50 protein-coding genes (1 of these 50 cut by a window edge) are annotated in these 57,671 nt (G+C 55.9%); 40 read left to right on the top strand and 10 right to left on the bottom strand.

The features are described 5' to 3' along the window. Nucleotides 1-24 precede the first annotated feature (24 nt). On the bottom strand, nt 25-993 hold the full coding sequence (ispB, locus tag QKW35_RS12655) for an octaprenyl diphosphate synthase (RefSeq protein ID WP_282353583.1): 969 nt from the start codon (nt 991-993) through the stop codon (nt 25-27). A gap of 212 nt (nt 994-1,205) precedes the next feature. Between ispB and rplU the strand changes: the two genes are divergently transcribed. The 4 genes from rplU (at nt 1,206) to proB (ending at nt 4,267) form a co-directional block, all read left to right on the top strand. Further along, a complete protein-coding gene (rplU, locus tag QKW35_RS12660; RefSeq protein ID WP_282353585.1) occupies nt 1,206-1,517 on the top strand; it encodes a 50S ribosomal protein L21 in 312 nt (103 codons plus the stop codon). Nucleotides 1,518-1,539: 22 nt separating this feature from the next. Further along, on the top strand, nt 1,540-1,797 hold the full coding sequence (gene rpmA, locus QKW35_RS12665) for a 50S ribosomal protein L27 (RefSeq protein WP_282353588.1): 258 nt from the start codon (nt 1,540-1,542) through the stop codon (nt 1,795-1,797). A 112-nt stretch (nt 1,798-1,909) separates the two neighbouring features. Then, complete coding sequence (cgtA, locus tag QKW35_RS12670) at nt 1,910-3,109, top strand: Obg family GTPase CgtA (protein WP_282353590.1); 1,200 nt, start codon at nt 1,910-1,912, stop codon at nt 3,107-3,109. Nucleotides 3,110-3,124: 15 nt separating this feature from the next. After that, a complete protein-coding gene (gene proB, locus QKW35_RS12675; protein ID WP_282353592.1) occupies nt 3,125-4,267 on the top strand; it encodes a glutamate 5-kinase in 1,143 nt (380 codons plus the stop codon). Nucleotides 4,268-4,396: 129 nt separating this feature from the next. Here proB and rpsT read toward each other — a convergent pair whose 3' ends face one another. Further along, the gene (rpsT, locus tag QKW35_RS12680) at nt 4,397-4,660 is read right to left on the bottom strand and encodes a 30S ribosomal protein S20 (protein ID WP_282353594.1); all 264 of its coding nucleotides are present in this window, start codon (nt 4,658-4,660) and stop codon (nt 4,397-4,399) included. Nucleotides 4,661-4,836: 176 nt separating this feature from the next. Here rpsT and murJ point away from each other — a divergent pair, with 176 nt between their 5' ends. From murJ to thiO, 18 genes are all read left to right on the top strand, one after another. Continuing rightward, entirely contained in the window at nt 4,837-6,426 is a 1,590-nt protein-coding gene (gene murJ / locus QKW35_RS12685; protein WP_282353595.1) for a murein biosynthesis integral membrane protein MurJ, read from the top strand. A gap of 102 nt (nt 6,427-6,528) precedes the next feature. Further along, the gene (gene ribF, locus QKW35_RS12690) at nt 6,529-7,461 is read left to right on the top strand and encodes a bifunctional riboflavin kinase/FAD synthetase (protein WP_282353597.1); all 933 of its coding nucleotides are present in this window, start codon (nt 6,529-6,531) and stop codon (nt 7,459-7,461) included. 23 nt (nt 7,462-7,484) lie between these two features. Further along, entirely contained in the window at nt 7,485-10,301 is a 2,817-nt protein-coding gene (gene ileS, locus QKW35_RS12695) for an isoleucine--tRNA ligase (protein ID WP_282353600.1), read from the top strand. Between the two features lie 12 nt (nt 10,302-10,313). After that, nucleotides 10,314-10,832, top strand: coding sequence for a signal peptidase II (lspA, locus tag QKW35_RS12700; protein ID WP_282353601.1), 519 nt, complete (start codon nt 10,314-10,316; stop codon nt 10,830-10,832). Then, nucleotides 10,829-11,269: an FKBP-type peptidyl-prolyl cis-trans isomerase gene (locus tag QKW35_RS12705; protein ID WP_282353602.1), complete on the top strand. Its 441-nt coding sequence runs from the start codon at nt 10,829-10,831 to the stop codon at nt 11,267-11,269. Before lspA ends, QKW35_RS12705 begins: the two co-directional genes overlap by 4 nt. A gap of 239 nt (nt 11,270-11,508) precedes the next feature. Beyond that, nucleotides 11,509-12,015, top strand: a complete 507-nt coding sequence (locus QKW35_RS12710; RefSeq protein ID WP_282353605.1) for a GspH/FimT family pseudopilin — start codon at nt 11,509-11,511, stop codon at nt 12,013-12,015. Then, complete coding sequence (gene pilV / locus QKW35_RS12715) at nt 11,987-12,511, top strand: type IV pilus modification protein PilV (RefSeq protein WP_282353607.1); 525 nt, start codon at nt 11,987-11,989, stop codon at nt 12,509-12,511. Before QKW35_RS12710 ends, pilV (QKW35_RS12715) begins: the two co-directional genes overlap by 29 nt. A 17-nt stretch (nt 12,512-12,528) precedes the next feature. Beyond that, nucleotides 12,529-13,617 carry a PilW family protein gene (locus tag QKW35_RS12720; protein WP_282353608.1) on the top strand — a complete coding sequence of 363 codons (1,089 nt, stop codon included), beginning with the start codon at nt 12,529-12,531 and terminating at the stop codon, nt 13,615-13,617. Next, on the top strand, nt 13,618-14,139 hold the full coding sequence (locus QKW35_RS12725) for a pilus assembly PilX family protein (RefSeq protein WP_282353610.1): 522 nt from the start codon (nt 13,618-13,620) through the stop codon (nt 14,137-14,139). A gap of 18 nt (nt 14,140-14,157) precedes the next feature. Next, nucleotides 14,158-17,622, top strand: a complete 3,465-nt coding sequence (locus tag QKW35_RS12730) for a pilus assembly protein (protein ID WP_282353612.1) — start codon at nt 14,158-14,160, stop codon at nt 17,620-17,622. A gap of 444 nt (nt 17,623-18,066) precedes the next feature. After that, nucleotides 18,067-18,567 carry a GspH/FimT family pseudopilin gene (locus QKW35_RS12735; protein ID WP_282353613.1) on the top strand — a complete coding sequence of 167 codons (501 nt, stop codon included), beginning with the start codon at nt 18,067-18,069 and terminating at the stop codon, nt 18,565-18,567. Next, entirely contained in the window at nt 18,536-19,108 is a 573-nt protein-coding gene (gene pilV, locus QKW35_RS12740; RefSeq protein ID WP_282353618.1) for a type IV pilus modification protein PilV, read from the top strand. Before QKW35_RS12735 ends, pilV (QKW35_RS12740) begins: the two co-directional genes overlap by 32 nt. A gap of 8 nt (nt 19,109-19,116) precedes the next feature. Next, entirely contained in the window at nt 19,117-20,160 is a 1,044-nt protein-coding gene (locus tag QKW35_RS12745) for a PilW family protein (protein WP_282353621.1), read from the top strand. Continuing rightward, complete coding sequence (locus QKW35_RS12750) at nt 20,157-20,690, top strand: pilus assembly PilX family protein (protein ID WP_282353624.1); 534 nt, start codon at nt 20,157-20,159, stop codon at nt 20,688-20,690. The genes QKW35_RS12745 and QKW35_RS12750 overlap by 4 nt, the downstream gene beginning before the upstream one ends. Nucleotides 20,691-20,871: 181 nt before the next feature. Beyond that, nucleotides 20,872-24,153 carry a pilus assembly protein gene (locus QKW35_RS12755; protein WP_282353626.1) on the top strand — a complete coding sequence of 1,094 codons (3,282 nt, stop codon included), beginning with the start codon at nt 20,872-20,874 and terminating at the stop codon, nt 24,151-24,153. A gap of 121 nt (nt 24,154-24,274) precedes the next feature. Next, the gene (locus QKW35_RS12760; protein WP_282353628.1) at nt 24,275-24,676 is read left to right on the top strand and encodes a type IV pilin protein; all 402 of its coding nucleotides are present in this window, start codon (nt 24,275-24,277) and stop codon (nt 24,674-24,676) included. A gap of 119 nt (nt 24,677-24,795) precedes the next feature. After that, a complete protein-coding gene (locus QKW35_RS12765; RefSeq protein ID WP_282353629.1) occupies nt 24,796-25,389 on the top strand; it encodes a GspH/FimT family pseudopilin in 594 nt (197 codons plus the stop codon). A gap of 87 nt (nt 25,390-25,476) precedes the next feature. Further along, nucleotides 25,477-26,577 carry a glycine oxidase ThiO gene (thiO, locus tag QKW35_RS12770; RefSeq protein ID WP_282353630.1) on the top strand — a complete coding sequence of 367 codons (1,101 nt, stop codon included), beginning with the start codon at nt 25,477-25,479 and terminating at the stop codon, nt 26,575-26,577. A gap of 61 nt (nt 26,578-26,638) precedes the next feature. On the opposite strand, the gene QKW35_RS12775 is transcribed toward thiO, so the two are convergent. Beyond that, entirely contained in the window at nt 26,639-27,577 is a 939-nt protein-coding gene (locus tag QKW35_RS12775; RefSeq protein WP_282353631.1) for an outer membrane protein assembly factor BamD, read from the bottom strand. 222 nt (nt 27,578-27,799) lie between these two features. Here QKW35_RS12775 and rluD point away from each other — a divergent pair, with 222 nt between their 5' ends. The 7 genes from rluD (at nt 27,800) to tdh (ending at nt 37,536) form a co-directional block, all read left to right on the top strand. Next, nucleotides 27,800-28,768: a 23S rRNA pseudouridine(1911/1915/1917) synthase RluD gene (gene rluD, locus QKW35_RS12780; RefSeq protein ID WP_282353634.1), complete on the top strand. Its 969-nt coding sequence runs from the start codon at nt 27,800-27,802 to the stop codon at nt 28,766-28,768. A gap of 21 nt (nt 28,769-28,789) precedes the next feature. Further along, nucleotides 28,790-29,527: a peptidoglycan editing factor PgeF gene (gene pgeF / locus QKW35_RS12785; RefSeq protein WP_282353635.1), complete on the top strand. Its 738-nt coding sequence runs from the start codon at nt 28,790-28,792 to the stop codon at nt 29,525-29,527. 270 nt (nt 29,528-29,797) lie between these two features. Continuing rightward, nucleotides 29,798-30,523 carry a translesion DNA synthesis-associated protein ImuA gene (gene imuA / locus QKW35_RS12790; RefSeq protein ID WP_282353636.1) on the top strand — a complete coding sequence of 242 codons (726 nt, stop codon included), beginning with the start codon at nt 29,798-29,800 and terminating at the stop codon, nt 30,521-30,523. After that, complete coding sequence (locus QKW35_RS12795; RefSeq protein WP_282353637.1) at nt 30,495-31,934, top strand: Y-family DNA polymerase; 1,440 nt, start codon at nt 30,495-30,497, stop codon at nt 31,932-31,934. The genes imuA and QKW35_RS12795 overlap by 29 nt, the downstream gene beginning before the upstream one ends. Before the next feature lie 10 nt (nt 31,935-31,944). Further along, on the top strand, nt 31,945-35,148 hold the full coding sequence (locus QKW35_RS12800; protein ID WP_282353638.1) for an error-prone DNA polymerase: 3,204 nt from the start codon (nt 31,945-31,947) through the stop codon (nt 35,146-35,148). Nucleotides 35,149-35,318: 170 nt separating this feature from the next. Continuing rightward, nucleotides 35,319-36,509 carry a glycine C-acetyltransferase gene (locus QKW35_RS12805; RefSeq protein ID WP_282353639.1) on the top strand — a complete coding sequence of 397 codons (1,191 nt, stop codon included), beginning with the start codon at nt 35,319-35,321 and terminating at the stop codon, nt 36,507-36,509. 1 nt (nt 36,510) lies between these two features. Continuing rightward, nucleotides 36,511-37,536 carry an L-threonine 3-dehydrogenase gene (gene tdh / locus QKW35_RS12810; protein ID WP_282353640.1) on the top strand — a complete coding sequence of 342 codons (1,026 nt, stop codon included), beginning with the start codon at nt 36,511-36,513 and terminating at the stop codon, nt 37,534-37,536. Nucleotides 37,537-37,593: 57 nt separating this feature from the next. Here the strand turns inward: tdh and QKW35_RS12815 are convergent, their stop codons facing one another. Next, nucleotides 37,594-38,166 carry a helix-turn-helix domain-containing protein gene (locus QKW35_RS12815; protein WP_282353641.1) on the bottom strand — a complete coding sequence of 191 codons (573 nt, stop codon included), beginning with the start codon at nt 38,164-38,166 and terminating at the stop codon, nt 37,594-37,596. 116 nt (nt 38,167-38,282) lie between these two features. Here QKW35_RS12815 and QKW35_RS12820 point away from each other — a divergent pair, with 116 nt between their 5' ends. From QKW35_RS12820 to QKW35_RS12840, 5 genes are all read left to right on the top strand, one after another. Further along, complete coding sequence (locus tag QKW35_RS12820; protein ID WP_282353643.1) at nt 38,283-38,909, top strand: M15 family metallopeptidase; 627 nt, start codon at nt 38,283-38,285, stop codon at nt 38,907-38,909. 93 nt (nt 38,910-39,002) lie between these two features. Continuing rightward, a complete protein-coding gene (locus QKW35_RS12825; protein ID WP_282353644.1) occupies nt 39,003-39,233 on the top strand; it encodes a FeoA family protein in 231 nt (76 codons plus the stop codon). Next, nucleotides 39,226-41,184, top strand: a complete 1,959-nt coding sequence (feoB, locus tag QKW35_RS12830; RefSeq protein WP_282353646.1) for a ferrous iron transport protein B — start codon at nt 39,226-39,228, stop codon at nt 41,182-41,184. Before QKW35_RS12825 ends, feoB begins: the two co-directional genes overlap by 8 nt. Before the next feature lie 9 nt (nt 41,185-41,193). Then, the gene (locus QKW35_RS12835) at nt 41,194-41,364 is read left to right on the top strand and encodes a FeoB-associated Cys-rich membrane protein (protein WP_282353648.1); all 171 of its coding nucleotides are present in this window, start codon (nt 41,194-41,196) and stop codon (nt 41,362-41,364) included. A 108-nt stretch (nt 41,365-41,472) separates the two neighbouring features. After that, nucleotides 41,473-42,063 carry a YiiX/YebB-like N1pC/P60 family cysteine hydrolase gene (locus tag QKW35_RS12840; RefSeq protein ID WP_282353649.1) on the top strand — a complete coding sequence of 197 codons (591 nt, stop codon included), beginning with the start codon at nt 41,473-41,475 and terminating at the stop codon, nt 42,061-42,063. Between the two features lie 13 nt (nt 42,064-42,076). On the opposite strand, the gene yjeH is transcribed toward QKW35_RS12840, so the two are convergent. Then, nucleotides 42,077-43,330, bottom strand: coding sequence for an L-methionine/branched-chain amino acid transporter (gene yjeH, locus QKW35_RS12845; RefSeq protein WP_282353651.1), 1,254 nt, complete (start codon nt 43,328-43,330; stop codon nt 42,077-42,079). A 122-nt stretch (nt 43,331-43,452) separates the two neighbouring features. On the opposite strand from yjeH, the gene QKW35_RS12850 reads away from it, so the two are divergent. After that, nucleotides 43,453-43,881, top strand: a complete 429-nt coding sequence (locus QKW35_RS12850; RefSeq protein ID WP_282353653.1) for an Lrp/AsnC family transcriptional regulator — start codon at nt 43,453-43,455, stop codon at nt 43,879-43,881. Between the two features lie 64 nt (nt 43,882-43,945). Here the strand turns inward: QKW35_RS12850 and QKW35_RS12855 are convergent, their stop codons facing one another. Continuing rightward, nucleotides 43,946-45,862 carry a PhoX family protein gene (locus QKW35_RS12855; RefSeq protein ID WP_282353654.1) on the bottom strand — a complete coding sequence of 639 codons (1,917 nt, stop codon included), beginning with the start codon at nt 45,860-45,862 and terminating at the stop codon, nt 43,946-43,948. A 361-nt stretch (nt 45,863-46,223) separates the two neighbouring features. Here QKW35_RS12855 and clpB point away from each other — a divergent pair, with 361 nt between their 5' ends. Continuing rightward, a complete protein-coding gene (gene clpB / locus QKW35_RS12860) occupies nt 46,224-48,806 on the top strand; it encodes an ATP-dependent chaperone ClpB (protein WP_282353656.1) in 2,583 nt (860 codons plus the stop codon). Between the two features lie 154 nt (nt 48,807-48,960). Here clpB and QKW35_RS12865 read toward each other — a convergent pair whose 3' ends face one another. From QKW35_RS12865 to dctP, 3 genes are all read right to left on the bottom strand, one after another. Then, nucleotides 48,961-50,241, bottom strand: coding sequence for a TRAP transporter large permease (locus QKW35_RS12865; protein ID WP_282353658.1), 1,281 nt, complete (start codon nt 50,239-50,241; stop codon nt 48,961-48,963). Beyond that, nucleotides 50,238-50,903: a TRAP transporter small permease gene (locus QKW35_RS12870; RefSeq protein WP_282353660.1), complete on the bottom strand. Its 666-nt coding sequence runs from the start codon at nt 50,901-50,903 to the stop codon at nt 50,238-50,240. The genes QKW35_RS12865 and QKW35_RS12870 overlap by 4 nt, the downstream gene beginning before the upstream one ends. Before the next feature lie 148 nt (nt 50,904-51,051). Beyond that, on the bottom strand, nt 51,052-52,068 hold the full coding sequence (gene dctP / locus QKW35_RS12875) for a TRAP transporter substrate-binding protein DctP (RefSeq protein ID WP_282353662.1): 1,017 nt from the start codon (nt 52,066-52,068) through the stop codon (nt 51,052-51,054). 228 nt (nt 52,069-52,296) lie between these two features. Here dctP and QKW35_RS12880 point away from each other — a divergent pair, with 228 nt between their 5' ends. From QKW35_RS12880 to QKW35_RS12890, 3 genes are all read left to right on the top strand, one after another. After that, the gene (locus QKW35_RS12880) at nt 52,297-53,193 is read left to right on the top strand and encodes a LysR family transcriptional regulator (RefSeq protein WP_282353663.1); all 897 of its coding nucleotides are present in this window, start codon (nt 52,297-52,299) and stop codon (nt 53,191-53,193) included. 272 nt (nt 53,194-53,465) lie between these two features. Beyond that, a complete protein-coding gene (gene speB / locus QKW35_RS12885; protein WP_282353664.1) occupies nt 53,466-54,437 on the top strand; it encodes an agmatinase in 972 nt (323 codons plus the stop codon). Between the two features lie 281 nt (nt 54,438-54,718). Then, complete coding sequence (locus QKW35_RS12890; protein ID WP_282353665.1) at nt 54,719-55,537, top strand: sterol desaturase family protein; 819 nt, start codon at nt 54,719-54,721, stop codon at nt 55,535-55,537. Nucleotides 55,538-55,570: 33 nt separating this feature from the next. Here QKW35_RS12890 and QKW35_RS12895 read toward each other — a convergent pair whose 3' ends face one another. Continuing rightward, complete coding sequence (locus QKW35_RS12895; protein ID WP_282353667.1) at nt 55,571-55,837, bottom strand: hypothetical protein; 267 nt, start codon at nt 55,835-55,837, stop codon at nt 55,571-55,573. A gap of 435 nt (nt 55,838-56,272) precedes the next feature. Between QKW35_RS12895 and QKW35_RS12900 the strand changes: the two genes are divergently transcribed. Then, nucleotides 56,273-57,671: the 5' portion of an acetolactate synthase 3 large subunit gene (locus tag QKW35_RS12900; protein ID WP_282353668.1), read on the top strand. The gene runs 323 nt beyond the window's last position; the window shows 1,399 of its 1,722 coding nt (coding positions 1-1,399); its start codon is at nt 56,273-56,275; the stop codon falls past the right edge of the window.

A 57,671-nucleotide genomic window follows, 5' to 3' on the forward strand; every position in this document is an offset into this window, starting at 1 on the left:
GACCCGGTGCATGAATGCTCGGGTTTAAGCTTTGCGCTTCACGGCGATGTCGGCCAGTTGTTTCAGGGTATCCTTGAAGGAGCTGTCGGTCAGAACGTTCAGGGCTGCGATCGCTTTGTCCGCTTCATCCTGGGCGCGCTGCTGGGTGTAGGTGATCGCGCCGGTCTTGCGTACGATCTCCATGATCGGTTCCAGATCGTCCAGGCCGCCCTTGCGAATCGCCTGGCGGATCAGCTGGCGCTCTTCGTCGTTGCCTTCGCGCATGGCGTGGATCAGAGGCAGGGTCGGTTTGCCCTCGGCCAGATCGTCGCCTACGTTTTTACCCATCTCTTCCGCGGTGGAGAGGTAATCCATCACGTCATCGATCAGCTGGAAGGCAATGCCCAGATGACGGCCGTAGAGGCGCAGCGCTTCGCGTTCCTCTGCGGTGCAATCGGTCAGGATGGCGCCGGATTCGGTAGCGGCTTCAAACAGCATGGCGGTCTTACCCAGGATGACCTGCATGTAGGCATCCTCGGTGGTGTCCGGGTTCTTCGCGTTCAGCAGCTGCAGTACTTCACCTTCGGCGATGACGTTGGTGGCGTTGGAGATCACCTGCATGATGTCCATGCTGCCGATCTCCACCATCACCTGGAAGGCGCGGGAGTAGAGGAAGTCACCGACCAGTACGCTGGGTGCGTTGCCCCATTTTGCGTTGGCGGTGTCTTTGCCGCGGCGCAGCTCGGAGTTGTCCACAACGTCGTCGTGGAGCAGGGTCGCGGTGTGGATGAACTCGATGATCGCCGCCAGTGGAACGTGTTTGTCGCCGTTGTAACCACAGGCGTTTGCACTGAGCAGGACCAGCAGTGGGCGCAGGCGCTTACCGCCACTCTCGACGATGTAGTGGCCGATTTTTTCCACCAATGGCACGTTAGAGCCCAGGTGGTTGATGATGTAGTCGTTGACGGCTTCGAACTGCGGTTCGATTTGCGGATTTAGCTGATGTGGCTGCATGGCGGATATATATACATATATAGAGTATGGGCGCATGCTAGGGACAGTCAGGGTGACTGTCAAGGAAACCGGTCAAGAGTTGCTCAATTGCACAAACTCCTATATAATCGCGCGCCCTAGTTCATCCAAATTAAGCTCCCTACCATATGGGTTGGCCATTAGAAGTAGGTCGTTTTCCAGTAGCCGGATGGGCTAAATATACGGAGAAAATCATGTACGCAGTAATCGTAAGCGGCGGCAAGCAGTACCGAGTTCAGGAAGGTCAAACCCTGAAACTGGAAAAGCTGGCAGCTGAGCAGGGCGCGAACGTTGAGTTCGATCGCGTATTGCTGGTTGGCAACGGTGACGACATCAAAGTCGGCGCACCAGTTGTTGAAGGTGCTAAGGTAACAGCTGAGGTTGTTGAGCACGGTCGCGGTAAGAAAGTTCAGATTCTGAAGTTCAAGCGCCGTAAGCACCACATGAAACGTCAGGGCCACCGTCAGTGGTACACTGAAGTTAAAATTACTGGCATCAACGCCTAATCAATCGAACGGAGATTAGAGAATGGCTCATAAGAAGGCCGCGGGTTCTACTCGCAACGGTCGCGACTCCGAATCGAAACGCCTTGGTGTCAAGCGTTTCGGTGGTCAGGTTGTGACCGCAGGCAACATCCTGGTTCGTCAGCGCGGTACTAAGTTCCACGCTGGTCCAAACGTAGGTTGCGGTAAAGATCACACTCTGTTTGCAACTGCAGACGGTGTAGTGAAGTTTGAAGTAAAAGGCCCTCAGAAGCGTAAGTACATCACTGTTGTACCTGCCTAATAAGGTCTTTTCCTTGCAAAAAGCTCCGCACAGGCGGAGCTTTTTTGTTTGTGCATTTTAAATCGCTCTGTTGTCTTAAGCAGGCAGGGGCAAAACCTTTCGGGGGAAATAGATGAAGTTTGTCGATGAAGTGATGATTACGGTAGAAGCCGGCAAGGGAGGCAATGGCTGTATGAGCTTTCGGCGCGAGAAGTATATCCCGAAAGGTGGCCCGGACGGCGGCGATGGGGGTGACGGTGGCTCGATCTATTTTGAGGCCAGTGAATCCCTGAACACTCTGGTGGACTACCGTTTTACCCGTCGCTTTAAGGCGGAAAACGGCCAGAACGGTATGGGGCGTGATTGTACTGGTGCCAAAGGTGAAGACCTGGTGCTGGAAGTGCCGGTGGGCACCACCATTATCGATACCGACACCGATGAGGTGCTGATTGACCTGACTGAGATCGGTCAACGTGAGAAAATCGCCCAGGGCGGTTTCCACGGACTGGGTAACACCCGCTTCAAGAGCAGTGTGAACCGTGCGCCACGTCAGACCACTAAAGGCTCTTTAGGTGAAACCCGCAACCTCAAGCTGGAGCTGAAGGTGCTGGCTGATGTAGGTCTGCTGGGTCTGCCAAATGCCGGTAAATCCACCTTCATTCGTGCAGTATCCGCGGCGAAGCCTAAAGTAGCCAACTACCCGTTTACCACCCTGGTGCCAAATCTGGGTGTGGTGCGTACCGAGAAGTACCGTAGCTTCGTGATTGCCGATATTCCGGGCATTATTGAGGGTGCTGCAGAAGGGGCGGGTTTGGGTATTCGCTTCCTGAAGCACCTGGCGCGTAACCGTCTGTTGCTGCATATCGTGGATATGGCGCCGTGGGATGAGGTGACGCCGGCAGAAGCTGCGTCTGTCGCGGTAAGCGAGTTGGAGAAATTCTCGGGTACGCTGTCTGAGCAGCCGCGCTGGTTGGTGCTGAACAAGCTGGATATGGTGCCGGAAGAGGAGCACGAAGAGCGTTGCCAGTCGGTGATTGATGCGCTGAGCTGGGAAGGACCGGTTTATCGTATCTCGGCAATCAGCGGTGACGGTACCGATGCGCTGGCAAAAGAGATTCAAACCTTCCTGGATGAGCGCTTGATGGCGATCGAGGAAGATCCAAGTATTCTGGAGCAGGAGCACGCGATTCGCGAGCAGATCGATGTCGAGGCGCGTGCCCGTATCGAAGAGCTGCGCCTGTCCCGACGGAATAATGCAAAAGCAGCCGATGAGCTGGATGATGACTTCGACGATGATGATTACGATGTCGAAGTCGAATGGGTGCGTGAATAGGATTGAGGTAATTTCGTGACATCTGAACGCCAACAGTTAGTCAAAGGAAAGCGCTGGGTCGTTAAGATCGGGAGTGCCTTGCTGACCAATGATGGTCAGGGGCTGGATCATGCGGCGATCGCTCACTGGGTGGAGCAGCTGGCTGCTCTGCGTGCGCAGGGTATGGAAATCGTACTGGTATCTTCAGGTTCTATTGCTGAGGGTATGACGCGTCTTGGCTGGACTGAGCGACCCCATGAGGTGTTCAAGTTGCAGGCAGCGGCTGCCGTGGGTCAGATGGGGCTGGTGCAGGCTTATGAGACCAACTTTCAGCGTCATGGTACGCATACGGCGCAGATTCTGTTGACCCACGAAGATCACTCCGACCGTAAGCGTTATCTGAATGCGCGTGCGACCCTGCGTAGCTTGCTGGAGTTGGGGGTGGTGCCGGTGGTTAACGAGAACGACACTGTGGTCACCAATGAGATCCGCTTTGGTGATAACGATACTCTGGGGGCGCTGGTTGCGAACCTGGTGGAGGCGGATGGTCTGGTGATCCTCACCGACCAGCGTGGTCTCTACAAGGAGGACCCGCGTAAGAATCCGGATGCTGAGTTTGTTTCTGAAGGGCGTGCGGGTGATCCGGTGCTGGATGCGATGGCTGGCGGCGGCGGTAAGCTGGGTCGGGGTGGTATGGCAACCAAAGTGCGCGCAGCTAAGCTGGCGGCCCGCTCTGGTGCTGTAACCGTGATTGCCAGTGGGCGTGAAGACAATGTGCTGACCCGTCTACGTACCGGTGAAAGTATCGGTACCTTGTTGGTGCCTGATCAGCAGCCGGAAGCTGCGCGTAAACAGTGGATTGCCGGTCACCTGCAGGCGAAAGGTACCCTGGTGCTGGATGCGGGGGCGGTGAAAGCGCTGACTACCGGTGGTAAGAGTTTGCTGCCGGCCGGTGTGAAGAGCGTAAAGGGTAACTTCTCTCGTGGTGAGATGGTGCTGATGGTCGATGAAAACGACTACATCGTGGCACGCGGTCTGGTGAACTACGGTATCGAAGCAGCGCGTAAAATCATCGGCAAGCCAAGTTCGCAGATTGAGTCCATTCTGGGCTTTGTGGGTGAGGCGGAGTTGGTGCATCGCGACAATCTGGCACTGAGCAGTCGGGCGGCGCCTGTCTGAATCGGTCTTTAAAGTGATTCTCAAAAGGCTGGCAGTGATGTCGGCCTTTTTTGTTTGTGCTTGCTATGGATAAAAACAGGCACAAAAAAACCGGCAGAAGCCGGTTTTTCTAAGAAAGCAGTGAGGCGATTAAGCCAGTGCTTTGATGCGCGCGTTCAGGCGGCTCTTAGTGCGAGCGATCTTAGCTTTGCTGAAGATGCCTTTGTTCACAGAGCTGTCCATGATTGGGCGAGCAGTTTTCAGTGCTTCGTTAGCAGCTGCCTGGTCGCCTGCATCGATAGCAGCAACAACTTTCTTGATGTAGGTACGCACCATGGAGCGCAGGCTAGCGTTGTGCTGGCGACGCTTTTCCGCCTGGCGAGCGCGTTTACGAGATCCTGCGGAATTTGCCACAGTCCGACTCCTTAAACGTTATCTGGTTAAAAATACAACTCGACACCCATGTGCAGGTGTCAAAAATTGAGAGGCGAGATTATTCACATTTGTAAGGGCAGTGTCAATAAAAGGATGAGCATTTTTCAGGGGGCGGGGGTATTATTGCCGCAGTTAAGCCCGCTGAGGATAGATACTTGGACGAACAGAAGGAAAAGCCGGCGTCTGCAGATGCAAACAAGGTGAAGTCATCCAGCTTGCTGCGCTCCAGTGGTGTGGTGGGCATCATGACGATGCTGTCCCGAATTCTCGGGCTGGTACGCGATGTGGTGGTGGCCAATTACTTTGGTGCCTCCGGCAGTGCCGATGCTTTTTTTGTGGCCTTCAAAATACCGAACTTTCTGCGCCGTCTGTTTGCTGAAGGGGCTTTTTCGCAGGCGTTTGTGCCGGTGTTGTCCGAATATCGCAGTCAGCGGGATTATGCGGCAGTTAAAGCGCTGATAGACCGTGTGGCCGGTACCCTGGGGGCCACCCTGATTACTGTAACGGTTATCGCCATGCTGGGTGCGCCGCTTTTGACCGCGCTGTTTGCGCCCGGATTCTATATGGCCGGCGGTGAGAAGTTTGATCTGGCCGCCGAGATGTTGCGCATTACCTTTCCGTATCTGCTGCTGATCTCGCTGACCGCCTTTGCCGGGGCGATCCTCAACAGCTACGAGCGATTCGCGGTGCCGGCGTTTACCCCGGTGTTGCTCAACGTCACCCTGATCAGCTCGGCGGTCTTTCTGTCACCGCTGTTTGATCCGCCGATCCTGGCGCTGGCCTGGGGGGTAATGATCGCGGGTGTGGTGCAGTTGGTTTTCCAGCTGCCGTTCCTGATGCGCTTGCGCCTGTTGCCCTGTCCTGTGGTGGATCGTACCGATGAGGGGGTGCGTCGGATTCTGAAGCTGATGCTGCCGGCGTTGTTTGGTGTATCGGTTACCCAGATCAACCTGTTGCTGGATACGGTGCTGGCGTCATTCCTGAAGACCGGCAGTGTGTCCTGGTTGTACTACTCCGACCGTCTGGCTGAATTGCCGCTGGGTGTGTTTGGTATCGCCATAGCTACGGTGATTCTGCCGAGTTTGTCCCGCAAGCATGCGGAAAAGTCGGCGGAGCACTTCTCCCATACACTCGACTGGGCGATCCGCATGGTATTGCTGATCGGTCTGCCGGCCGCGGTGGCGCTGTTTATTCTGGCCGGGCCGATGATCGTGACCCTGTTCCACTACGGCGCGCTGACCGACCGTGACGTGACGATGGCGTCGATGAGCTTGCAGGCCTATGCCTGCGGTGTGCTGGCGTTCATGCTGATCAAAGTGCTGGCGACCGGTTACTTCTCGCGCCAGGACACCAAAACACCGGTGAAAATCGGTATCCAGGCGGCGGTGGCCAATATGGTGTTCAACCTGATGTTGATCTACCCGCTGCAGCACGTGGGTCTGGCGGCTGCGACCTCGCTGTCGGCGTTCCTGAATGCGGGGCTGTTGCTGCGTGGTTTGCTGCAGGCAGGTGTGTTCCAGTGGCAACCGGGCTGGAATATCATGCTGTTCCGTTTGCTGATGGCCAATGCGGCGATGGCTGCGTTGCTGATCTGGCTGGCGGGCGATCTGCAGCAGTGGCTGCAATGGGGTGTGCTGGACCGTGCCTGGCACATGGCGGTTCTGGTGTTTGGTGGTGCTGGCGTGTACCTGTTGACACTGGTCTTGATGGGGATGCGTCCCGCGCATCTGAAAAATGTCGGTTGATCTCTCTGTAGCGCTTGTAATTCCTTGGTCTGATAGGTACTCGCAGGCGCACAATTAGGCTATAATTTGCCGTTTGTTTTTTGGGGCTTGGCTGTTGTAGTGATGGAACTCATTCGAGGATTACACAATCTGCGTGATAAACACCGGGGCTGCGTGGCCACCATCGGTAATTTCGATGGTGTTCATCTGGGGCATCGCCGGGTGTTGGAGCAGGTTAAAGCCAAGGCTGCGGAACTGGGCCTGCCCTCGGTCGCGATCACCTTCGAGCCTCAGCCGCGTGAGTTTTTTGCCGGCGACAAAGCGCCACCACGCCTCACCCGCTTTGATGAGAAAGTACGCCTGCTGAAGGCGGAAAACATCGATCGGGTACTTTGTCTGACCTTCAATAAGCGTCTGCAATCGATGTCGGCGGAAGAGTTTATTGATGAGCTGCTGCTGAAAGGGCTGGCGGTACAGCACTTTGTGGTGGGTGACGATTTCCGTTTCGGTTGTGACCGGGCCGGTGACTACAACATGCTGTGTGAGAGTGGTGCCCGTCACGGTTTCTCCGTGGTGAATACTGCCACTTTCCTGATGGACGGGGACCGGGTGTCCAGTACCCGTATCCGTGCAGCGTTGGAACAGAACGATTTTACCCTGGCCGAACGCCTGCTGGGCCGTCGCTACACTGTGACGGGGCGGGTGCTGCATGGCCAGAAACTGGGACGGCAGCTGGGTGTGCCAACGGCCAATATCCGTATGCACCGTTTCCCATGCCCGATGCGGGGTGTATATGCCGTACGCGTCGCGATGCCCGACGGCAGTTTTGAAAACGCGGTATGCAACGTGGGTATGCGACCGACCGTCAACGGCGTACAGCCGGTGCTTGAAGCTCATTTGCTGGACTTCAAAGGACACCTGTACGGCCAGTTGCTGAGCGTGGAATTTTTAGAATTTATCCGTCCCGAACAGAAGTTCGATGGACTGGAGCAGCTTAAAGAGCAGATCTTTGCAGATATCGATCAGGTGCGCGCTTACTTCGCGCAGAACACCTGAACATCAATCCGGAAGCGACAATCATGACCGATTATAAAGCGACACTGAACCTGCCGGAGACGGCATTCCCGATGCGAGGCAACCTGGCCCAGCGCGAACCAAAGATGTTGGAGCGTTGGCAGAAAATGGGCCTGTATCAGAAAATTCGTGAAGTAAGCAAAGGTCGCAAGAGCTTCATTCTGCACGACGGCCCTCCATACGCAAACGGCAACATCCACATCGGTCACGCGGTGAACAAGATCATCAAAGATATGATCGTAAAATCCCGCACCCTGTCCGGCTTCGACGCGCCTTACATCCCTGGTTGGGACTGTCACGGCCTGCCGATCGAGCATCAGGTAGAGAAAAAGCACGGCAAAGCGGGCGTAAAAGTTCCGTACGCGGATTTCCGTAAGAAGTGCCGTGAGTACGCTGCCAAGCAGGTAGAAGGTCAGAAGGCTGATTTCATCCGTCTGGGCGTGCAGGGCGACTGGGATAATCCATACCTGACCATGAGCTACCAGATGGAAGCGGACATCATCCGCTCTCTGGGTAAGATCGTGGACAACGGCCACCTGCGCAAAGGGTTCAAGCCGGTTCACTGGTGTCTGGACTGTGGTTCTGCACTGGCAGAAGCGGAAGTGGAATACCAGGACAAAACCTCTCCGGCGATCGATGTGCGCTTCCCTGCGGCCAACGCGGCAGAGATGGCGGCGGAGTTTGGGCTGGTCGATAACAGCCTGCCGGTATCCGTTGTGATCTGGACCACCACGCCATGGACCCTGCCGGCGAACCTGGCGGTGTCTCTGCACCCGGAGCTGGAATACGCGCTGGTGAAGCTGGACAACGGTCAGGGCGACGAGCTGGTTGTACTGGCTGACGCGCTGGTGAACGCTGCGATGCAGCGCTACGGCGTGGAAAACTTCGAGATCGTGGGCCGCACCGTGGGCAGCAACCTGGAACACCAGCAGTTGCAGCACTGTTTCTACAGCCGTCAGGTGCCGGTGATCCTGGGCGATCACGTGACCACTGACGCCGGTACCGGTAACGTACACACCGCACCGGGCCATGGTCAGGAAGACTTCCAGGTTGGTCAGAAATACAACTTGGGTGTGCTGAACCCGGTTGCTGACAACGGTGTTTTCGTGGAAGGCACCGAGCTGTTTGAAGGCCAGCACGTGATGAAGGCCAACGACAACGTGATCGAGGTGCTGCAGGAACGCGGTACCCTGATGCATCACGACAAGCTGCACCACAGCTACCCGCACTGCTGGCGTCACAAAACGCCGCTGATCTTCCGTGCGACGCCACAGTGGTTCGTGGCGATGGACGACAACGGCCTGCGTCAGCAGACCCTGGACGCCGTGAAAGGCGTGCGCTGGGTACCAGAGTGGGGTCAGAACCGTATCGAAGCGATGTTGGAGCAGAGCCCGGACTGGTGTATCTCTCGTCAGCGTACCTGGGGTGTGCCGATCGCACTGTTTGTACACAGTGAAACCCAGGAGCTGCACCCACGTACTGCCGAGCTGATCGAGCAGGTGGCGCTGAAAGTGGAAGAGCAGGGCATCGAAGCCTGGTTCGAGCTGGAAGCGGACGAGCTGCTCGGTGACGAAGCGGAGCTGTACAGCAAGGTGACCGACACCCTGGACGTATGGTTCGACTCCGGTGTAACCCACCAGGGCGTGCTGGGTCGCCGCGAAGGTCACCGCTACCCTGCAGATCTGTATCTGGAAGGGTCCGACCAGCACCGAGGCTGGTTCCAGTCCTCCCTGAAAACAGGTCTGGCGATCACCGGTCAGGCGCCTTACAAACAGGTGCTGACCCACGGCTTCACCGTAGACGGTCAGGGCCGCAAGATGTCCAAGTCGATCGGTAACGTCGTTGCGCCACAGGAAGTGATGAACAAGTACGGTGCAGATATCCTGCGTCTGTGGGTGGCGTCTACTGACTACCGCAACGAGATGACCTGCTCCGACGACATCCTGAAGCGTGCAGCGGACGCCTACCGTCGTATCCGTAACACTGCTCGTTTCCTGCTGGCGAACCTGAACGGTTTTGATCCGGCGAAGGACCTGGTGGCACCAGAAAACATGGTGGCGCTGGATCGCTGGGCGGTTGATCGTGCGGCGAAGCTGCAGAAAGAGCTGCTGAGCCACTACGAGAACTATGAGTTCCTGAACGTGTACCAGAAAGTGTCTATCTTCTGTTCCCAGGAGATGGGTGGTTTCTACCTGGATATCATCAAGGACCGTCAGTACACCGCTGCCACTGACGGTGTGGCACGTCGCTCTTGTCAGACTGCGCTGTACCACATCGTGGAAGCACTGACCCGCTGGGTTGCGCCGATCCTCAGCTTCACCGCTGACGAGATCCTGGAGCAGATTCCGGGCGAGCACGACGAATCCGTGCTGCTGGGTACCTGGTACGAAAACCTGGCGGAACTGCCGGAAGGCGAGGCACTGGATGTCGAATTCTGGAATCAGGTGATGGCGGTTAAAACCGCAGTGAACAAGGAATTGGAGGCGCGCCGTAACGAAGGCCTGATCGGTTCCAGCCTGGAAGCGGAAGTGACCCTGTACTGCGACGACGCGTTGAAAGCACAGCTGGACAAGCTGGGTGACGAGCTGCGCTTTGTTCTGATTACCTCCAAGGCGGCCGTGGCTGCAGCAGCGGACGCATCCGATGCTCAGGCGACTGACGTGAATGGTCTGCAGGTGAGCGTAGCGAAAACCGAATACGCCAAGTGTGGTCGTTGCTGGCACCACCGTGAAGACGTGGGTGCAAACGCCGAGCACGAAGAGCTGTGTGGTCGCTGTGTAGACAACGTAGCAGGTGAAGGTGAAAGCCGCAGCTTCGCGTAAGGATCGTTGCTGATGTTGTCCTCGTCCCGCACAGGTTCACTGGTCTGGTTATGGCTAAGCGCCGTCGTGGTGGCAGTGGATCTGTGGTCCAAGTTTGTCACCAGCAGCTCGCTGAAATACGGCGTGCCGGTGGAGGTGCTGCCGGTCTTTGATCTGCGCCTTTCCTATAACACCGGTGCCGCATTCAGCTTCCTGGCGGATGCGGGTGGCTTGCAGCGCTGGTTCTTTATGCTGATCGCCGTGGTGGTCAGCGTTGTGCTGCTGGTGTGGATGAAACGGACGCCGCGCTGGCAATGGTGGGTTGGGATCGCCCAGGCATTGGTGCTGGGGGGAGCATTGGGCAACCTCTACGACCGGGTCGTTCACGGCTACGTGATCGACTTTATCTCCCTGCACTACGGCGAATATTACTTTGCGGTCTTCAATCTGGCGGACGTGGCAATCTCCCTCGGCGCGGCATTGTTGATCATTGATATGCTGTTTCTGGAAGGGAAGGTCCGGGACAAAAACGAAACTGAAGGTGAAGCATGAGCGAACAGATCATTGGCCCGGGCAAAACTGTAACCCTGCACTTTGCAATCAAACTCAATGACGGTCAGGTAGTTGATTCCAACTTTGAAGGCAATCCGGCAACTTTTACCGTCGGGGATGGCAATCTGCCGGAAGGATTTGAACAGGCGCTGATGGGGCTGGCGCAGGGCGCGAAAGAGTCCCTGCGTATCATGCCTGAAAACGCATTTGGTATGCCTAATCCGAGCAACGTGCAGCGCTTCCCGCGTACCCAGTTTCAGGATATGCAGCTGGAGAAAGGTCTGGTGATCTCCTTCCAGGATCCGAACCAGGGGGAGTTGCCGGGTGTGGTGGATCGCTTTGATGAGCAGTCCGTACACATCGACTTTAACCATCCATTGGCCGGTCATGAGCTGGATTTTGAGGTGGCGATTCTGGATGTTGTCGACGCAGAGTAAGTGCCCTGCGACTCTAAACCAAAAAAAACCGGTGTATTGGCACCGGTTTTTTTATGCCTGTGAGTTGGGCGGTGAGACCAAAAAGTCGCTAAAACGGGCGTTTTGATCATACTTTTGTTTGAATGGTTTTTGATCGGACGCAGAGGATGGTGCTTTTTTGCCTGAGCCTATGGCAGTTGCGGTACCGAGCGTCTAGACTGGGACTACGAAAAAAGTACTAGTTTGAGCTTTGTGCATCCATGAAAAAGAGCGCAGGTTTTACCCTGATAGAATTGATGGTCGTGCTGTCGGTCATTGTGATTCTGACCACAGTGGTAACACCCAATTTTGGCCCCTTTGTGCAGCAGGGTCGGATGGATTCGATCCAGGGCCGACTGCTTACCAGTGTGTCGATGGCGCGTTCGGAAGCAATTCGCAGGGATGTACAGGTCACGGTGTGCGCACGCAACACCACTGAAAACATGGCCAATTACAGTTGTGGCAGCAACTGGGCAAATGGCTGGGTGGTTGTGGCCGGTACCGAAGTGGTGAGGGTGGAGGAGCCTCCCGCAGCGGTGATCACGTTAAGCGGCAGCAGTATTACTTTTGAAAGCTCTGGGTTGTTAAGTGGTGGCAGTGACGTGTGTTTCTCTGCCGATGATGGGGACAGCGACACGGATGTACGCTATCTGCAGGTGAACCAGTTCGGACGGATCCGGGCTTGGGACGGAGGTAGCGATGATACGGTGTGTGGCTCGGGGGCATGAGCGTGGTTACACGCTGATCGAGGTGCTGGTCGCCCTGTTTATTATCTCGCTGGGACTGCTGGGCATGGCCGGTTTGCAGGTGACGTCGCTCAAGCAGAACCAGAGTGCCTATATGCGCAGCCAGGCAACCATCCTCGCGTACGACATTATCGACCGCATGCGCGCCAACGTATCGGCCGTGGACAACGGTAATTATTTTGTCAGCAGTGGATCCCTGACGGCAGGATGTGAAACCACCTCCGGCTGCACCGATACGCAGATGGCGTCCCACGATATCGCACGCTGGCAGGCGCGGTTGGCGGAAGAGCTCCCGTCAGGTGGTGGTCTGATATGCCGCGATACGGATACGGACGACAGCACTGGCGGCAACATAACCACACCGGTCTGTGGCACCAATACCGATACCGACCTGCCGGTGGTGGTGTATGTATGGTGGAATGACGAGCGTGCCAGTGATGCAGTGTCGACCCGGTTGGCAGTGAGTTTTAGTTTATGACGATATGGAGATGCAGGATGCATAAGCGGCAGCAAGGCCTGTCGATGATCGAACTGATGGTGGCGTTGCTGATCGGCACCATCCTGACAGCGTCCGTGGTGCAGATGTTTGTGGGTAGTCGCAGCACCTATACGATGCAAAGTGCCCTGGCGTCGATGCAGGAGAGTGCGCGCTTCGCGATCGAATTCCTCTCCCGTGACCTGCGCAAGGCGGGTTATGTGGGCTGTTCTACCAATACATCAATGGCCAATACCCTGCGCGATACCAGCAACAGCGATGAAATCTTCGCCCAGTTTGATATGTCTGAGCCGGTTGCGCTGGAAGACAACTATGTCGCTGCCAGCGGCACCAGTATTCCCCTGCCGACCGGTGCAACCCCAACCCCGGGTACCGATATCGTCAGTGTAAAGTTTGCTGATGGCGAGGGCAGCTGCACCGTAGAGAGCCACGTGGCCGCGTCCGCAACCATCCATTGTTACGCCAACCACGATTACCAGAAAGGTCAGGTTCTGCTGATCTCCGACTGCTCCCACTCAGCGGTATTCCAGCAAAGTAACACGGTCAACACCGGCAGCCAGACCAAGCAGGTCAACCATAATACCGGGCAGGCCGTACCGGGTAACTGCACAAAAGGTCTGGGGCTTCCTGTTGACTGTGCCAGCACACAAGGAATCGCATACACGTTCCCAACCGGCGCCACGGTGCAGCTGTTCAAGAACTACACCTATTACATCGACGACAATGCGTTTGGTTCACCGGCCCTGTACCGTTCGACCATTGTGGTGGAATCAGGTGAGGCAGGTTTTGAGGCGCAGGAGCTGGTGGAAGGTGTCGAGGATCTGCAGATTACCTACGGCGTGGACACCGATGACGATGGCGATGCGGATTATTACGTTGCGGCCGATACCAACGGTGACGGTGTCGAAGATCTGGATGTGTCCGAAATCGTAGCGATCCGGGTCAGCCTGTTGATGCGCAGTATCGAAGACAATGTGGTCAGCAGCGCGCAGACGTACAGCTATAACGGGGCGTCGGTGACGGCGAGCGACCGGCGCTTACGTAAAGTCTTTACGGCCACGATCACCCTGCGGAATAGGGTGATTTAGATGCCGATGCGAAACAAACAGAAAGGGGCGGTACTGATTGTTGCCATGATCTTTATGGTGATCATGACCCTGATCGGCATGGCAGGCATCGAGGTAACCGGCCTGGAGGAGAAGATGGCGGCGCAGCTGCGTGACCGTCAGATGGCATTTGAAGCGGCGGAGGCTGCGCTGCTGGACGGCGAAGCCTATCTCGAATCGGTGGTGACCATGCCAGCGTTCAACGGTAGCAACGGGTTGTACACGCCGAAAACCGACGGCACCCAGCACTGGGAAGACTGGGCCGCGTTGGGCACCAATGTGCGTACCATGCGTTCGCAGATTGATGACAGCAGCAAGAAGGGATTTGGACAGCTCTCGTCCTACGCCACCTACATCATCGAAGAGCTGGCGGCGTCGGCACCGGATGACAGTAAAGAGGTGGGTAAGGCGATCGAGCAACGGCGTTACTACCGTATTACCGCACGTGCCGTTGGGCTGAGTTCCTCTTCAGAGGTGATACTCCAGGCCATCTATAAACGTTAAACAGCAGGAAGTGGGATCATGTTCAGGATTAGCAGGACTCAATTGGCGCATTTTGCATTGCCGCTTGCGCTCATTGTGCCGGCCACGGCGTCGGCGGAGCTGTCACAAACACCTCTGTATCTGACCACATCCGTCAAACCCAATATCTTCTTCCTGGTGGACGACTCCGGCAGTATGGATTGGGAGGTACTGCGCTCATCCGGGGCTGAAGCCATTGATGACTACGCCAGCTTTCCCAACAGCGGTAACGTAGACATTACCCCGACAATTACCGACCAGGACGAGATACTGGAGTCCTGTGTTGGTTACAACGTTCTGTTTTATGACCCGAGCAAAACCTATACGCCATGGGACGGCGTGGATGAAAATGGCAATGCCTATGCTGACCAGTCGATCACGTCCGCATTGATGGATCCCTATGATGCCAATGGATATACGACCAATTTAACCGTGGCTGATGTCAATGGGCACCTGCCGGGCTATATGACCTGGAACGATGACGGCGACGGGGTGTTTGAGATCGGTGAATGTCCGGATCCGACGCGCAGTGGTTATGATTATGCCAATCAGTTTGTGGCGACAACCACCGGATCCACCGCCAACACGTCGATGACCGCCGCGCAGCAAACCAACTTCGCCAACTGGTATAGCTATTACCGTAAGCGCGAATATGTCATGAAAGCAGCGTTGCTCAGTCTGGTGAACAACTCCTCTCAACGATTGGGGTTGGCGACGCTGCACCGTAACAACAGTGTGGGTTTCCCCGTGGCTGATGTGTCCAGTGGCACTAACCGGGCCGATCTGATGGACGAGATTTCCCAAATCGGTTCCAGTGGTGATACCCCTTTGCGCACTACCTTTGAGCATGTGGGCAAGTACTTTCAAAATGATGTAGCAACCTCATCGTCCACCGAGCTGTTTGGTTCTACCCAGGGAACGCCGATCCTGAGCGAGGCGTCAGGAGGCTCCTGTCAGCAGAACTTCTCGGTTGTGATGTCGGATGGGTACTGGAACGGCAGTGCACCCAGTGTGGGCAACGCGGACAGTGGTTCGACCTCCGATGGTGACCAACTCGATTCAGAATATGACGGCGGTGTTTACCACGATCAAAACGACAGTGTTTCCAATACCCTGGCCGATGTGGCGATGCATCTCTACGAGACCGATCTGAGTTCATTGGACAACAAGGTGCCGGGCACACCGGATGACAGCAACACACAACAGCACCTGGTGACCTATACCGTTGCCTTTGGTGTGAACGGTACGCTGAGTGCCAACCCGGATGCCAATGAGACCAGCTTTGACTGGCCAACGCCGGTCAGTGACGAGAGTACAACCATCGATGATATGCGCCATGCCGCCTGGAACGGCCGAGGCGAGTTCCTGAGTGCAAACGACCCGCAAGCGTTGCTGAGTGCTTTCAGTTCCGCGATCACCAGCATTGAATCCCGGACCTCCAGTGCGGCGACCGTTGCGACCAACTCCACCCGCCTGGATGCAAACTCGAAGATCTACCAGGCCCGCTTTAACAGCGGCGAGTGGAGTGGCCAGTTCCGTGCGTATGCCCTGAACTCGGTCACCGGTGATGTCAGCACCCTGCAGTGGGATGCGGCGGACCTGATTCCGGCGACCAGCTCACGAAATATCTATACCAGCCACAGCAATACGGGCTTCGCGTTTAATGACACCTCCTGGGACGATGGCCTGTTCAGTACGGCACAGATGAGTGCCCTGAATGCTGTGAATGGCACAACGGATAGTCGTGGACGGGACCGTATAAACTACCTGCGTGGTGACACTACCTATGAAGGTACCGATTTTCGCACTCGGGCCGGGCGGTTGGGTGATATCGTGCACTCCGACCCGATCTTCGCCTCGGATGAATCCTTTGAATACTACGGCGTAGCGCCCACCGTCAGTGTGGGGGGGGTAGCGATCGACAGTTACTACACCTATCTCACCGACGCCACCGTGGCGACGAACAAGGCCGCACGAGAGCCGATGCTGTACGTGGGGGCCAACGACGGTATGCTGCATGCGATGCGGGCGGAAGGCACCATCGGGACAACCGATGCGCCGTGTGATCCGGACATTGCCGCCTGTGAAGGGGAGGAGGTGTTTGCCTATATTCCCAAAGCGCTGTATTCCAAACTGAGCGATCTGACCGACTCTGGATACAGCCACACCTATTATGTGGATGGCTCCATCCGTGTGGCCGATGCCTATATCGACTACAACGATGATGGCGTGTCTGATACCACCCGTTGGGGGAGCGTGCTGGTGGGCCTGTTGGCGGCTGGTGGCAAGGGGGTGTATGCACTGGATATCTCGGATCCGTTTAACTTCGATGCGAAAGATGTGTTGTGGGATTTGGATGATAGTGACCTTACCGAGCTGGGCTACACCTTCGGTAACGCCTCCGTGGTGCAATTGCCGGATGGTACCTGGGCGGCGATCTTTGGCAACGGTTATGAGAGTGCCAACTACAAGGCAGGCCTGTATATCGTAAACATGGAAGACCCGACCGATGTGGTGTTTATAGATACCCAGGCGGATGGTTCCGCGTCGTCTCCTAACGGCCTGTCCTCACCGATTCCGGTGGATACCGATAATGACAAGATTGCCGATACGGTGTACGCCGGTGATCTCTACGGCAATCTGTGGAAGTTTGATCTGAGCAGCAGTAATCGAAATGGTTGGGCGGTTGCTTACAGCCAGGGAAGTACGCCTGCTCCGCTGTACCGTGCCTGCACCACGGATGATTGCAGCAGCCCTCAGGCGATTACCTCCAGGCCGGAAGTGGTGGATAGTTCGGAGGGTGGTGTGATCGTGCTCTTTGGTACCGGTAGCTATATCACCACCGATGATCCGACTTCGACCCAGATGCAGACCTTCTACGGCATTCGTGATGACGGCAGCATGGTGACAAATCGCAGTGACCTGCAGGCGCAGGATATCCTGGCCGAGTTCTACGTGGCGGCCAGTGACGCCGACTACCGTGTCACGACAGATACCGCAGTGGACTACACCGCGAAGGATGGCTGGTACCTGGATTTTGATTCCAGTGATTACCCCGGCGAACGGGTTGTTTCCAACCCGATTGTGAGGGGAGGGCGTATTATTTTTCCAACCCTGGCCCCAAAAACTTCACCCTGTGATTTCGGCGGTACCGGCTGGCTGATGGAGCTGGATGCGGAAAACGGATCCCGGTTGACGGTCTCCCCGTTTGACGTGAACAGCGATACGGCAATTAACGCGTCCGATTTTGTCTCTGTGGTGATCAGTGATGGTGTTGAGTCTGTGGAAGTTACGGTGCCTGTATCCGGTCGTAAATCCACAGTGGGGATTGTTAAAACACCGGCGGTTATCTCCACCGGTACCCAGGAACTGAAATACTTCTCCGGCTCCAGTGGCGCAGTGGAAACGGTACGTGAATCCAGTGGTGATAAGCTGGGCCGACAGTCCTGGTTGCAACTGCATTAAGTGTAAATGCCAGACGAAGTCTGGCATTTTTTTATCGTAACCGTAGCCGGCTATGGTTTTTAATAGTATCCAAACCTTGTTCGAATCACGTTTAATTTTGCGCAGGATGCGATCGGGATTAAAGTGACTGCTTTTTGCCTTTGTATAAACAGACACGGATGTGTGTTTTTTGTCAGCAGTTTTCCCTCCATAGATCTATGTCATCCTGTCGGTCGGGAAGGCTCGCCAATGCTGTTCTCTGTACGCAAAATTGTATTAAAATTGATCAGTTTCTTGTGGGGGCCTTGGGAGTATTGGGAACAAGTGTTTGAGTTATTCTCCGAGATAGGATCGCCGCCAGATATTGATAACGAAGCGACGGTAGATTATCTGCGGTTGTTTTAGGTACCCACCGGTTATACAGGCCGAGCGAAGTGTCCTCTGATTATGGACGTGAAAGCGGATATGAAAATGCTAAAGCATGGCGGCTTTACGCTGGTTGAATTAATGATCACGGTGGCAATCCTGGCGATTTTGGCGATGGTTGCTGTACCCAACTTTGGTCCGTTTGTGCAGGGCGGGCGTATGGATACGTTGCAGGATCGATTGGTGGCGAGTCTCTCGCTGGCAAGGTCGGAAGCGATCAGCAGCCGACGTTCAGTAACCCTTTGTCCCCGTAGCGATGATGTTGATAGTTGCGGTGATGACTGGGGGCTTGGTTGGTCCGTTATCCGTGACGGTACCGCAATTCATGTGGAGGAGCCGCCGGAAAGCGGCGTGAGCCTCAGTGCCGATCGGAGTATTACATTTGATACCGGTGGGCAAGTCAGTGCGGGTACAAGTTGCTTTACCGTTTCTGACGGTGATGCGACAACCGAAGATCGTTATGTGCAGGTATTGGCGACCGGTCGCTTGAGATCATGGGATAGGGACAGTGAAGAAGACGCAGTTTGTGGTAACGGCTGATAAAGGCTATACGCTGATAGAAGTGCTGGTGGCGCTGCTGGTGATCTCATTGGGGCTGCTGGGGATGGCCGCATTGCAGATTACTGCCCTGAAGCAGAATCAGAACGCCTATGTTCGTTCCCAGGCGGTCATCGCGGCAAACGACATCATGGATCGAATGCGCGCCAATAGCACCGCGGTTGCCAACGGAAACTACTTTTCCGATAACGCGGGTTATGATGGCGACAGTGCGGATACGAGCTGTGAAGGCAGTGTATGCACTGTTACAGCCATGGCCTCCTACGATCTGAATAATTGGAAATACACTCTGCAGCAGGAGATGCCCTCCGGTGGTGGCTGTATTACCCGGATCAAGGAGGACCGGATTGGTTTTCAGGTGGAGGAAACCAGTGATCTGGAGGCGCTGTGTACCGAAGGCAACGACACCGATCTGCCGGTTGTTATCTACGTCTGGTGGAACGATGCCCGCTTTCAGAATGAGGTTCAGTCAGTCGAAACGGATGCTGATTGGCAGGTGATCACGTTGAGTGCCGATATATGATTCGCAGGATGCAAAGACAGCGCGGCCTGTCGCTGATCGAACTGATGGTCGCCCTGGTCATCGGATTGTTATTGACTGCCGCAATCGTACAGATGTTTGTGGGAAGTCGCGTTACCTACACGATGCAGAGTGAGCTGGCTAAGCTGCAGGAGAATGCTCGGTTTGCCATCGACTTTATTAGTAAAGACCTGCGTATGGCAGGTTATACCGGCTGCAAGCGTTTCTCATCCGTCACCAATGTATTGGACAGCTCAAATGTATCGCCTTATAGCGGCGATGAGTGGAATGCATCCATTGCCTTTACGGACGGTGGTGATGCTGAAAGCAGCTCCGAACTCCCGCCATCGGATCAAATCAACGTAAAGTACCTGGACCCGGATACGACCTGCTCGGTTGACGAATCCAGAAATGAGGCAGAGTACTTTTTTTGCGATGCAAACCACACCTTCACCCAGGGTGAGATCCTGGTCGTCTCTGATTGCAGCCATATGGCTATCTTTCAGATGACCAACACCAATAACAATCTGAACATTGATCGCATTACCCATAATACGGGCGGTTCCACCGTGCCCGGAAACTGCACCAAAGGCTTGGCCCCGGATTCGGATTGCACCTCTACCAACGGGGTTGAGTATACAGATTGGGGAGACAATACCGTTATCCAGCGCTTTCTTGCATACACCTATCTCGTGAAGGATAACGATTTTGATCAGCCTGCCTTGTATCGGTCCTCTCTTGCGACCAGTTCGGATTCAATTGGTATGTCTGATCAGGAGTTGGTGGAGGGGGTCGAAAATATGCAGATGCTGCTGGGCTTTGATACGGATGAAGATGGCAGTGCCGACTGTTATAGCAATGCGGCACTCAGCTGCGGGTCTTCTATCGATGAGGTCGTCGCGATCAGGGTGAGTTTGTTGATGCGCAGTATCGAAGACAACATTACGCCTGACGCGCAATCTTATGTTTTTAATGGCAATACCTTCACCGCCACCGATGGACGGCTGCGTAAGGTGTTTACTGCAACCATCACGTTCAGGAATCTTGTGTTATGACTTTTCTGAGGTGGAAACAGCAGGGAGGGGTATTGATCGTCGCAATGGTGATGCTGCTGATAATGAGCATAATCGGACTGGCGGGTATTGAAGTCACAGGTCTTGAAGAGAAGATGGTCTTTAATATGCGCGACCGACAAAGTGCTTTTGAGGCGGCTGAAGCAGCGTTAAAAGATGGTGAAACATACTTAAGTACGACGGATACATTGCCCACCTTTAATGGTACGAACGGTTTATACACACCTAAAAGTGACGGCACCAACCATTGGGATGACTGGGACGCTTTAGGTAGCAGTGTACGTACCATGCGTTCGCAAGTGAGTGATGCCAATAAAAAAGGGTTTTCACAGCTTGCCGAGTACGCTACCTACATTATCGAAGAACTGGATTCCGATACAGATAGCTCGGATTCTGATTCAATTGAGGCAGGTAAGGTCGTTGAAGAAAGAAGCTACTACCGGATTACCGCACGTGGGGTAGGTATTACGGGTTCCAGTGAAGTTATTTTGCAAACCGTATATAAACAATAATGAATGGGGCTGAGAGTAAAGAGGCATGAAAAGGATTTATGCAAGTCACCTGGGGCAACTTTTACTTCCTCTTGCGCTGAGCTCCCCTGCTACGCTATATGCCGATGTTGCGCAAAGTCCGTTATATCTGACGACTTCGGTAAAGCCGAATATTCTTTTCCTTATCGACGACTCTACGAGTATGAAATGGGAGGTGGTGAAATCCACCGCCGCCGGAAATATATCGGACTACGACGGTTTTATCGGCGAGGGCGGGGTGCATGAAGATCCGGACCCTGATGACAGAGAACGTATTCTGGAAACCTGTGTCGGGTATAACACTCTCTACTATGATCCCTCCAAAACCTATGAGCCGTGGAACGGTTTTGATGAAAACGGAGATCCGTTCACGGATCAGTCGATAACCTCGGCGTTGGATGATCCGTACGATGCGAATGGCGACCGGGTAGATCTCTCAGATACATCGGGTGATGCGTACGGCTATATGCCGTGGAGCGATGACGGTGACGGCGTTTTCGAGATTGGAGAGTGTCCGGATCCAGATCGGTCCGGCTACGATTACAACAACCAGTTTGTCGCTACTGCCGCAGGGGCGGGACCGGTGAATGTGATGAGTACCGATCAGCAAACAAATTTTGCCAACTGGTACACATATTACCGCAGCCGTGACCACGTGATGAAGGCGGCGCTTCTGCAAATAGCCAATGAGTCCGACCTGCGTCTGGGTTTGGCAACCCTGCACACGAATAACGACGTCAGCTTTCCTGTTGTGGATATGGAGGAAGGCAGTAATAAGTCGGATCTTATGGAGCAGATCACGCAGATACTGCCTGACGGCGGTACGCCACTGCGTTCCAAACTGGAGCAGGCGGGCGAGTACTTCAAAGGCACCACGTCATCCGCCCTGTTTGGGAGTACTCAGAGTTCACCTATTCTGGATGAGGATGCTGGCGGTGCCTGCCAGCAAAACTTCGTGGTCCTGATGTCTGACGGGTACTGGAAAGGTGATGATCCAAGTGTAGGTAATGCCGATAGCGGCTCCAGTGGGGACGGTGACCAGAACGATACCGAATTTGATGGTGGCTCCTATGCGGACGATCACGCCAACACGCTGGCCGACGTGGCGATGCACTACTATGAAACGGATCTCAGCGGCCTGGATGATCGGGTACCCACCTCGTGGAACGACAGCAATACCCAGCAGCATCTGGTGACCTATACCGTCGCATTTGGTGTAGACGGTACCTTGAGTGCAGGACCCGATAGCGGGGATACCAGCTTTGACTGGCCAGAGCCTGAAGCAAAAACAGACACCACAATCGATGATATGCGCCATGCCGCCTGGAACGGGCGGGGGGAATTTCTTGATGCCAATGCCCCCCAGGCGTTAGTGGATGCGTTTTCCGACGCTCTCTCCAGTATCGGTACCCGAACGTCCAGTGCCGCCGCTTTGGCGACAAACTCCACCCGTCTGAATAGTGATTCAAAACTCTACCAGGCGCGTTTTGATAGCGGAGAATGGGTGGGGCAGCTACTGGCCTATTCGTTGGACTCTGCCACCGGCAGTGTTGATACCCTTCTGTGGGATGCGGCAGACCTGTTGCCGCCTGCAGGCAGCAGAAACATCTACACCTACAATGGTGGCGGTATCTCATTCGATACAACCTCATGGGATGGCGGATTGTTCAGCTCCAGCCAGATGGCGGCGTTGAACGCGGTTGACGGTACAGCGGACAACCGTGGGCGGGATCGTGTGGACTATCTGCGCGGCGACTCGAGCTATGAGGGAAGCGATTTTCGAAGCCGTGTCAGTAGGCTGGGGGATATCGTCAATTCAGATCCCGTATATACGGAAAATGAACGTTTCAATTACTACGGCTTAGCGCCCGATACCGCTGTCGGGGGCGTAGACACAGACAGTTATTACCTCTACCTGACCGATGATAGTGTGGCAACCAACAAAGCCTCGCGGGATGCGATGATCTATGTCGGCGCCAATGACGGAATGCTGCATGGTTTTAGTGCCGAGGGGGAGATCGGAGAAAGTACCGACGCCCCTTGTGATGCTGCAACGGAGACCTGTGAAGGGGAAGAGGTGTTTGCCTACATCCCGAAGGCTCTCTATTCCTCACTCAGTGATTTAACGGATATTGAATACAGCCATAAATACTTTGTAGATGGCTCTATTCGTGTTGCCGATGCATATATTGATTTTAATGATGAGGGGGTATCCTCCGGCGAGCGCTGGGGGAGCGTATTGATTGGTATGCTGGGTGGGGGCGGTGCCGGTGTCTATGCACTGGATGTTTCTGATCCTCTAAACTTTGATGCATCCGATGTGTTGTGGGACCTGGACAGTACCGATCTGTCTGAACTGGGGTATACATTCGGCAGCGCTTCTGTTGTTAAATTGCCGGATGGTACCTGGGCCGCGATTTTTGGTAACGGGTACGAGAGCGCAAATCATAAGGCCGGGTTGTACATCGTTAATTTGGAAGACCCGACAGACGTTGTATTTATTGATACCGAAGCCGATGGATCGTCTTCCAGCCCGAACGGGCTGTCTTCGCCGCTTCCTGTTGATTCGGACGGCGATGAGATCGCTGATGCGGTATATGCCGGAGATCTCTACGGGAACTTGTGGAAATTTGACCTGAGCAGCAGCAATCGAAACGCTTGGGATGTGGCCTTCAAACAGGGCAGCACGCCAGAACCTCTTTTCAGGGCCTGTGAAAATGATGACTGCAATAATCCACAACCTATTACTGCGCGCCCTGAAGTGACAAAACACTCTTCCGGCGGCGTGATGGTTTTCTTTGGTACAGGCAGGTATCTCTATGAGAGTGATACTTCCTCTACGCAAGAGCAGACTTTCTATGGCATCCGGGATTGGGGCAGTCAGGTGTCGGGGCGATCCAGCTTGCAGGCACAAGACATTCTCGTAGAGGCGTATTCTGATGCTGGCGAAACGGATTATCGGGTGACCAGTAACACGACCGTAGACTATACCGCTAAAAGCGGCTGGTATCTCGACTTTGATTCTTCGGACTTCGTGGGAGAGCGTGTGGTATCAGATGCGCTGTCCAGAAACGGGCGGATTGCATTTGTGACATTGTCCCCTTCCGCTTCGCCCTGTGATTTTGGCGGGACCAGTTGGTTCATGGAGCTGGATGCGGAAAACGGTTCGCGACTGGGTTACTCGCCTTTTGATGTTAACGGCGATGGTGTTGCGGATAACAGTGACTACCTGACGGTGACACTGCCTGATGAACCAACCTCTGCGGGTGTTACTGTTGCGGTATCGGGTCGTAAGTCGACAGTTGGTGCAGTGAAAACACCGACGGTTGTTTCAACAAATGAAAAAACCGTTAACCTCTTTAGTGGTGATAGCACGAACATCGAAGGGTTTAACGGGCCAAATAGCGATGATAGTGGGCGACAGTCTTGGGCTCAGTTACAGTGATGTTTATACAGCTTCCGATTGCCCATCATTCAGTATTGGGGTCTGAAAATAGCTGTTGGCACGCTGAGCAATTGGAAAGACAGTCACGACAATATTTACTCGGACGAGTTGGAGAGTGTGTGTGAAAAACAGGGGTTTCAGTTTAATCGAGTTGATGATCACGGTGGCCATCCTCGGCATTATCGCCGCAGTGGCTTATCCCTCGTATGTCGATTATGTGCAGGACGCTCGGAGAGCCGACGGACAGGGGGCGATGCTGGAGGCGGCGCAGTGGATGGAGCGTCAGTTCACCGTGGATGGCACGTATCTCGATGGTGATGGCAACAGTCGTGATGTTTCTGCGTATAACACGGATTTTTATAACATTACGGTGTCAGCTTCGACCGCTTCTACGTTCACCGTTCAGGGAGCACCGACAGGGGCACAGGCGAGTGACGATTGTGGCACCTTGTCGATCACCAATATAGGTGTTAAATCGGCAACCGACGGTGATGGTAATGCCGTTGCGGATTGCTGGGACTGAATAAGCCGTCATAACGCCCGGCTTCAGGAAGAAGCAAGGCGTTATGGCTGATCAGCCTGGCAGATGAGCGTGCAGGGGGCAGGCTCTTTAAACACTACAATGGACTGTAGGAACATAGCATGCACAAGGACGTATGCCGCCCGGCAGGGCGCGGTGTGGCCAGCGTTTGGGGATTTTCCCTGATCGAACTGCTGGTTACCCTCTCTATTCTTATCATTCTTTTATCCGTTGCCGTACCCGGCTTTTCCGGGCTGGTTGTGGATGCACGGGTCTCCGAAACACAAAACCGGTTACGTGCTGCACTGGCATTGGCACGCAGTGAGGCGGTCCGACAGAACCAACGCATCACGCTGTGTGCGAGTCGGGACGCAACGAGCTGTGTTGGTGGTGCACGTACAGGCGGCTCAGTCTGGTCGCAGGCACTGTTATTTGAAGATGCGGATGGCAATCGCCTTTATGATCCGGATATTGATTCACTTATCAAACTGGTCAATCTGGGAGAGGGCGGAAAGGTTGTATGGAACCGGGGTGATTCCACTGTGTATGAAGGCGATGGCAGTTTGCTGGGGGGATCAAATGGTTCGTTTTATGTATTTGATGATGCGGATAAAAGCCTTGGTGTGAAACTGGTATTGCAGATGACCGGGCGAGTACGACAGGTTGAGTTCTCGGAGAGTGATGTCGCCAAGTTGGACCAGTACCTGGGTCAGTAAAGCGTGAATTGGCTCTTGAGGGCCACCGGCATGTGTCATACCCTCGGTGGTCTGCTTTAGATATTGTTAGAAAAAACAGGAGGATGCATGTCTGACTATCTGATCGTCGGTGGCGGCGTAATCGGAATGATGATGGCGCGCGAGCTGGCAATCGCCGGTGCAGATGTAACGCTGGTGGATCGTCTTGGCTGTGCCGAGGAATCCTCCTGGGCGGGAGGCGGTATCGTATCGCCATTGTACCCTTGGCGCTATAAAGATCCCGTAACGGCGTTGGCAACCTGGTCGCAGAGCAGTTACGTGCTGCTGGCACAGGAGCTGATTGAAGAGACCGGTTGTGATCCCGAGCTGCGCCAGAAGGGGATGTTTATGGTGTCGGTTGAAGACGCCGACGATGCCCGTGCCTGGGCGGCGAAACATCACCGTCCGCTGACCACGGTTGATGCGGATTTCCTCTATCAGAAAGAGCCACACCTTAAGGAAGGTTTTGGCGAAGCACTGTGGATGCCGGAGGTGGGCAGTATCCGTAACCCACGTTTGGGTCGCGCTCTGCGCGAGAGTCTGATGGTGCGTGACAACGTCACCGTGCTGGAGCATCAGCCGCTGGAACGGCTGATCATCGAAGGTGAGCAGGTTAAAGGGATTGTCACCAACAAAGGTGAGTTACGTGCTGACAAGACCATCCTTGCGGCCGGTTCCTGGAGTGGCGAGCTGCTTAAGCCGCTGGGTCTGAATGTACCGGTGGCGCCGGTGCGTGGTCAGATGATGCTCTTCAAGGCCAAGCCGGGTTTGGTGAATCGCGTGGTGCTGATGGACGGTCGTTATGTGATTCCGCGTAACGATGGTCGGGTATTGGTTGGTAGTACCCTGGAGTACACCGGCTTTGTGAAAGAGACCTCTCAGGAGGCGCGTGATTCGCTTTTTGAAACCGCGATCAACATCGTGCCTGAGCTGGCGGAATACCCGGTCGAGCACCACTGGGCGGGTTTGCGTCCGGGCTCACCGGAAGGTATCCCGTACATCGGTGAAGTGCCAGGGTACGAGAACCTCTACCTGAACGCCGGTCATTTCCGTAACGGACTGGTTCTGGCACCGGCGTCCACCCGGCTGCTGACCGATCAGCTGCTGGGTCGCAAGCCGATCATCGATCCGCTTCCCTACGTGCTGGATGGCCGTGTTGAACCGCTGTAACGGATCTCAGGCATAAAAAAGCCCGGCTTGTACCGGGCTTTTTTATGCGGGTTTGGCAGAATCACTTCTCAGTTTCTGCTTCCTCTTCGCCGTCGTCTCCGAGCAGACCAAAGCTCAGACGGTTCAGCCAGGAGCGCTCTCTCTGTACTTCGTCGTCAGACAGGGTGTTTACCTGTGGGGGCTCAACTTCCGGTGTGCCACGGAACAGGTCAAAGGTAGCAGCATCCAGCAGAGTCTTCTCAGGCTGTTTTACCGGTCGGTATTGATAGGTCGGGTAGTTGGCTTTAAGTACCGCCATCGCATCGTTAGCCAGTGCCGGTTCATTCAGCAGGGTGTAGGCTTCAACCATCGCCGCCAGAGCAGCCGGAACTGCCGGGGTTTCCTGCAGGTTTTCAATCACGTAACGACCACGGTTGGCGGCCGCCAGGTAGGCGCCACGCTGAATGTAGTAGTGAGCCACGTGTACTTCGTAGGTGGCCAGGCGGTTTTTCAGATGAATCATACGCTTACGGGCATCCGGCGCGTATTCACTGTTCGGGTACAGACGCAGCAGGGTACGGAAGCTTTCGAAGCCGTCCAGTGCGGCACCCGGATCACGCTTGCTCTCGTCGATTGGCAGATACTTCATGAAGAAGGCACGGTCCTGCTCAAACGCGGTCAGGCCCTTCAGGTAGTAGGCGTAGTCGATGTTATCGTGGTTCGGGTGCAGACGGATAAAGCGGTCGGCAGAGGCACGCGCTGCTTCCGGCTCATGGTTCTTGAAGTATGCGTAGGTCAGTTCCAACTGAGCCTGTTCTGAGTAACGACCAAACGGGTAACGGGCTTCCAGCAACTGCAGCTTCTCAATCGCAATCGCAAAGTTATCCAGCTCAAGCGCTTCCAGAGCCTCTTCATAAATCTCCTGCTCAGGTTTGTCAGTCAGTTCCTTCTCATCGTTGGAGGAACAAGCGGTAACCAGAACACAGAGGGCTGCGACTGCAAAAAACTTGGTGATACGCATCCTGTTGAATCTCGATGTAGTCCTAAGCCGTAACCAGTTATACTGGGCGGATATGATTGAAATACGCGGCGGTTTTGCATCTTCAGGCTTTTTGAAGCCGAGTGTTTCGCCTGCGATTGAATAACAGCCTATTTAAACACAACCCCTATCTAAGCCAAAGCCTGACAGGCATTTAAAGGTGATTTCCCTTATAGATAGGCGGCACAACAGATTAAGGTTCCGATGTCAGAACAGATTAACTTGCACGCACAGGTCTCCGATGAGCTGGTTGGAAAGCGTTTGGATCAGGCCGTCGCGCAATTGTTCCCGGATTATTCCCGCTCCCGTCTGCAAAACTGGATCAAAGACGGCTCCATCACCGTCGATGGCGAAGTAAAGCGTCCCCGCGACAAACTGATGGGGGGCGAAAGCGTTGAGCTGTCGGCACAGCTGGAAGTGATCGAGGAGCACGCAGCGCAGGATATTCCGCTGAATATCGTTTACGAAGATGACGATATCCTGGTGATCAATAAACCGGCAGGGCTGGTGGTTCACCCGGCGGCGGGCCATGCCGATGGCACGTTGTTGAATGCTCTGCTGCACCACTGCCCGGAGATCAACCAGGTGCCGCGTGCGGGTATCGTGCACCGTCTGGACATGGACACCACTGGCCTGATGGTGGTGGCAAAAACCATCCAGGCGCAGACCGATCTGGTGGATCAGTTGCAGGAACGCACCATGGGACGTGAGTATGAAGCGGTGGTAAACCGGGTCATGACCGGTGGTGGCACCGTGGATGAGCCGATGGGACGTCACTCCAAAAATCGTCAGAAGATGGCGGTGGTTGGCTTGGGCAAAGAGGCTGTGACCCACTACCGGGTACTGGAGAAATTCCGTGCCCACACTCATGTTCGTTTGAAACTGGAAACCGGACGTACCCACCAGATTCGTGTGCATATGTCCTACATCAACTACCCGCTGATCGGCGACCAACTGTACGGTGGCCGTTTCCGTCTGCCAAAGGGGATCAGCGATGAGGTACAGGCGTTGCTGCGTGGCTTTAAGCGCCAGGCGCTGCACGCCAAAAAGCTGGAACTGTGGCACCCACGTACCGGTGAACTGATGTCCTGGGAAGTGGATCTGCCTGAAGATATGCAGACGCTGATTGACGCCCTGAAGAAGGACGCCGTAAACAGCGACGTCGATCTTTAACTTTCTACAGGAATTGCACCTATGCAGCCGATCATCGCCGACTGGGATGCCCCGAAGAATGTTCATGCCCTGACCTCCACCCGTTTGGGTGGGGTGAGTGAGGCTCCCTACGCGGGACTGAACCTGGGGGATCACGTCAGCGATGATCCGGCGGCGGTGGGGCAGAACCGGCAGCAACTGATTGATGCGCTGGGACTGCAGCAATCCCCCCAGTGGCTGCAGCAGGTGCACGGTATCACCGTGGTGAAAGCCGAGGCCGACGGCAGTGTACCGGAAGCGGATGCCTGCTGGAGCGACCGGCCCGGTCAGGCCTGTATTGTGATGACCGCCGACTGTTTGCCGGTGTTTTTTGCCGACAAACAGGGTAGCCGCGTGGCGGTAGCTCATGCGGGTTGGCGGGGACTCGCTGACGGCGTGTTGGAAGCCACCTTGAACTGCTTTGATGACCCCGCTCAGGTGGTCTGCTGGCTGGGGCCGGCGATCGGTCCGGAGGCATTTGAGGTGGGGGGCGAAGTGCGCGAACAGTTCTGCGCCCTCTTACCAGCATCCGAGCAGGCCTTTAAACCGGTTGCAGGTAAAGAATCAGACGATAAGTGGCTGGCCGATATCTACCAGCTGGCACGCCTGCGCCTCAATGCCGCCGGTGTCACCCGCGTCAGCGGAGGTGAACATTGCACCTTTAGTGATGCTGACCAGTTTTATTCCTACCGCCGGGATGGCGTCACCGGCCGTATGGCCAGCGTGATCTGGTTGGATTGATCCCACGCAGGTTCGCGTTCTCTCTATCTCGTTCCCATGCTCCCGCGTGGGAACGCATATGCTCGCTTTATTTCACCCTGTATGGGTTCCCACGGAAGACCGTGGGAACCATCAATTTTTCTCTTTTCATCACGATTCTTCGTATACATGTAGGGCAGCTTTTAAGCTGCCGGCAGGCTAAAGCCTGCCCTACAAGAGTCCGTCTTATTGCCACAGGGGATTTTTACGTCATAATATGCTGTATATATATACAGTATCTATGCGTGTCTTATGGCTACAAAATCCGGTTCTCTGCATTCATTGCTGCATAAAGGTGCGGTCTGGCGTGGACGACAGACTGCAGATCAACCCTGCCACCACAGCCTGAGCAGCGGTTATCCGCAGCTGGATGCACTGCTGCCTGGCCAGGGGTGGCAGGCGTCACAGCTGGTGGAACTGCTCTATCAGGAGGAGGGCAGCGGTGAGTTGGGTCTGGTGCTGCCGTTGCTGGCCGAGTTATCACAACAGGAGCGCTGGGTGCTCTGGGTAGATCCACCCCATATTCCCTATGCCCCGGCGTTGCTGGATGCCGGGGTAAACCTGGACCGGGTGCAGGTAGTACGCAGCAACAGTCGTCGCGACCGTCTCTGGTGTCTGGAACAGAGTATGAAAAGTGGCTGCTGCAGTGCAGTGTTGGGTTGGCTGCCTGCCGGGCAGGAGAAAGCGATCCGCCGCTTGCAGGTGGCTGCGGCCGAGGGCGAGTGCCGTGGCTTCCTGTTTCGGCACAGCCGCTGTCGCGAACAGCACTCCGCCGCGCCTTGCCGTCTGTTGCTGGAACCCCATCCGGAAGGCGTCACCGTGAGCACGTTGAAGCGCCGTGGTGGTTGGCCGCTACCGCCGCGGTTGGTGCCGGTGATGCCGTCTGCCTTAAGTAAGCCGCAGTCTGATAAGAACCGTCGTCCACAGCTAACACTGGTGGGTGGATCGGATGAGCATGCCTATCACCCCCGCCACTGAGCACGATCCGCTCTGGCTCTACCTGCACTTTCCCCTACTGGCGCTGGAAGCCCAGCAGCTGGAAGCGGGCATCGCCGGGTTGCTGGATGATCGTGGTCAGAAGCTGGCGTTGTGCAGTTACGAAGCGGGGCAGGCGGGGCTGGAACCGGGCATGGCGATCGCCACCGCGTTCAGCATCTGTCCCGAGCTTGAGCTGTTTCATCCCAACCCGGAGCGGGTACAGCAACAGCTGGAATCGCTGGCGCTTTGGGCAGGCAGTTTCAGTGCGCAGGTGGTGCTTTGCCCGCCGGAGGGATTGCTGCTGGAGATCGCGTCGATGCTGCATTATTTCGATGGTCTGAAAAGCCTCTGGCAGCAGATGCAGACCCGCCTGCGCACGCTGGGGTTCCATATCCGCTACGCCACCGGCCATACGCCGTTGGCCGCCCGGTTGTTGGCACGGGGCGGGCGTTCGCTCTGTATTGAGGGGTGTGAAGCCCATCTGCAGGTGCTGCAGCTGTTACCGATCAACCAACTGGAACTGCCCGCCAAGCAGCAGGATCAGCTGCGGGGGATGGGCTTGCTGCGGTTGGAGCAGCTGCAGGCTTTGCCACGGGAGGCGATCAGCAGTCGCTTCGGCCCCAAGTTGCTCGATTACCTGGATCGCATCAGCGGCCAGCGTCCCGATCCGCAGACTTTCTTTGAACCGCCACCCCTGTTCCAGCAGTTCCACGAGTTCTCCCGTGAAGTGGAAAACAGCATGGCGCTACTTTTCCCGTTGCGCCGTATGCTGGAATCCCTGGCAGGGTACCTGCGCCGCACGGAGTTACTGGCACAGCAGCTGGAGTTGGCATTGGTGGAGCGTGATGGCGCACACGAGCTGTACTCCATCGGTCACGCCGCCGGTTCCGCCGATGCCGAAACCTGGCTGGGACTGTGCAAGCTGCGCCTGGAGCAGATCAAACTGCAGAAACCGGTGCTGGCACTGCAGTTGGAGGTGGAGCGGTTTAAGGGGCAGCAGCAACAGAGCTACGACCTGTTCGAGCGCAGGAAGCAGGCGGAAGACCCGATGGACCTGCTCAGCCGTTTACGGGTCCGCCTTGGCGAAAATGCCGTGCAGCCGGTGGCCCTCTGTGCCGACCACCGCCCCGAGCTCAGCTGGCAGTTCAGGGCGGACAAAAAGGAGAAAGGCGGTTCGGTTCTGCCACGTGGCCGCCCGGGTTGGTTATTGCAAAAACCACAGCAGATCGCCCGGCAGCAGCTGCCGCCCCATATCGAGCTGCTGGCCGGTCCCGAGCGGATCAGCAGTGGCTGGTGGGACACTCGTCAAGTGCGGCGGGATTACTACATCGGGCGCTGGGTCGATGGTCGTTATGGCTGGTTGTTCCGTGACGCGGGCGGTGACTGGTTCCTGCACGGCTGGTTTGGCTGAGAGGTGAGTCATGCAATACGCCGAGCTGCACTGCCTCAGTAACTTCAGCTTTCTGCGGGGCGCCTCCCGTCCGGACGAGCTGGTCCTGCGCGCCCATGAACTGGGCTACCAGGCGCTGGCGATCACCGACGAGTGTTCAGTGGCGGGTGTGGTGCGGGCCTGGGAAGCGTGCCGCGAGCTGTCGTTGAAGCTGATCGTGGGGGCGGAATTTCATCTGGATGGGCATTGTCTGGTGCTGCTGGCCCCGGACCGTCTGGCCTATGCCGCGCTTTGTGCACTGATCACCACCACTCGCCGCCGCTGCGAAAAGGGCAAATACCAACTTTACTGGGATGACCTCGCCGATGGGGTGGGCGGGTGCTTGCTGCTGTTCCGGCCTTCTGACGATGAACACGATGTGATGCACCGAGCCAAGCGTGTGAAGGCCTGGTTTCCCGAGCGCTGTTGGTGGTTGCTGGAGCGGTTGCTGGAGAACGGTGATGACAGTCGTTACCAGCAACAGCTACGTCAGGCCCGTGTACTGGGGATTCCACCGGTCTGTGGCAATGACGTACATATGCACCACCCGGATCGCCAGCGTCTACAGGATGTACTGACCGCAATCCGTCTGCGTACCAGCGTACAGCGGGCGGGGTTTGCCCTGGCCGCCAACGCCGAACGCCACCTGCGTTCATTCCGCAAACTACAACACCTCTATCCCGTTGAGTTGTTGCAGCAGACCGTTGCGATCGCCGAGCGTTGCCACTTCGATTTGGGGGAGTTGCGTTACGAGTATCCGGCGGAGCTGGTGCCCATGGGTAAAACCGCCGGACAACACCTGCTGGAGCTGGTCGATACAGGCAAACAGCTGCGTTATCCCCAGGGAGTGCCGGACAAGGTGCAGCAGCAGATCAACTACGAGCTGCAAGTGATCGCCGAGATGCAGTACGAGCACTACTTCCTCACCATCCACGACATCGTACGTTTTGCCCGCGAGCGCCAGATCCTCTGTCAGGGGCGGGGATCGGCAGCGAACTCGGTGGTGTGTTACTGCCTGCATATCACCGAAGTGGATCCGATGCAGGTCAACCTGCTGTTTGAACGTTTTATCTCCAAGGAGCGCAACGAGCCGCCCGATATCGATGTGGACTTCGAGCACGAGCGGCGCGAGGAAGTGATCCAGTACATCTACCAGCGTTATGGCCGTGAGCGGGCAGGGCTGGCGGCTACCGTGATCAGCTACCGCGCCAAGAGCGCGATCCGCGACGTGGGTAAGGCACTGGGCATGGACGAGAGTTACCTGAGCTGGCTGATCAGCCGCCTCGACCGGCGTGACCACAGCAATCCCTGGTTGCAGCAGCTGGCGGCGATGGGCGGGGATAATCCAGCGCCGATCTACCAGCAGTTTGTGGAACTGGTGGCGCAGATCCTCGACTTTCCCCGTCACCTCTCCCAACACGTGGGCGGCTTTGTGATCTCGGCCGGTCCCCTGTCCGAGTTGGTGCCGGTAGAGAATGCGGCGATGCAGGACCGTACCGTGATCCAGTGGAACAAGGATGATCTGGAAGCGTTGGGCCTGTTGAAGGTGGATGTGCTCTCGCTGGGCATGCTGACCGCGATCCGCAAAACCCTGGGCCTGCTCAGCGAACAGCAGGGCCAACCGATGCGGGTGCAGGACATTCCGCGTGAAGATCCGGCGGTGTACGCCATGCTCAGCAAGGGCGACAGTATCGGAGTGTTCCAGGTGGAATCCCGCGCCCAGATGAGCATGTTGCCGCGCCTCAGACCACAAAAGTTCTACGACCTGGTGATCGAAGTGGCCATTGTGCGTCCCGGCCCGATCCAGGGGGATATGGTGCACCCGTTCCTGCGCCGTCGCGATGGGCTGGAGCCGGTGGATTATCCGAGTGAGGCGGTAAAAGAGGTGCTGGGACGCACCTTGGGTGTCCCTATCTTCCAGGAGCAGGTGATCAAGCTGGCGATGGTGGCGGCGGGTTTTACCGGCGGTGAAGCCGATCAACTACGCCGGGCAATGGCCGCCTGGCGGCGCACTGGTTATATCCGCAAGTACCAGCAGAAGCTGGTGGAGGGGATGCTGGCGCGGGGGTATGACCTTGAGTTCGCCCAGCGCATCTGCCGCCAGATCGAAGGTTTTGGTGAGTACGGTTTTCCCGAGTCCCACGCCGCCAGCTTTGCCCTGCTGGTGTATGTATCGGCCTGGCTCAAGCGCCACCATCCGGCAGCGTTCTGTTGTTCGCTGCTCAACAGCCAGCCGATGGGCTTCTACTCCCCCGCGCAGTTGGTGCAGGATGTGCGCAGGCATGGGGTTATCGTGTTGCCAATCGACCTCAATGCTAGTGGTTGGGATCACACTCTCGAACCTCTTGTAGCAGCCGGCGTTTTATCGGCCGCAGGCGCTGACGGCGATGATGCACCGAAATTATCTGTAGCAGCGGGCTCCGACCGCGACAAGCCGCAAAGCATAAATATGTCGCCCTCAGAGCGGGCTGCTACAACAGATCGTTATGCGCTTCGCCTGGGCCTACGCCTGATCAAAGGCCTGTCAAAACAGGGCGCCGAAGCCCTGATCGCCGCCCGTCCGGCAGAGGGTTACCAATCCGTCTCTCAGGCCCGCCAGCGTTGCCGTTTATCCCGTGGCGACTGGGATGCCCTGGCCGCCGCCGGGGCGATGAACTCGATCTCCGAACACCGCTATCAGGCCCGTTGGGAGCTGCTTGCCGATACTCCCTGGCTGGAGATGGACCCGGAACCGTTGCATCAGATATGTGACGATCCGATCCGGCTGGCGGCGCCGGATGAACAGTCCGACCTGGAGGAGGACTACCGCAACACCGGCCTCAGCCTGGGACGTCATCCGCTGGCGATGATACGGGCGCAGGGCATCCTGCCACGCTGTCTGAGTGCGGCCCAACTGGAGGATTGTCGCCACGGCCAGCTAGTACATGTGGCCGGACTGGTGACCAACCGACAGCGGCCGGGCACCGCCAGTGGGGTGACTTTTGTCACCCTGGAAGATGAAACCGGGCAGATCAATCTGGTGGTGTGGCAGGCCACCGCGAAGGCACAACGGCGGGCACTGCTGGCGGCCAATATCCTGCAGGTGTCCGGTGTGTTGGAGCGGGAAGGGGACGTGATCCATGTGGTGGCGGGGCGGCTGCAGGACATCAGCTTCCAGTGGGATGCGCTGAAGGTGAAGTCACGGGATTTCCGTTAACACCGTGACCAGAGAGCAGCAGTCTATGCTTTAGGTAATTAGATGAGGTGATATCCGGAATTTCCAATATAGAGGAAATAAATCCATTACGCTGTTGAATATGTTGTTTTGTCCTGTATATTGGATTTTTATCCTATTTGATAACGTATTGTCCCAGCAGGGTGGTAAAGATGACGCGCGACGAATATCTACAGGGGTTGGCAGCACAGTGTGAACAGCTGAAAGATGACGGCTTGTACAAGACGGAACGGCAGATCGTGTCACCTCAGGCGACCGATATCCGCCTGCAGAACGGTCATCGGGTAGTGAACTTCTGTGCCAACAACTATCTGGGTCTGGCCAATCATCCGGACCTGATCCAGGCGGCGAAACAGGGCTTGGACGAGCACGGTTTCGGTATGGCCTCGGTGCGTTTTATCTGTGGCACCCAGGATATCCATAAACAGCTGGAGGCGCGGTTGAGCGCATTCCTCGGTACCGAAGACAGCATCCTCTATTCATCCTGTTTTGATGCCAACGGCGGGCTGTTCGAGACGTTGCTGGGGCCGGAAGACGCGGTGATCAGTGACGCCCTCAACCATGCCAGCATTATCGACGGCGTGCGCCTGAGCAAGGCCAAGCGCTTCCGTTATGCCAACAATGACATGGCCGAGCTGGAACACTGCCTGCAGCAGGCGCAGGATTGTCGGGTACGGCTGATCGCCACCGACGGTGTGTTCTCCATGGACGGGGTCATTGCCAACCTGCCGGGGATCTGCGGCCTGGCGGAAAAATACAATGCCCTGGTGATGGTGGATGACTCCCATGCGGTGGGTGCCATCGGTGCGCATGGACGCGGTAGCCATGAGTACTGCGATGTGATGGCGCGGGTGGATATTCTCACCGGTACCTTCGGTAAGGCGTTGGGTGGTGCTTCCGGTGGTTATACTTCCGGCCGCAAGGAGATCGTTGACTGGTTGCGCCAGCGCTCGCGCCCCTACCTGTTCTCCAACTCCGTGGCGCCGGCGATTGTCCAGGCGACCCTGCAGGCGTTGGATCTGGTGGAGCAGGGCAGCGATCTACGCGACAAACTGCAGGACAACAGCCGTTACTTCCGTGAAGCGATGAGCCAGGCCGGGTTCACCCTCGGTGGTAAAGATCACGCCATCATCCCGGTGATGATCGGCGATGCGGCCCTGGCGGCCGAGATGGCAGAGCGCCTGCTGGCCGAAGACATCTACGTGATCGGTTTCTCCTATCCGGTGGTACCGATGGGCCAGGCACGGATCCGAACCCAGATGTCCGCAGGCCACACCCGCGAGCAGCTGGAGCGGGCGGTGGACGCCTTTAGCCGGATCGGGCGTGAGCTGGGGGTAATCTGAAATGCGCGCACTGGCAAAACTACACCCCGAAGAGGGGATCTGGCTGCATGTCACCCAACGGCCGAAACTCGGCCATAACGACTTGCTGATCAAGATCCATAAGACCGCCATCTGCGGCACTGATATCCATATTTACAATTGGGACCATTGGGCACAGCAGACCATCCCCGTAGGGATGACAGTTGGCCATGAGTATGTCGGTGAGGTGGCGGACATCGGCTGCGAGGTCGAGGGCTTCCAGATTGGTGACCGGGTCTCCGGTGAAGGTCATATCACCTGCGGCCATTGCCGCAACTGTCGGGCCGGGCGACGCCATCTGTGTCGTAATACAGTTGGTGTGGGGGTGAACCGTTCCGGTGCCTTTGCCGAATACCTGGTCATTCCGGCCATCAACGCCTTCAAGATCCCGGACAATATCTCCGATGATCTGGCGTCGATCTTCGATCCCTTCGGCAACGCCCTGCATACCGCACTCTCTTTCGATCTGGTGGGGGAGGATGTGCTGATCACGGGGGCCGGCCCCATCGGGATTATGGCTGCAGCAATCGCCCGCCATGTCGGTGCGCGCCACGTGGTACTGACCGATGTGAATGACTACCGATTGGCGTTGGCCCGGAAGATGGGAATTCAGCATACCGTGAATGTGGCTAAACAGTCGCTCGATGCGGTGATGACCGAGCTGGAGATGACGGAGGGATTCGATATCGGCCTGGAGATGTCCGGTGTGCCCCAGGCGTTCCGCGACATGCTCAGCGCCATGAACCACGGTGGCAAAATCGCCATGCTGGGGATCCCCGGTGATGAGATGGCGATCGACTGGAATCAGGTGATCTTCAAGGGATTGCTGATCAAGGGGATCTACGGTCGCGAGATGTTCGAGACCTGGTACAAGATGGCGTCGGTGATCCAGTCCGGCCTGGACCTGACGCCGATCATCACCCACCATTTCCCGATTGGCGACTTCCAGCAGGGCTTCGACGTGATGCGCTCGGGTAACTCCGGCAAGGTGATCCTGGACTGGCGTTAGGGAAGGTGCGAGTAGGTCCTACAGAGCACTCACAGGACTTATTCGAACCTTCCTTAGCTACGCCGTTTTGTGCACCACCAGAAAGGCCCTGGCCACCTGCTCACCGGCATTGCGGATGCTGTGTTGTACATCCGCCCGGTAGCGCAGGGTATCTCCTGCGCTGGCTTGGGTGCTGACCTGGCCCTGGAGCGTGACCTCCAGTTGCCCCTCGCTTACTGACAGGTGCTCGCGGGTGCCACGGCTGTGCGCCTCCGAGACCAGGGCACTGCCCGGCTGAATGATCAGTTCGTACCACTCGAATTCTGAGGCGGTAGCAATCGGATTCAGCGCCCGCAGTTCACAGCCTTCATCATCGCTCAGCATCCGTGGGGTGTTCTGTGCCGTCTGCTGCTCAATTTTCAGGTCGTCGCTTTCCACGCACAGGGCGGTGAGCTCATCAATGCTGAGTCCCAGAGCGCGGGTGATGTTCCACAGGCTGGTGAAGGTTGGATTGGTGTTGTCCCGTTCGATCTCCGACAGCATGGAGCGGGAGACACTGGACAGCTCCGCCAGCTGCGTCAGGTTGAGGCCAAGCTCTTTACGCCGTTGTTTAATGGCAGCACCCAAGTGCGGCGTGGTGGACTGTGACATGAAAACTCTCTATCGGCAGCTTATAAATCGGGACCATAATAACAGACCGTGCTGCTCTATGGCCTTTGCTGTCATCTGCGGCTAGAGTAACAGCACACTCTTCAGGAAATCATGCTGTGGATAAGTTGCAACGCCCGGCTCCATTTGTCGACCTGCTGACGGTCGTCCCCACCCTCCGGCTCGACCTCAAATACCTCACCGGTGATAACTTCGTTGGTGACCGCATCGACGGTTACGACGCCGAGCTATGCCTGATTACCCGCCCGGCTGCGAGTGCTTTACTGCGTGTGCAGCAGGCTCTGGCCGAATTTGGTCTCGGACTGAAGGTATTCGACGCCTACCGGCCACAGCGTGCAGTGGACCATTTTCTGCGTTGGTCCCAGGATCACGCCGACGTACGTCACAAAGCCGACTACTACCCTTCACTACAGAAACCCGAGCTGTTCTCCAAGGGGTATCTGGTGCAGCACTCCAGCCACTCCCGTGGCAGTACTGTCGACCTGACCCTTATCGACCTGACAACGGATACCGAGTTGGAGATGGGGACCCGCTTCGATTTCTTCGGCCCCGAAAGCTGGATCAACTGCCAGACCATCTCGGCCCAGGCGCGGGCCAACCGAATGTTGCTACAACATGTAATGGTGCAGCACGGATTTGTGCCGTTCCATCACGAATGGTGGCACTTCACCCTGCAGGACGAACTTTATCCGGATACCTGCTTCGACTTTCCGCTGATCAACTAATCGCGAAACAGTTGTAAATCTTGATGTTGGTCATGGGGCGTAGTGTAAGGGTATTGGATAATCATTCGCATTCTCTTGTAGGGTGTTTTTTCCATGACTCTGATCGACGTTGCAAAGAAACAAACCTGCCGCATTCTGGCGATCAAAGGCCCCGATAACCTGCGTCAGCGTCTGACTGCCCTGGGTGTCTTGCGGGGCCAGAAGGTACGGCTCAGTGCCAGTACCCTGTGGGGCGACCCGCGGACCTACGCGATCGGTCGTCAGCAGATCTGCCTGCGCAACGACGATGCCCGTATGGTGGAAGTGGAGTTGTGCAATGACTAGTCAGGTCTTCACTGTGGCCCTGCTGGGCAATCCCAACTGCGGTAAAACCTCCCTGTTTAACCTGCTTACAGGTTCCCGCCAGCGTACCGGCAATATGGCCGGTGTCACTGTGACCAGAAGGGAAGGGGAGCGTGAATATCAGGGTGTGAGGCTGCGTTTTGTTGACTTGCCGGGGATCTACTCGCTCAGTCACAACCGCGTTGAGGAACGTGTCGCGCGTGACTACCTGTTTGAGACTCCGCCCGATCTGGTGCTCAACGTGGTGGATGCGGGCAACCTGTCACGTAACCTGGCGCTCACCACCCAGTTGCTTGAGCAACAGCTGCCTACCGTGATCGCATTAAATATGCTGGACGAGGCGGAAAGCCAGGGGATTGCCCCTGACTGTGACAATCTGGCCCGGTTGCTGGATCTGCCGGTTTTGCCCAGTGACGGGCGTAAACCCCGTTACCTGGATCTGTTACTGGATACGCTGGTTGAGCAGCTGCGTAATCAACCGACCGCACCCGCGCTGGAGATCGCTTACGAGCAACATGTGGAGCAATCCGTTGGCCGCCTGACCGGGACCGGCCTGAACCGTTGGCAGGCGGTACAGGCCCTGGAATCGGCCGGGGATGTGGCGTTTGTTCTGCACGACCATCAGCGTGACCTTTTGCAGCAAGAGGTCGCGCAGCTGGAGAGTTACCACGACGACAGCGCCGCACAGCTGATCGCCGAGGGGCGCTACGGGTATATCCATGGCCTGATGCACAATAGCGGCAGTGACCACGACGAGATCTCCTTTGCCGAACACTGGCTGGATTCTGTGGTATTAAACCGTTGGCTCGGCCTGCCGGTCTTTGTAGGTTTGCTCTGGTTGATGTTTGAAACCACCTTTACCCTCGGCGCCTATCCGGCTGACTGGATCGACGCCGCTGTCACGCTGCTGGGGCAGTGGCTGGCAGCAGGGGTACCGGACGGTTTATTGCGGGATGTACTGGTGGATGGGTTGGTTGCCGGGGTGGGTGGTGTATTGGTATTCCTGCCCAATGTGGTGTTGCTGTTCACCTTTATCGCGATCATGGAACAGTCCGGTTATATGGCGCGGGCCGCGTTTCTTACCGACCGGTTGATGAGCCGGGTGGGGCTGCACGGTAAGGCCTTTGTGCCGTTAGTCATGGGCTTTGGCTGCAACGTGCCGGCGATTATGGCAACCCGCACCATTGAGGAGCCCCGTGCGCGCCTGATCACTATCCTGATTAATCCGTTTATGAGCTGTTCGGCGCGCCTGCCGGTGTATGTATTGCTGGCAGGGATCTTCTTTGCCGATCAGGCCGGTACAGTGCTGTTTGGTATCTACATGCTGGGTATCCTGATGGCATTTACGGTGGCGGCGATCCTCTCCCGCAAAATCCCAGCGCAGCACGATGAGTCCTTTATCATGGAGCTTCCGCCGTGGCGCTGGCCATCCCTGCGATCACTGGCATTGCATGTGTGGGACAAGGCTGGGGATTTCCTCTCCAAGATTGGCAGCGTGATTCTGGTTGGTTCCCTGCTGATATGGTTGCTGCAAACTTTTCCGCAAAACGCGGATCAGTCGTTCCTGGAGCAGCTGGGTCACTTGCTGGCCCCACTCTTTGCGCCACTGGGTTTGGGCTGGCAGGAAACTGTAGCACTACTCTCCGGCTTTATTGCCAAGGAAGTGATCGCGGCGACATTGGCGGTGGTGTATCAGGCGGGTGAGCAGGATATGGCTGGATTACAGGCGGCTCTGTTGGCAGGTTTGGCACCAGCGGCGGGGCTGGCACTGATGGTGTTTACTCTGCTCTATATGCCGTGTCTGGCCACCATTGCGGTGATCCGTCGTGAAACCGGTAGCTGGCGATGGGCGATGGTGTCGATCCTTCTGGGGCTGGTGCTCGCCTGGGGCGGGGCATTCCTGACCTACCAGATTGGCAGTCTTTTTTTCTAAGGGGGCAAGATGGGTGATCTAAGTTGGCTTGACCTGATTGTGCTGGCCGTAGTGGTGTTGGTGATCCTGACCTGGTTCAGTCGTTTTATCCGCCGCAGCTTGAGCGCCGGGTGTGACAAGTCGTCTGGTTGTGCCGGGTGTTCAGGTTGCGATACGCCCGACAATCCCTCCAATTCCTGATCCTTTTGCAACGTCGGGTAGCGGAATCTGCTACCCCGGCGGAGAAAATTCCCTCCCTTCACACTCTAATCAATACTGCAAGCCACTACTTATTTGGGAGGCAGCGGTATGACACGCAACACACAACTGGATCAGCTGGAAGCACAAGTCCGCGAAAATCTAAAAGAAGGCGATATCCTGTTTATCTCCATCAACGCGTTTCTCTATAAACAGGTGGCACGGGGCACCGGCAGCTGGTGTTCGCACGTGGGTTTTGTGGTGCGTGAACAGGGTGAATGGTACGTTCTGGAAAGTGCCGTACCGGTGGTGAAACGCAGCCCCCTGCGCAAGTATCTGGCAAGAACCTGCAACAACGAGGTGGCGATCCGTCGCCTGAAATCCGGTGTCAGTGCCGCACAGGTTGAGCTGCTGAAGGTGGAAGCGCAGAAACGGATGGGCCGCTTCTACCACCTGGGGTTCCAGTTCGACTCCAAGCGCCAGTTCTGTTCCAAGTTTGTGCACGAATGTTTCCGTGATGCCCTGGGCATTGAGCTGGGTAAGGTGGAGACGCTGGAAGGGTTGCTGGAGCAGAACCCGCAGGCCTCCGTCGGCTTCTGGCGTGCCTGGTACTTCGGTTTTATCCCCTGGCAGCGCCGTACCCTGACTCCGGCCAGTCAGCTGGCAGACGACGCGTTGGAAACGGTATTCGCGACGATCTGATCTCAATTGCCACTTAAAGCGGGCGCGATGCAACGGTCACTGTGCGCTTACGCCAGTGCTGCTGAACGAGCAGGGCAGTGCAGATCACGATCGAAAGTACTACCGCGTATAACATGGAGCTGCCCAGGCTATAGACAAACAAACCACAGGCGGCCAGCCCAACCGCAATGGCTGGACGATGGCGACGAGACAGCAACTTCCAGGCAGCGAACATGGCGGCGCCATAGATCAATACAAATACGCCGTTTACCCAGTGCGCCAGTACGGCAAAGTCCAGTTCTGCAAAGAAGCTCATGACGAGTATGAGTGCAGAGATCAGCATAAATGCCAGTAGGGCAGCTGCCGGAACCTGGTGTTTGTTGAGGGGCTTCAGCTGCGCCGGTAATACACCCTCGTGACTGAAACTCCAGGCCAAACGCGACAGACTGGCAAAGTACACATTGATGGTAGCCAAGCCGCTGATCAGCCCCAGGGCACCAATAATCCAGCGACCACTCCCTCCCAGCAGCCGTTCAAACGCACCCACCATCGCCAGTTCATGGTTCGTTGCCAACAGCGACAGGTAGGTACAGCCGATAAAGATCAGACCAACCAGCGAAACCCCGCCCAGGGTGGCCGGGATAAAGTCCCGTTTCACATCCTTGAACTCCGTAGCCAGATGGGTGATCGCCTCGATCCCCAGGAAACTCCAGATTGCTAATCCCATCGCGGTCAGTACTTCGTCAGACTTACCTGCTTTAACCTCTTCAGGGGCTGCGGAGGTTAAAAACGCTGCCCCCAGCATCACGACCACCACCGCGAGGATGATCAGCGTCAGGCCTAACTGGAGACGGCCGGATAATTTCAGGCCGCGCCGGTTGAGGAAAAACAGCGTCATAAACACCGTCAGTTCGATCCCGATCAGCTGCTGCGGGGTGAGTGAAATCAGTGGATCGAGAAACTTGAAGGTCATGATCAGCGCCGCTGCCGCACCCGGTGGTACGGCAAACAGAAACAGCAGTCCGATCACGCGTCCGGCGGTCACACCAAAGGCTTCCCCGACAAAATACGCTGGGCCCGCTGCATGGCTGTACTTACGGCCCAGTTCGGCAAATACGTAGGCTAACGGCAAGATCGCCACCAGTAGGATAATCCAGGCCCAGAAGGCCTGGTCACCAGCCTGCTGGATGGTCAGTTGTGGAATGATAAACACACCGGTACCCAGCAGGGTGGTGGCAATCAACCCCATCCCTTGCCAGCGTGTAATTGTTTGATTTAGCCTTGTCATCCCCAACGCTCCAGATCGAAAACACCAGTGTACGGATAAGCGCCGATTCAAGGTGCCGTAATGCGGTTGCGATTTGCAGCTTTTCCCGGTGAATTCCGACGTTTTGCAGGTCAGGTGATCAGATGGATAGCTTTGATCAGAAAATAATCGCTGCGCTGCAGAAAAATGCGCGCCAGAGTGTATCCAGCATTGCCGAACAGGTGAGCCTGTCACGTACCGCCGTGTCCGAACGGATCAAACGGTTGGAGGCAACCGGCGAGATTCTGGGGTATCAGGTGCTGACCGCTTCACAAGCCGAGACCGGCGAGCGTTTGAAGGCATATTTCGAGATCAGCCACGGTGGCATGGAGTGCGCGCCTTTTGTGCAGGAGCTGATGAAGTTTCCCGAAGTAAAGCGTTGTCATGGCACCAGCGGTGACGTGGATCTTCTGGTGTATGTGGATGTGTCCAACATGCAGCGGTTGCACGATCTGCTGTCGGCAGTGACAAAATTGAAGCCGCCAGGTGCCAGAATCCGGACCCATATGATCATGCGTGAATGGTACCGCTAGATCGTAGTTGTCATCATGAAAAAAGGCGCCCGAAGGCGCCTTTTTGGGTGGAGTTGAATTCGACTTAGGCGCCGATGATGCCACCGTCGTTGCGACGTACCACCATGATGGTGGAACGCGGCTTGCTGTTACCACCCGCCGGGAAGTGGGATGGCTTGTCTTTCTCACCCGGGTGCTGGATACCCACGAACATGGTGCGCTGGTCAGGGGAGAAGGTCAGGCCGGTGATTTCACAGGCCACCGGGCCGGTTGCGAAGCGACGGATCTCGCCAGTCTGAGGGTCAGCACACAACATCTGGTTGTTACCCATACCGGCGAAGTCTTTCGCGTTGGAGTAGTTGCCATCGGTCTGAATCCACAGACGGCCTGCCTGGTCGAAGCCGATACCGTCCGGGCTGTTGAACATGTTCTCTTCGCTGATGTTGGTGGAGCCCGCGTACAGGTTGCCGGAGTGAACCGTTGGGTTACCGGCGATGACCAGCAGATCCCAATCGAATTCAGCAGCGGTGTGGTCGCCGTTAGCGGGCCACCAACGCAGGATCTGACCGTACTTGTTTTCGATTCGAGGGTTAGGGCCACCCACCGGCTGACCTTCTTTCTTACCGCGGTGTTTGTTGTTGGTCAGCGTACAGCAAACCACTTTGTTGTTCGGATGTACTGCAACCCACTCGGGACGGTCCATGGTGGTCGCGCCTACCTGGGTCGCCGCTTCACGGGCAAAGATCATCACGGATGCCTGATCTTCGAACCCGTTGGCTTGGGTCAGACCGTTTTTGCCGTGTGTCAGTTCAACCCATTCACCTTTACCTTTCAACTCACCTTCTTGCGCGTTGAAGCGCGCCACGAACAGGGTGCCCTCTTCCAGCAGGTTGCGGTTCGCTTTCATATCGTCAGCGTTGTATTTGCCTTTGGATACGAACTTGTACAGGTGCTCGCCACGCTCGTCGTCACCCAGGTAAACCACCACGTGACCGTTGTCGTCGATGGTAAGAGCCGCGTTTTCGTGTTTGAAGCGACCCAGCGCGGTGCGCTTCTTCGGCGTGGAGTTCGGATCAAACGGATCGATCTCGACCACCCAACCGTGACGGTTCGCTTCCTGGGATTCTTTGGACAGGTCAAAACGCGCGTCAAAAGAGGACCACTGGTAGCCCTTGTCCTTCGCCTTGATACCGTAACGCTTCTGGTGAGCGTCCAGTTTCAGGTTTTCGTCAGTGGAGGAGAAGTAACCGTTGAAGTTCTCTTCACAGGTCAGGTAAGTGCCCCAAGGGGTCTGGCCGTTTGCGCAGTTGTTGAAGGTACCCAGGACTTTCTTGCCAGTTGGGTCCGCCTTGGTTTTCACCAGGTCGTGGCCAGCCGCAGGACCGGTCAGCTCCATATCGGTGTTCGCCGTGATACGGCGGTTGTAAGCGGAGTCTTTCAGGTAGCTCCAGCTGCCGTCAGCGTTCTGCTTGATTTCGAATACGGAAACACCGTGTGCTGCCTGAGCTTTTTTCACATCGTCGGCGGTCATCGCCTTGCCTTTGTGATCGAACAGCAGCGTGTAGTTGGTGTATTCGTTGTTTACGGCCAGCAGAGCCCGGTCTTCAGACAGTGGGAACAGGCTCATACCATCGGTGTTGTCACCGAACTGGCCAGCCTGTGCAGCAGCGTTCTGGGTGCCGGACTCGTCAAATGCTGGCGCGCCACGCAGAATTGGGTCGCCCCAGGAGATCAGTGGCTGAGCGTTGTAGCCTTCCGGTACAACAAAGGTATCAGCGGTGCTGGCTGGAATAGCAGAGAAGCCCAGCAGCTTGCTTGCAGCGGGCTTGGTTGCCGCAGCAACGGCCTGTGCCAGTGGGTTAGCAGCCAGGAACAGGCCCATTGCCGCAGCACCACCACGCAGGAAACCACGACGGCTTACTGCTTTGTCTACGATAGTTTCCAGATCGGAAGCGTTGTCCTGCAGGCGATCCGCATCACCCTGATATTGATCTTTCAGCATCTCACGTGTCCTGTTGAGGTTTAGTTATATGGGGCCAACGTTTTAGACGATTCGCATAACAGGCTGGTGAAGGTTTTATTGATGTTTTGTGTAAGCCTACAGGTTTTTTAAGGCGGCCATTAGATTTGCTCATGATCAAACTTTATGTGGCTAATTCCTGATCTATCTTGAAACAACAACCCTCTGGCCCCATACATTAGGAAAGCATTAATTAAGTAAAACCCGCCGACAGTGTATGTCGGAGTTGTTTCACCGCACTTGCCTGAGTAAAGGGAGTGCAGAGCGGCTGTTGCGGCTGACCCGGTGTCGGCGCAGGAGCACTCAAACCCACACAGGCCTGATGGCTGTGTAAGGAGACAAAATGAGACCTGATAAATTTACCGCTAAACTCCAGGAAGCACTGGCTGACGCGCAATCCCTCGCCGTAGGCCGTGACCACAACTACATCGAACCGATGCACCTGCTCAGCGCTTTGCTGGATCAACAGCAGGGTTCTACATCACAACTGCTGGCGCAGGCCGGTGCCGATATCAATGCATTGCGACAGAACGTGGCGCAGGCGCTGAATGACCTGCCGCGCGTAGCCAATGCTGACGGTGAAATTCGCATCTCGCCGGATACCGGTCGTATCTTCAACCTCGTTGATAAACTCGCGCAGCAGCGTGGCGATCAGTACATCGCCATCGAACTGGTGCTGTTGGCGCTGGTGGACGATAAGTCCCCGGCTGGAAAACTGTTGCGTGAAAGTGGAGTCAATAAACAACGCCTGGAAGGAGTGATCAGTCAGATGCGTGGTGGTGAAAACGTAAACGATCCGAATGCGGAAGAAAGCCGTCAGGCGCTGGAAAAATACTGTATCGACCTGACCGCCCGCGCCGAGAGTGGCAAGCTGGACCCGGTGATCGGCCGCGATGACGAGATCCGCCGTGCCATCCAGGTGCTGCAGCGCCGTACCAAGAACAACCCGGTGCTGATCGGTGAGCCGGGTGTGGGTAAAACCGCCATCGTTGAAGGTCTGGCGCAGCGTATCGTTAACGGTGAAGTGCCGGAAGGCTTGAAACACAAGCGGGTGCTGTCGCTGGACATGGGCGCCCTGATTGCCGGGGCCAAGTTCCGCGGTGAGTTCGAGGAACGCCTGAAAGCGGTGCTGAACGAGCTATCCAAGCAGGAGGGCCAGATCATCCTGTTTATTGACGAGCTGCACACCATGGTGGGTGCCGGTAAAGCCGAAGGTGCGATGGATGCAGGCAACATGCTCAAGCCTGCCTTAGCCCGCGGTGAGCTCCACTGTGTCGGAGCCACCACCCTGGATGAATACCGCCAGTATGTGGAAAAAGACGCTGCATTGGAGCGCCGATTCCAGAAAGTGCTGGTGGATGAGCCGAATGAAGAAGACACCGTGGCGATCCTGCGTGGCCTGAAAGAGCGCTACGAAGTGCACCACGGGGTGGATATTACCGACTCCGCAATTATCGCCGCAGCCAAGTTGTCCCAACGATATATCACCGACCGTCAGTTGCCGGACAAGGCGATCGACCTGATCGACGAAGCGGCCAGCCGTATTCGTATGGAAATGGACTCCAAACCGGAAGATATGGATCGTCTGGAACGCCGTCTGATCCAGCTGAAGATGGAACGCGAGGCGTTGAAGAAAGAGAAAGACGCCGCCGCGAAGAAACGTCTGGAAGAGCTGGAAGGCACTATCAGTGGTCTGGAGCGTGAGTTTGCCGATCTGGACGAGATCTGGAAGGCTGAGAAAGTTGCCCTGCAGGGTTCGCAGAAGGTGAAGGAAGAGCTGGACCAGGTGCGTGTTGAGATGGAAAAAGCGCGCCGTGAAGGTGACCTGTCCCGCATGTCCGAGTTGCAGTACGGACGTATTCCTGAGCTGGAAAAACAGCTCGCCCAGGCCAGTGAAGCGGAACAGCAGGAGAGCGAAAGCAAAAACAAACTGCTGCGCAACAAGGTCACCGAGGAGGAGGTGGCTGAAGTGGTCTCCCGCTGGACCGGTATCCCGGTCAGCAAGATGTTGGAAGGCGAGCGCGAGAAGCTGCTGCGCATGGAAGCCGAACTGCACAAACGCGTAATGGGCCAGGAAGAGGCGGTGGTTGCGGTGTCCAACGCCGTGCGCCGTTCCCGTGCCGGCCTGGCCGATCCGAACCGTCCACACGGCTCCTTCCTGTTCCTCGGTCCAACCGGGGTGGGTAAAACCGAGCTGTGTAAGGCGCTGGCCGGATTCCTCTTTGATACCGAAGAGGCGATGGTGCGCATCGATATGTCCGAGTTCATGGAGAAACACTCCGTAGCGCGTCTGATCGGTGCACCTCCGGGGTATGTGGGGTATGAAGAGGGTGGGTACCTGACCGAAGCGGTACGCCGTAAGCCGTACTCCGTACTGTTGCTGGACGAGGTGGAGAAAGCCCACCCGGATGTGTTCAACATCCTGCTGCAGGTACTGGAAGACGGTCGCCTGACTGATGGCCAGGGGCGTACCGTGGACTTCCGCAACACCATTGTGGTGATGACCTCCAACCTGGGCTCCGACCTGATTCAGAATTACAGTGACGATGACGACTACGACCTGATGCGCGCGGCGGTGATGGAAGCGGTGGGCGGACATTTCCGTCCGGAAGTGATCAACCGTATCGACGAGGTGGTGGTGTTCCACAGTCTGAAGAAAGAGCAGGTGGCCGGTATCGCCGAGATCCAACTCAACCGTCTGCGTGCCCGCCTGGCCGAGCGTGAGCTGGGCCTAACACTGACCTCAACCGCGATGGACAAGCTGGTGGAGCTGGGCTTCGAACCAATATATGGTGCCCGCCCATTGAAACGTGCGATCCAGCACTACATCGAGAACCCACTGGCCCAGGCCCTGTTAGCCGGTCAGTTTGTCTCGGGTGATGAGATCGCAGTTGATGTTGAAGCAGGAGAGTTTACTTTCCGCTAAACAAAAAAACGGCCCGGAAACGGGCCGTAAGTTTTTGGGGACAGCGCTCCCCACTCTGACATGGAAAGGGAGGTACCCGTGTCAGTGTATTGAGGGTGCACAAAACGCATTTGTCAGACTTCTGTGCACCCTCAGCTATCGCCTTACGCCGCTCTTAGCGGAAGGCAATATCTCTCAGCAGCAGTGAGATCTGCGGGAACATCACCAGCAGCACCGTTGCGACCAGCAGGATCACCAGGAACGGTGGTACACCCCGGATCACATCCATAAACGGTCGACGGAACACGGCCACGGCGGTGAAGATGTTGCAGCCGAACGGCGGAGTTGCCGCACCGATCGCCACCTGCAGGGTGATCAGAACACCCACCAGCACCGGATCCAGACCGGCTGCTTTCACCAGCGGCGCAAAGATCGGTACCAGGATCAGGATCACCACGATCGAATCCACAAACATACAGCCCACAAAGAAGGCGATATTGATGGCGACCAACGTCATGATTGGTCCCGCACCTTCCAGACCGATGGACGCGATGATCTGCTGTGGGATCTGTGCGAACGACAGTACCCAGGAGAAAGCTGCACCCGCGGCGATCAGGATAAATACCACCGAGGTTATGGCACCGGTGGAGAGGGCGATGTCGATCACATCACGGAATTTGATGGAACGGAACACCAGGCCTTCCAGGATCAGTGCGTAAAGCACACAGATCGCGGCCGCTTCGGTTGGGCTGAATACACCACCGTAGATACCCCCCACGATGATAGCCGGGAAGCCCAGTGGCCAAAGGGCGCGGCGCAGCGCGACAAAACGTTCTTTCCAGGTGGCACGCGGCTCGACAGGGATGTTGTGCTTCTTCGCGTAGTAGATGCAGTACACGGAGAACAACACGATGATCAGCAAGCCGGGGCCAAGACCGGCAATAAACAACTCGGAGATCGACGTGCCGGAGATCACGCCGTAGATGATCATGCCGATTGACGGCGGGATCAGGTAGGCGAGGTCGGCGGCGTTGATGATCAGGCCCATAGCAAACGAATCGTTATAACCCGCCTTCAGCATACGCGGACGCATCGCACCGCCCACCGCCACCACGGTTGCCTGGGTGGAGCCACAGACAGCGCCAAACAGGGCGCAGGCCGCAGTCACGGAGACCGCCATGCCGCCACGGATATGGCCTACAAAGCGCATTACCAGGTCCACCAGACGGTCGGCGGAGTGGCCGCGGGTGATGATGTCCGCCGCCAGGATAAACATTGGGATGGCGATCAGGGCCGCCGGTTTCACGCCGCCAATCATCTGCTGGGCAACCAGCTGGATGTTCAGGTCCTGCATGAAGATAAAAAACGCCAGCAGGGTGGCCGCCAGCAGCGGCATCATCATTGGGAATCCCGCAATCAGCAGCAGGATCATCACGGTGATCATCATCCAAGTCATGACTTAATCTCCTGTACCTGAGTTTGGATCCGGTCGGTGTGTGTCGGGGACTCGTCCGGCATCTCCAGTTCGTGGTCCTGTTTGTAGAGGTGCATCACTTCGCTGACTTCAGGGTCTTCATACTGATCGACGGTGGTATAAGAGATATAGACGTCCTCATCCGCCAGATTCAGGTTCTTCACCATCGTCAGTACATACTGAATGCCGGTGAGCGCAAAGCCGGCCACCACCCAGACATAGGTCATGTACAGTGGTACCTGCAGGGCCGGAGTCACCCGGCCTCGGCGGGCGATCTTGGCCACATACTCGAAGGCGTACCAGGCGAGGATGAACATTACCACCGCCGTCAGGCTGGCGATCAGAACCATCATCAGCTTCTTGGCGCGAGCCGGCAGCAGATCGTAGAAGGCCGACATACGGATATGGCGTCCTTTACGGGTGACATAACCCAGCCCCATAAAGGTAATGATAATGATCAGGAACTCGTTCAGCTCCTCGGTGAAATAGATACTTTGTGAAAAGACGTAACGACCAAAGACGTTAGCGATGGTGTTGGTCGCCATGAGCATCACCCCCCAAGCGAGGATGAAGGCTTCAGCCCGATCGATCAGTGTGTCCAGGCTCGATAAAAGACGGTGTGGCGAATTAGCTTGTGAGATCATTGCTTCCACCCTTGTTGTTTTTTTTATATTTAACGTTTTCCGGTGGATCAGAGCGGACAGGTCCTGCAAACGATCTGACGCAAGGTGACGCTACCGGGAGGGGGCTGTGCAGGTGTCCTTGATCTGCACAGCCGGAGTTGTACTCAGGTTATTGAATGCCGAGTTCGTCCAGAAGAGAGGACAGCAATTCCTCACCCCGCTCGCCGGCAATCTTGGTGTAGGCACTGCGGGTTGCTGTACTGCGTTGCTGGAAGGCCTCACGCTCAGCTGCAGTCAGGCGCACCAGATTGAGCTCCGGCTTGGCCTCCTTGATCTTCTCCAGCTTCTCATTGTTGAAACGCTCAACCACCTCGTAGATGTATCCATTCAGCTCGGCCAGGGTTTCGCGAATCAGTTTCTGGCGTTCAGGAGACTGACTTTCATACCAGTCGGTACCTGAGATAACCGTCGACAGGTGCTGGTTTTCACCCGCCCAGATCAGGTAATCGGTCACCTCGTAGAACTTCATCTCCTCGATGGTGGCTGCCGGGTTTACCTGACCATCGACCTGTTTCAGCTGCAGGGCGCCATACACTTCACCAAAAGGCAGTGGGGTCGGGCTGGCACCCATATCTTCATACGCACGCAGCAGGATCGGCGATACCATCACGCGCATCTTGAAGTTGTTGAAGTCGTCTGGGTTGCGAACCAGTCGGTTGGTGGTCCATACCTGCTCACCTTCGGAGTACATAGTGTGCAGTTTAAGGCCTTTGCGCTCGAAGTCCTGCGCCATCTGGTTGTAGATGGTGGTGCTGGAGCTGAGGAAGTTGGAGGTGGCCTTGTTATCTCCCGGCAGGGTGTATGGCAGCATAAAGAGCTGGGATTCCGGCACGATGGTGCCCAGGTTGCCTACAGAGACGTTAGTAAACTGAACCACGCCGTCCGCGGCATGCTCGATTAGTTCAGTTGGAGTGCCCAGAGAACCGAGTGGGTAAATCTTAACGGTTACGTCACCGTTGGTTTTGCGTTCGATCTGTTTCTTAAATTCCTGCGCATAGGCATCCATGATGGAGCCGGGAATCTCCTCGATTGCAAATTTCCACTCTTCTGCCAGCGCCGCGCCGCTGCTCAGTATGAGGGAGGTAGATAAAGCGACGCCTGTCAGCGCTTTCTTCAGTGTTAGCATGATGATTTACCCTTTGTAGTTATTTTAGGTTCAAGTCATGTCGGACTGATTCGAGTATTGCAAAGGGTGTTTCATTAAAAAATATAAAAGTTGCTATGTTTATATTATGTAATGTAATGTTTGTGTCTGGTTAAAGTTTGAACAGTGCGCGGTGTCTGGGATACAGCTCAACAGGGATCTGTCACTGGCCTGTAGAAAACCGTTAAAAAAATAGGGTTATAGCGGCTTATGCATTCCATAAAACATATGAAAACCTTCTGTACTGTCGTGGAATATGGGGGCTTTGTGGGCGCGCAGGCAGCATTAGGCATGAGCCAGCCGGCGATCAGTACCCATATCCGCGACTTCGAGATCCGGCTGGGATTTCAGCTGTGTAACCGTGGCCGCAGTGGTTTCAGCCTGACGGAAAAAGGTGAGATCACCTACCGCAAGTGTCGTGAGATGCTGAACATGATCAACGATTTTGATGCGGACCTGGGTGAATTGCGTAACAAACTGACCGGTGTGCTGCGGGTCGGGCTGATTGACAACACGGTGACTAATCGAGAATTCCCGATCCCCGAAGCGATCAACCGCTTCTACAGTCGGGACAATGATGTGTCATTGTCATTAACGGTGTTATCGCCGGAGGACCTGGAACGCGAGTTGCTTAGTGGTAATATCCACCTGGCGATTGGTATCTTTACCAACCGTCACAGTGCGATCCGTTACCGCCACCTGTATACCGAAGCGCATAAGTTCTACTGCGGTAAAGGGCATCCGTTGTTTGAGATGCCGGAAGAGGAGATCACGATGGAATCCCTGCGCAAGTATCCGATCTCCTCCCGCACCTATCTGCAACAGACCGATCTGCAATATTTCCGCAAAAACCACAACACCGCATCGGTTTCCAATATGGAAGCGCAGGCAATACTGATCAGCAGTGGTAGCTTTATGGGCTTCCTGCCGGTGCACTATGCGAGGCAGTGGGTGGACCGTGGTGAGATGCGCGCACTGGAGCATCTTGGACTGAACTGGAGCTCTGACTTCCAGTTAGCGGTGCGATCCTCGCCCGAGCCCAAGAACATCACTCGCGTCTTTGTGGATGATATCGAAGCCTCAATCAGAGCCCTGAATAAGCGTTAATTTTCCGCCTGTGCCGCCCCCGTTTGGGCGGCAGCTATCCCCTTGTTTTTCTATGGCTTTATGTGGTGTTAAGCGACCTGCCAGATGTTGTTTATATAGAATTTTGTGATGTGAACATTTCAAGTTTTATATTTTTGAAAGTAACCGCCTTTGCAATACTGATCTGGCTGTGAGCCAAAACAGATAGCCGTCTCAACGTTGGCGCACAAGCGTTCCGTTAACACCCGGCCGGTGCTTATGCATCGGGCGACAAAGTAAGGTTGCAGAATAATATGAGTAATAACGCTTACGAAGAAGGCCGCTTGAACCTGCCATTTGTTGGCTTTTGTACTTTTGCCAAAAGCCGTACCTGTGAAGACTGGGATAATATCAAAGCCGACGTCGCCTTCATGGGGGCACCGTTCGATTGCGGTACCCAGTGGCGCTCCGGTGCCCGCATGGGGCCGCGTGCTGTGCGTGAAGCATCTACCCTGTTCTCCTTTGGCCACAGTGGTGCCTACGATCACGAAGATGACGTAATGTATCTGGAAGGCGTGGATATTGTGGATATCGGTGATGCCGACATGGTGCACACCAACACCGAAAAGAGCCACGCAAATATCGAGTACGGTGTACGCAAGATTCTGGAAGCGGGCGCGCTGCCGGTGGTTGTGGGTGGTGACCACTCCGTGAACGCACCGATCATCCGTGCCTTTGAAGAAAAGGGCCCGCTGCACATCATCCAGATCGATGCCCATCTGGACTTTGTGGATGAGCGTCACGGTGTGCGTTTTGGTCACGGCAACCCGATCCGCCGTGCCTCCGAGAAAGAGTTCGTAACCGGTATGACCCAGCTGGGTATCCGCAACGTTTCCTCCTCTAACCGTACCGACCACAAGGCTGCAGAAGATGCCGGTTCCACCGTGCTGTCTGTACGTGATGTGCGTCGTCTGGGTCCTGAAGGTGTGCTGGCGTTGATTCCGAAAGGAGTGAACTACTACATCACCATCGATATCGACGGTTTCGATCCGTCCATCGCACCGGGCACCGGTACCCCAAGCCACGGTGGTTTCACCTACTACGAGGTGATGGAAGTGCTGCAGGGTGTCGCCAAGCAGGGTGAAGTTGTGGGTATCGACCTGTGTGAAGTAGCACCGGATTACGACCAGACCGGCTCCACCAGCATCCTGGCGGCGCAGGTCCTGATGAACCTGATCGGTTACGTTTTCCACGCCCGCGGCGAACGTGCGAAAGCGGAAGGCTGATAGGTAACCTGAATCGTTATGAAGCCCCGGCGGGAGCCAATCCCACCGGGGCTTTTTTATGCTATATCGTCGCACCGATGGGCTTTTCGTTGTTGGGCGTCTTAGTGCTCGTCATTAACTTCCCCGCAATCACGGTGTTGGGCTTCGTTGCGCTCAGACCAACCTACATCACACGTAGGTCGGCCATCGCGAAGCGATGCCCGACATAGTGCCGGTTCTCATCCACCGGTTTCCGCGTTACAGTCGTAGAAGACAGACATCAGTAACACCGGACAGCCGCAATGGACTTTGCCTCCTTTATTACCACCCACGAAACCTCCATTCGCCTGAGTTGTTTTTTGGGCATTCTCGTACTCGTGGCCGTGTGGGAGTTGTTGGCACCGCGTCGTGAGTTGCGGGTTCCCAGGCTGCTGCGCTGGAGCAATAACCTGGGATTGGTGTTTCTCAACAGCTTTATCCTGCGTCTGTTGTTCCCGGCTGCTGCGGTGGGTGTGGCGGTGTGGGGGCTGGATAAAGGCTGGGGCCTGTTCAACCTGATCGAGTTACCGCTGGCCGTTAGCCTGGTACTGAGCCTGCTGCTGATGGATCTGGCGATCTATGCCCAGCATGTTCTGTTTCACCATGTGCCGGTCCTCTGGCGTCTGCACCGGGTGCACCATGTGGATCTGGATTACGACGTGACTACCGGTGCCCGTTTCCACCCGATTGAAATCATCCTCTCCATGTTGATCAAGTTCATGCTGATCTGCGTACTGGGCATAGCTCCGCTGGCGGTGATCTTGTTTGAGGTGATCCTGAACGGCGCAGCGATGTTCAATCACGGCAATATCCGTTTGCCAGCCACGCTGGATCGTTATCTGCGACTGGTGCTGGTCACACCGGATATGCACCGGGTCCATCATTCACGTCAGTTGGATGAAACCGATAGCAACTTTGGGTTTAATCTGCCCTGGTGGGATCGCCTCTTTGGTACCTATAAGGCACAGCCGGACGCCGGTCAGCGGGGCATGAGAATTGGAGTGGAAGGGTTTGATGATCCGAAGGTAACCCAGTGGTTGCCGGGGCTTTTATGGCTGCCGTTCAGACGGCAAGGGAAGTAGCAGAGGCAGGACCGCCTCTGCTGAATGTACCAATTAGTACAGCGCGGTTTCGTCGCGTACTACGTCTTTCAGAACCTGCAGGAACAGCTTGTCTGCGTCACTGTGCTCTACCGGGATCTTCACGTTGGTAGTGGATGACAGCTCGTCTGCAATCAGGACATCGGCGTTAGGTTCGCTGATGTGCTTGCGGGCAATCTCGATCGCTTTTTCACAAATCTCTGGTTCGGACAGGACTTTACGGATAAAGAGCATTAACTCGTTGATTACGCGTTCTTTATTCTTAATTTCTGAGACGCTCATTGACGTGCTCCTAGGCTAAACTGATATAGATTCCCGCAATAAATTGCTGTGTAGGTATCGCCTGCGGGTTTTTCCTCACTATAACTCGAACCTGAACTCTCTGCATCTCCCTATTTTCGCTGGTTGCCGGTTGATCAACGTCTTTCTAAATGCGAGAATTGAGGCCAATTTTCTTCCGACCTTGGGTTATTAGGCCACCCCGAACGCCCCGGCGGAGTTAAGTATGCCGCTTAACTTCCTGAAGGTCTGCCGGCTGAGAGATCCTCAGACTTGGCGAGCACCCGAACGTGAGCCGCTTGTGTCTCGTTTATCAGGAACGGTTATTTATAAGTTTACCTATAAAGACGTCACCATCGTCTGATGGGCAGGCTACGTTCATTCGTTGCAGAAATTTAGTTTGTCGGATTGATTCCGACGCAGTGAGAGGGTGAAACAGTGGAATTACTTTCAGGCGCAGAAATGGTGGTACGCGCCCTTAAAGATGAGGGTGTTGAGTACATCTATGGCTATCCGGGTGGCTCCGTGCTGCACCTGTATGATGCCTTGTTCCAGCAGGAAGATGTACAGCATGTACTGGTGCGTCATGAGCAAGCTGCAACTCATATGGCGGATGCTTATGCGCGTGCTACCGGCAAGGCCGGCGTCGCGCTGGTAACATCAGGCCCGGGTGCAACCAATGCTATTACCGGCATTGCAACCGCGTATACAGACTCTATTCCGATGGTGGTGATTACCGGTCAGGTAATGAGTCACCTGATTGGTGAGGACGCATTCCAGGAAACGGACATGCTGGGTATCTCCCGTCCGGTCGTTAAGCACAACTTCAGTGTTCAGCGTGCGGAAGATATTCCGACCATTATCCGTAAAGCGTTCCACATTGCGCAAACGGGTCGTCCGGGTCCGGTTGTTGTGGATATCCCTAAGGATATGACCACTCCGACTGATCGTTTCCCGTACGAGTACCCGAAGAACGTCAAAATGCGTTCTTACAACCCGATCAACCGTGGTCACGCAGGTCAGATCAAGAAAGCGATGGACCTGTTCCTGAGCGCTAAGCGCCCGGTGATCCTGGCGGGTGGTGGTGTGGTTATCGGTCAGGCATCTGAAGAGCTGCGTGAGCTGATTAACCTGACCAACGTGCCGACGACCAACACGCTCATGGCGCTGGGTGCGCTGGCCGGTCGTGATAGGCACAACCTGGGTATGCTGGGGATGCACGGCTCTTATGAAGCCAACATGGCGATGCACCATGCGGATGTGATCCTGAACATCGGTGCACGTTTTGATGACCGTGTAACCAACGGTACAGACAAGTTCTGTCCAACGGCGAAGATCATCCACGTGGACATCGATCCAGCATCCATCTCCAAGACGATTCGCGCAGACATTCCGATTGTAGGTCCTGCGAAGATCGTACTGGATGAGATGCTGAGCATCGTGAAAGCATCCACCAAGCAACTGGATGCGGAGTCACTGAAGTCCTGGTGGGAGCAGATCGAAGAGTGGCGTGGTCGCCATGGTGGTCGTTACCGTACTGATGACTCCGAGCTGATGAAGCCGCAGCAGGTTATCGAGATGCTGGATACCATCACCAACGGTGATGCGTACGTATGTTCCGATGTAGGTCAGCACCAGATGTACGCGGCGCAGTACTACAAGTTCAACCACCCGAACCGTTGGATCAACTCCGGTGGTCTGGGCACCATGGGCTTTGGTTTGCCAGCAGCAATGGGTGTGAAGATGAACTTCCCAGACGCCGACGTTGCCTGTGTAACCGGCGAGGGAAGTATCCAGATGAACATCCAGGAGCTATCCACTTGTAGCCAGTACGATA

Source organism: Pontibacterium granulatum (assembly GCF_029961155.1).
Lineage (GTDB): Bacteria > Pseudomonadota > Gammaproteobacteria > Pseudomonadales > Balneatricaceae > Pontibacterium > Pontibacterium granulatum.

Coding starts and splice junctions, on each gene's coding strand:
- ispB (WP_282353583.1), bottom strand. CDS start 993: ATGCAGCCACATCAGCTAAATCCGCAAATCGAACCGCAGTTCGAAGCC.
- rplU (WP_282353585.1), top strand. CDS start 1,206: ATGTACGCAGTAATCGTAAGCGGCGGCAAGCAGTACCGAGTTCAGGAA.
- rpmA (WP_282353588.1), top strand. CDS start 1,540: ATGGCTCATAAGAAGGCCGCGGGTTCTACTCGCAACGGTCGCGACTCC.
- cgtA (WP_282353590.1), top strand. CDS start 1,910: ATGAAGTTTGTCGATGAAGTGATGATTACGGTAGAAGCCGGCAAGGGA.
- ribF (WP_282353597.1), top strand. CDS start 6,529: ATGGAACTCATTCGAGGATTACACAATCTGCGTGATAAACACCGGGGC.
- ileS (WP_282353600.1), top strand. CDS start 7,485: ATGACCGATTATAAAGCGACACTGAACCTGCCGGAGACGGCATTCCCG.
- lspA (WP_282353601.1), top strand. CDS start 10,314: ATGTTGTCCTCGTCCCGCACAGGTTCACTGGTCTGGTTATGGCTAAGC.
- QKW35_RS12705 (WP_282353602.1), top strand. CDS start 10,829: ATGAGCGAACAGATCATTGGCCCGGGCAAAACTGTAACCCTGCACTTT.
- QKW35_RS12710 (WP_282353605.1), top strand. CDS start 11,509: ATGAAAAAGAGCGCAGGTTTTACCCTGATAGAATTGATGGTCGTGCTG.
- pilV (WP_282353607.1), top strand. CDS start 11,987: ATGATACGGTGTGTGGCTCGGGGGCATGAGCGTGGTTACACGCTGATC.
- QKW35_RS12720 (WP_282353608.1), top strand. CDS start 12,529: ATGCATAAGCGGCAGCAAGGCCTGTCGATGATCGAACTGATGGTGGCG.
- QKW35_RS12725 (WP_282353610.1), top strand. CDS start 13,618: ATGCCGATGCGAAACAAACAGAAAGGGGCGGTACTGATTGTTGCCATG.
- QKW35_RS12730 (WP_282353612.1), top strand. CDS start 14,158: ATGTTCAGGATTAGCAGGACTCAATTGGCGCATTTTGCATTGCCGCTT.
- QKW35_RS12735 (WP_282353613.1), top strand. CDS start 18,067: ATGAAAATGCTAAAGCATGGCGGCTTTACGCTGGTTGAATTAATGATC.
- QKW35_RS12745 (WP_282353621.1), top strand. CDS start 19,117: ATGCAAAGACAGCGCGGCCTGTCGCTGATCGAACTGATGGTCGCCCTG.
- QKW35_RS12750 (WP_282353624.1), top strand. CDS start 20,157: ATGACTTTTCTGAGGTGGAAACAGCAGGGAGGGGTATTGATCGTCGCA.
- QKW35_RS12755 (WP_282353626.1), top strand. CDS start 20,872: ATGAAATGGGAGGTGGTGAAATCCACCGCCGCCGGAAATATATCGGAC.
- QKW35_RS12765 (WP_282353629.1), top strand. CDS start 24,796: ATGCACAAGGACGTATGCCGCCCGGCAGGGCGCGGTGTGGCCAGCGTT.
- thiO (WP_282353630.1), top strand. CDS start 25,477: ATGTCTGACTATCTGATCGTCGGTGGCGGCGTAATCGGAATGATGATG.
- QKW35_RS12775 (WP_282353631.1), bottom strand. CDS start 27,577: ATGCGTATCACCAAGTTTTTTGCAGTCGCAGCCCTCTGTGTTCTGGTT.
- rluD (WP_282353634.1), top strand. CDS start 27,800: ATGTCAGAACAGATTAACTTGCACGCACAGGTCTCCGATGAGCTGGTT.
- pgeF (WP_282353635.1), top strand. CDS start 28,790: ATGCAGCCGATCATCGCCGACTGGGATGCCCCGAAGAATGTTCATGCC.
- imuA (WP_282353636.1), top strand. CDS start 29,798: ATGGCTACAAAATCCGGTTCTCTGCATTCATTGCTGCATAAAGGTGCG.
- QKW35_RS12795 (WP_282353637.1), top strand. CDS start 30,495: ATGAGCATGCCTATCACCCCCGCCACTGAGCACGATCCGCTCTGGCTC.
- QKW35_RS12800 (WP_282353638.1), top strand. CDS start 31,945: ATGCAATACGCCGAGCTGCACTGCCTCAGTAACTTCAGCTTTCTGCGG.
- QKW35_RS12805 (WP_282353639.1), top strand. CDS start 35,319: ATGACGCGCGACGAATATCTACAGGGGTTGGCAGCACAGTGTGAACAG.
- tdh (WP_282353640.1), top strand. CDS start 36,511: ATGCGCGCACTGGCAAAACTACACCCCGAAGAGGGGATCTGGCTGCAT.
- QKW35_RS12815 (WP_282353641.1), bottom strand. CDS start 38,166: ATGTCACAGTCCACCACGCCGCACTTGGGTGCTGCCATTAAACAACGG.
- QKW35_RS12825 (WP_282353644.1), top strand. CDS start 39,003: ATGACTCTGATCGACGTTGCAAAGAAACAAACCTGCCGCATTCTGGCG.
- feoB (WP_282353646.1), top strand. CDS start 39,226: ATGACTAGTCAGGTCTTCACTGTGGCCCTGCTGGGCAATCCCAACTGC.
- QKW35_RS12835 (WP_282353648.1), top strand. CDS start 41,194: ATGGGTGATCTAAGTTGGCTTGACCTGATTGTGCTGGCCGTAGTGGTG.
- QKW35_RS12840 (WP_282353649.1), top strand. CDS start 41,473: ATGACACGCAACACACAACTGGATCAGCTGGAAGCACAAGTCCGCGAA.
- yjeH (WP_282353651.1), bottom strand. CDS start 43,330: ATGACAAGGCTAAATCAAACAATTACACGCTGGCAAGGGATGGGGTTG.
- QKW35_RS12850 (WP_282353653.1), top strand. CDS start 43,453: ATGGATAGCTTTGATCAGAAAATAATCGCTGCGCTGCAGAAAAATGCG.
- QKW35_RS12855 (WP_282353654.1), bottom strand. CDS start 45,862: ATGCTGAAAGATCAATATCAGGGTGATGCGGATCGCCTGCAGGACAAC.
- clpB (WP_282353656.1), top strand. CDS start 46,224: ATGAGACCTGATAAATTTACCGCTAAACTCCAGGAAGCACTGGCTGAC.
- QKW35_RS12865 (WP_282353658.1), bottom strand. CDS start 50,241: ATGACTTGGATGATGATCACCGTGATGATCCTGCTGCTGATTGCGGGA.
- QKW35_RS12870 (WP_282353660.1), bottom strand. CDS start 50,903: ATGATCTCACAAGCTAATTCGCCACACCGTCTTTTATCGAGCCTGGAC.
- dctP (WP_282353662.1), bottom strand. CDS start 52,068: ATGCTAACACTGAAGAAAGCGCTGACAGGCGTCGCTTTATCTACCTCC.
- QKW35_RS12880 (WP_282353663.1), top strand. CDS start 52,297: ATGCATTCCATAAAACATATGAAAACCTTCTGTACTGTCGTGGAATAT.
- speB (WP_282353664.1), top strand. CDS start 53,466: ATGAGTAATAACGCTTACGAAGAAGGCCGCTTGAACCTGCCATTTGTT.
- QKW35_RS12890 (WP_282353665.1), top strand. CDS start 54,719: ATGGACTTTGCCTCCTTTATTACCACCCACGAAACCTCCATTCGCCTG.
- QKW35_RS12895 (WP_282353667.1), bottom strand. CDS start 55,837: ATGAGCGTCTCAGAAATTAAGAATAAAGAACGCGTAATCAACGAGTTA.